Source organism: Celerinatantimonas marina (genome assembly GCF_046054165.1).
GTDB lineage: Bacteria > Pseudomonadota > Gammaproteobacteria > Enterobacterales > Celerinatantimonadaceae > Celerinatantimonas.
Map to the genome: position 1 here is coordinate 173,015 of NZ_JBFNXK010000002.1, position 57,671 is coordinate 230,685.

Annotated in this window: 52 protein-coding genes and 1 riboswitch (2 of these 53 running past the window's edge); of the genes, 19 read left to right on the forward strand and 33 right to left on the reverse strand. The window is 45.6% G+C overall.

Translation table 11 applies throughout. The features are described 5' to 3' along the window. A protein-coding gene (locus ABUE20_RS03185) for a Ca2+-dependent phosphoinositide-specific phospholipase C (protein ID WP_408618385.1) crosses the window boundary here: on the forward strand, positions 1-818 show its 3' portion. It extends 658 nt beyond the left edge of the window; only the last 818 of its 1,476 coding nucleotides appear in the window; its start codon lies off the left edge, out of view; the stop codon is at positions 816-818. Positions 819-1,025: 207 nt separating this feature from the next. Here ABUE20_RS03185 and ABUE20_RS03190 read toward each other — a convergent pair whose 3' ends face one another. Beyond that, on the reverse strand, positions 1,026-1,343 hold the full coding sequence (locus ABUE20_RS03190; RefSeq protein ID WP_408618386.1) for an antibiotic biosynthesis monooxygenase family protein: 318 nt from the start codon (positions 1,341-1,343) through the stop codon (positions 1,026-1,028). 156 nt (positions 1,344-1,499) lie between these two features. Beyond that, positions 1,500-1,721 carry a cysteine-rich CWC family protein gene (locus ABUE20_RS03195; protein ID WP_408618387.1) on the reverse strand — a complete coding sequence of 74 codons (222 nt, stop codon included), beginning with the start codon at positions 1,719-1,721 and terminating at the stop codon, positions 1,500-1,502. Between the two features lie 513 nt (positions 1,722-2,234). Here ABUE20_RS03195 and ABUE20_RS03200 point away from each other — a divergent pair. The 3 genes from ABUE20_RS03200 to ABUE20_RS03210 are packed head-to-tail and all read left to right on the forward strand — an operon-like array spanning position 2,235 to position 5,587. Continuing rightward, positions 2,235-3,761: a purine-cytosine permease family protein gene (locus tag ABUE20_RS03200; protein WP_408618388.1), complete on the forward strand. Its 1,527-nt coding sequence runs from the start codon at positions 2,235-2,237 to the stop codon at positions 3,759-3,761. Then, a complete protein-coding gene (locus ABUE20_RS03205; RefSeq protein ID WP_408618389.1) occupies positions 3,754-4,155 on the forward strand; it encodes a YybH family protein in 402 nt (133 codons plus the stop codon). Before ABUE20_RS03200 ends, ABUE20_RS03205 begins: the two co-directional genes overlap by 8 nt. A gap of 10 nt (positions 4,156-4,165) precedes the next feature. Continuing rightward, the gene (locus tag ABUE20_RS03210; RefSeq protein ID WP_408618390.1) at positions 4,166-5,587 is read left to right on the forward strand and encodes an aldehyde dehydrogenase family protein; all 1,422 of its coding nucleotides are present in this window, start codon (positions 4,166-4,168) and stop codon (positions 5,585-5,587) included. A gap of 13 nt (positions 5,588-5,600) precedes the next feature. On the opposite strand, the gene ABUE20_RS03215 is transcribed toward ABUE20_RS03210, so the two are convergent. The 3 genes from ABUE20_RS03215 to ABUE20_RS03225 all read right to left on the reverse strand — a co-directional run bounded on the left by ABUE20_RS03215 (position 5,601) and on the right by ABUE20_RS03225 (position 10,141). Continuing rightward, entirely contained in the window at positions 5,601-6,281 is a 681-nt protein-coding gene (locus ABUE20_RS03215) for a glutathione S-transferase family protein (protein WP_408618391.1), read from the reverse strand. Between the two features lie 42 nt (positions 6,282-6,323). After that, on the reverse strand, positions 6,324-7,085 hold the full coding sequence (locus ABUE20_RS03220) for a metallophosphoesterase family protein (protein WP_408618392.1): 762 nt from the start codon (positions 7,083-7,085) through the stop codon (positions 6,324-6,326). A gap of 1,016 nt (positions 7,086-8,101) precedes the next feature. Beyond that, positions 8,102-10,141: a methyl-accepting chemotaxis protein gene (locus ABUE20_RS03225; RefSeq protein WP_408618393.1), complete on the reverse strand. Its 2,040-nt coding sequence runs from the start codon at positions 10,139-10,141 to the stop codon at positions 8,102-8,104. A 260-nt stretch (positions 10,142-10,401) separates the two neighbouring features. On the opposite strand from ABUE20_RS03225, the gene acuR reads away from it, so the two are divergent. Continuing rightward, positions 10,402-11,022, forward strand: a complete 621-nt coding sequence (gene acuR, locus ABUE20_RS03230; protein WP_408618394.1) for an acrylate utilization transcriptional regulator AcuR — start codon at positions 10,402-10,404, stop codon at positions 11,020-11,022. 15 nt (positions 11,023-11,037) lie between these two features. Here acuR and acuI read toward each other — a convergent pair whose 3' ends face one another. After that, positions 11,038-12,027 (reverse strand): acrylyl-CoA reductase (NADPH), encoded by a 990-nt coding sequence (gene acuI, locus ABUE20_RS03235; protein WP_408618395.1) that lies wholly within the window; start codon positions 12,025-12,027, stop codon positions 11,038-11,040. A 451-nt stretch (positions 12,028-12,478) separates the two neighbouring features. On the opposite strand from acuI, the gene ABUE20_RS03240 reads away from it, so the two are divergent. From ABUE20_RS03240 to murQ, 5 genes are all read left to right on the forward strand, one after another. Then, entirely contained in the window at positions 12,479-13,330 is an 852-nt protein-coding gene (locus tag ABUE20_RS03240; RefSeq protein ID WP_408618396.1) for an NAD(P)-dependent oxidoreductase, read from the forward strand. Positions 13,331-13,433: 103 nt separating this feature from the next. Beyond that, positions 13,434-14,180 (forward strand): MipA/OmpV family protein, encoded by a 747-nt coding sequence (locus ABUE20_RS03245; protein WP_408618397.1) that lies wholly within the window; start codon positions 13,434-13,436, stop codon positions 14,178-14,180. 649 nt (positions 14,181-14,829) lie between these two features. Then, positions 14,830-15,972 carry a beta-galactosidase BglB gene (gene bglB, locus ABUE20_RS03250; protein ID WP_408618398.1) on the forward strand — a complete coding sequence of 381 codons (1,143 nt, stop codon included), beginning with the start codon at positions 14,830-14,832 and terminating at the stop codon, positions 15,970-15,972. Between the two features lie 92 nt (positions 15,973-16,064). Then, positions 16,065-17,180, forward strand: coding sequence for an anhydro-N-acetylmuramic acid kinase (locus ABUE20_RS03255; protein ID WP_408618399.1), 1,116 nt, complete (start codon positions 16,065-16,067; stop codon positions 17,178-17,180). A gap of 46 nt (positions 17,181-17,226) precedes the next feature. Further along, the gene (gene murQ, locus ABUE20_RS03260; RefSeq protein ID WP_408618400.1) at positions 17,227-18,159 is read left to right on the forward strand and encodes an N-acetylmuramic acid 6-phosphate etherase; all 933 of its coding nucleotides are present in this window, start codon (positions 17,227-17,229) and stop codon (positions 18,157-18,159) included. Between the two features lie 90 nt (positions 18,160-18,249). Here murQ and ABUE20_RS03265 read toward each other — a convergent pair whose 3' ends face one another. Continuing rightward, positions 18,250-19,257: an adenosine deaminase gene (locus tag ABUE20_RS03265; protein WP_408618521.1), complete on the reverse strand. Its 1,008-nt coding sequence runs from the start codon at positions 19,255-19,257 to the stop codon at positions 18,250-18,252. A 105-nt stretch (positions 19,258-19,362) separates the two neighbouring features. Continuing rightward, positions 19,363-19,462, reverse strand: a riboswitch (purine riboswitch). A gap of 395 nt (positions 19,463-19,857) precedes the next feature. Between ABUE20_RS03265 and ABUE20_RS03270 the strand changes: the two genes are divergently transcribed. Continuing rightward, positions 19,858-20,322, forward strand: coding sequence for an arsenate-mycothiol transferase ArsC (locus ABUE20_RS03270; protein ID WP_408618401.1), 465 nt, complete (start codon positions 19,858-19,860; stop codon positions 20,320-20,322). A gap of 44 nt (positions 20,323-20,366) precedes the next feature. Here the strand turns inward: ABUE20_RS03270 and rraB are convergent, their stop codons facing one another. From rraB to nudF, 8 genes are all read right to left on the reverse strand, one after another. Further along, complete coding sequence (gene rraB, locus ABUE20_RS03275; RefSeq protein ID WP_408618522.1) at positions 20,367-20,744, reverse strand: ribonuclease E inhibitor RraB; 378 nt, start codon at positions 20,742-20,744, stop codon at positions 20,367-20,369. Positions 20,745-20,973: 229 nt separating this feature from the next. Continuing rightward, entirely contained in the window at positions 20,974-23,256 is a 2,283-nt protein-coding gene (gene parC / locus ABUE20_RS03280; protein ID WP_408618402.1) for a DNA topoisomerase IV subunit A, read from the reverse strand. Between the two features lie 55 nt (positions 23,257-23,311). Further along, positions 23,312-25,693, reverse strand: a complete 2,382-nt coding sequence (locus ABUE20_RS03285) for a putative bifunctional diguanylate cyclase/phosphodiesterase (protein WP_408618403.1) — start codon at positions 25,691-25,693, stop codon at positions 23,312-23,314. A gap of 12 nt (positions 25,694-25,705) precedes the next feature. Next, positions 25,706-27,598 carry a DNA topoisomerase IV subunit B gene (parE, locus tag ABUE20_RS03290; RefSeq protein ID WP_408618404.1) on the reverse strand — a complete coding sequence of 631 codons (1,893 nt, stop codon included), beginning with the start codon at positions 27,596-27,598 and terminating at the stop codon, positions 25,706-25,708. Positions 27,599-27,605: 7 nt separating this feature from the next. Then, a complete protein-coding gene (locus ABUE20_RS03295; protein WP_408618405.1) occupies positions 27,606-28,187 on the reverse strand; it encodes a YqiA/YcfP family alpha/beta fold hydrolase in 582 nt (193 codons plus the stop codon). A gap of 12 nt (positions 28,188-28,199) precedes the next feature. Further along, complete coding sequence (cpdA, locus tag ABUE20_RS03300; RefSeq protein WP_408618406.1) at positions 28,200-29,027, reverse strand: 3',5'-cyclic-AMP phosphodiesterase; 828 nt, start codon at positions 29,025-29,027, stop codon at positions 28,200-28,202. A gap of 45 nt (positions 29,028-29,072) precedes the next feature. Continuing rightward, positions 29,073-29,534: a DUF1249 domain-containing protein gene (locus ABUE20_RS03305; protein WP_408618407.1), complete on the reverse strand. Its 462-nt coding sequence runs from the start codon at positions 29,532-29,534 to the stop codon at positions 29,073-29,075. Between the two features lie 13 nt (positions 29,535-29,547). Further along, positions 29,548-30,189 (reverse strand): ADP-ribose diphosphatase, encoded by a 642-nt coding sequence (gene nudF / locus ABUE20_RS03310; RefSeq protein WP_408618408.1) that lies wholly within the window; start codon positions 30,187-30,189, stop codon positions 29,548-29,550. A gap of 209 nt (positions 30,190-30,398) precedes the next feature. On the opposite strand from nudF, the gene tolC reads away from it, so the two are divergent. Continuing rightward, positions 30,399-31,814: an outer membrane channel protein TolC gene (tolC, locus tag ABUE20_RS03315; protein ID WP_408618409.1), complete on the forward strand. Its 1,416-nt coding sequence runs from the start codon at positions 30,399-30,401 to the stop codon at positions 31,812-31,814. Between the two features lie 89 nt (positions 31,815-31,903). Here tolC and ABUE20_RS03320 read toward each other — a convergent pair whose 3' ends face one another. The 8 genes from ABUE20_RS03320 to ung all read right to left on the reverse strand — a co-directional run bounded on the left by ABUE20_RS03320 (position 31,904) and on the right by ung (position 38,661). Next, positions 31,904-32,566, reverse strand: coding sequence for a TIGR01621 family pseudouridine synthase (locus ABUE20_RS03320; protein WP_408618410.1), 663 nt, complete (start codon positions 32,564-32,566; stop codon positions 31,904-31,906). 40 nt (positions 32,567-32,606) lie between these two features. After that, positions 32,607-33,686: a molybdenum ABC transporter ATP-binding protein gene (modC, locus tag ABUE20_RS03325; protein ID WP_408618411.1), complete on the reverse strand. Its 1,080-nt coding sequence runs from the start codon at positions 33,684-33,686 to the stop codon at positions 32,607-32,609. Beyond that, positions 33,683-34,366, reverse strand: coding sequence for a molybdate ABC transporter permease subunit (gene modB / locus ABUE20_RS03330; protein WP_408618412.1), 684 nt, complete (start codon positions 34,364-34,366; stop codon positions 33,683-33,685). Before modB ends, modC begins: the two co-directional genes overlap by 4 nt. Positions 34,367-34,405: 39 nt before the next feature. Beyond that, entirely contained in the window at positions 34,406-35,143 is a 738-nt protein-coding gene (gene modA / locus ABUE20_RS03335; RefSeq protein WP_408618413.1) for a molybdate ABC transporter substrate-binding protein, read from the reverse strand. 22 nt (positions 35,144-35,165) lie between these two features. Then, positions 35,166-35,990 carry a TOBE domain-containing protein gene (locus tag ABUE20_RS03340; protein ID WP_408618414.1) on the reverse strand — a complete coding sequence of 275 codons (825 nt, stop codon included), beginning with the start codon at positions 35,988-35,990 and terminating at the stop codon, positions 35,166-35,168. Between the two features lie 118 nt (positions 35,991-36,108). After that, positions 36,109-36,924 (reverse strand): sugar-phosphatase, encoded by an 816-nt coding sequence (yidA, locus tag ABUE20_RS03345; protein ID WP_408618415.1) that lies wholly within the window; start codon positions 36,922-36,924, stop codon positions 36,109-36,111. Between the two features lie 118 nt (positions 36,925-37,042). Further along, positions 37,043-37,588 carry a hemerythrin domain-containing protein gene (locus tag ABUE20_RS03350; protein ID WP_408618416.1) on the reverse strand — a complete coding sequence of 182 codons (546 nt, stop codon included), beginning with the start codon at positions 37,586-37,588 and terminating at the stop codon, positions 37,043-37,045. 374 nt (positions 37,589-37,962) lie between these two features. Continuing rightward, entirely contained in the window at positions 37,963-38,661 is a 699-nt protein-coding gene (ung, locus tag ABUE20_RS03355; RefSeq protein ID WP_408618417.1) for a uracil-DNA glycosylase, read from the reverse strand. Between the two features lie 117 nt (positions 38,662-38,778). Between ung and nfo the strand changes: the two genes are divergently transcribed. Beyond that, positions 38,779-39,627 (forward strand): deoxyribonuclease IV, encoded by an 849-nt coding sequence (gene nfo / locus ABUE20_RS03360; RefSeq protein WP_408618523.1) that lies wholly within the window; start codon positions 38,779-38,781, stop codon positions 39,625-39,627. Between the two features lie 292 nt (positions 39,628-39,919). After that, positions 39,920-40,300, forward strand: a complete 381-nt coding sequence (gene grcA / locus ABUE20_RS03365; RefSeq protein WP_408618418.1) for an autonomous glycyl radical cofactor GrcA — start codon at positions 39,920-39,922, stop codon at positions 40,298-40,300. Between the two features lie 138 nt (positions 40,301-40,438). On the opposite strand, the gene ABUE20_RS03370 is transcribed toward grcA, so the two are convergent. Next, positions 40,439-41,353 (reverse strand): RodZ family helix-turn-helix domain-containing protein, encoded by a 915-nt coding sequence (locus ABUE20_RS03370; RefSeq protein ID WP_408618419.1) that lies wholly within the window; start codon positions 41,351-41,353, stop codon positions 40,439-40,441. Positions 41,354-41,578: 225 nt separating this feature from the next. Here ABUE20_RS03370 and ABUE20_RS03375 point away from each other — a divergent pair, with 225 nt between their 5' ends. Next, the gene (locus tag ABUE20_RS03375; protein WP_408618420.1) at positions 41,579-42,301 is read left to right on the forward strand and encodes a lysophospholipid acyltransferase family protein; all 723 of its coding nucleotides are present in this window, start codon (positions 41,579-41,581) and stop codon (positions 42,299-42,301) included. Positions 42,302-42,370: 69 nt separating this feature from the next. After that, positions 42,371-42,745, forward strand: coding sequence for a PilZ domain-containing protein (locus ABUE20_RS03380; protein WP_408618421.1), 375 nt, complete (start codon positions 42,371-42,373; stop codon positions 42,743-42,745). A gap of 1 nt (position 42,746) precedes the next feature. Here the strand turns inward: ABUE20_RS03380 and radA are convergent, their stop codons facing one another. After that, positions 42,747-44,105 carry a DNA repair protein RadA gene (gene radA / locus ABUE20_RS03385; RefSeq protein WP_408618422.1) on the reverse strand — a complete coding sequence of 453 codons (1,359 nt, stop codon included), beginning with the start codon at positions 44,103-44,105 and terminating at the stop codon, positions 42,747-42,749. Positions 44,106-44,367: 262 nt separating this feature from the next. Here radA and ABUE20_RS03390 point away from each other — a divergent pair, with 262 nt between their 5' ends. After that, positions 44,368-46,731, forward strand: a complete 2,364-nt coding sequence (locus tag ABUE20_RS03390; protein WP_408618423.1) for a PilZ domain-containing protein — start codon at positions 44,368-44,370, stop codon at positions 46,729-46,731. On the opposite strand, the gene serB is transcribed toward ABUE20_RS03390, so the two are convergent. Continuing rightward, positions 46,715-47,704 (reverse strand): phosphoserine phosphatase SerB, encoded by a 990-nt coding sequence (gene serB, locus ABUE20_RS03395; RefSeq protein ID WP_408618424.1) that lies wholly within the window; start codon positions 47,702-47,704, stop codon positions 46,715-46,717. The two genes, ABUE20_RS03390 and serB, sit on opposite strands and share 17 nt — an antisense overlap. A gap of 108 nt (positions 47,705-47,812) precedes the next feature. Here serB and ABUE20_RS03400 point away from each other — a divergent pair, with 108 nt between their 5' ends. Next, positions 47,813-48,463, forward strand: coding sequence for an AhpA/YtjB family protein (locus ABUE20_RS03400; RefSeq protein WP_408618425.1), 651 nt, complete (start codon positions 47,813-47,815; stop codon positions 48,461-48,463). On the opposite strand, the gene deoD is transcribed toward ABUE20_RS03400, so the two are convergent. The 5 genes from deoD to tal all read right to left on the reverse strand — a co-directional run bounded on the left by deoD (position 48,441) and on the right by tal (position 53,804). Continuing rightward, positions 48,441-49,145, reverse strand: a complete 705-nt coding sequence (gene deoD, locus ABUE20_RS03405; RefSeq protein WP_408618426.1) for a purine-nucleoside phosphorylase — start codon at positions 49,143-49,145, stop codon at positions 48,441-48,443. The two genes, ABUE20_RS03400 and deoD, sit on opposite strands and share 23 nt — an antisense overlap. 36 nt (positions 49,146-49,181) lie before the next feature. Further along, positions 49,182-50,429 (reverse strand): phosphopentomutase, encoded by a 1,248-nt coding sequence (locus ABUE20_RS03410; RefSeq protein WP_408618427.1) that lies wholly within the window; start codon positions 50,427-50,429, stop codon positions 49,182-49,184. Beyond that, entirely contained in the window at positions 50,422-51,744 is a 1,323-nt protein-coding gene (gene deoA, locus ABUE20_RS03415; protein WP_408618428.1) for a thymidine phosphorylase, read from the reverse strand. Before deoA ends, ABUE20_RS03410 begins: the two co-directional genes overlap by 8 nt. A gap of 15 nt (positions 51,745-51,759) precedes the next feature. Further along, positions 51,760-52,767, reverse strand: coding sequence for an adenosine deaminase (add, locus tag ABUE20_RS03420; protein ID WP_408618430.1), 1,008 nt, complete (start codon positions 52,765-52,767; stop codon positions 51,760-51,762). A gap of 86 nt (positions 52,768-52,853) precedes the next feature. Beyond that, on the reverse strand, positions 52,854-53,804 hold the full coding sequence (gene tal, locus ABUE20_RS03425) for a transaldolase (RefSeq protein ID WP_408618432.1): 951 nt from the start codon (positions 53,802-53,804) through the stop codon (positions 52,854-52,856). 767 nt (positions 53,805-54,571) lie between these two features. Here tal and ABUE20_RS03430 point away from each other — a divergent pair. After that, a complete protein-coding gene (locus tag ABUE20_RS03430; protein WP_408618433.1) occupies positions 54,572-55,939 on the forward strand; it encodes an IS1/IS1595 family N-terminal zinc-binding domain-containing protein in 1,368 nt (455 codons plus the stop codon). 50 nt (positions 55,940-55,989) lie between these two features. Here the strand turns inward: ABUE20_RS03430 and ABUE20_RS03435 are convergent, their stop codons facing one another. Beyond that, complete coding sequence (locus ABUE20_RS03435; RefSeq protein WP_408618435.1) at positions 55,990-57,249, reverse strand: NupC/NupG family nucleoside CNT transporter; 1,260 nt, start codon at positions 57,247-57,249, stop codon at positions 55,990-55,992. Positions 57,250-57,437: 188 nt separating this feature from the next. Beyond that, positions 57,438-57,671 carry the end of a TatD family hydrolase gene (locus ABUE20_RS03440; RefSeq protein WP_408618436.1) on the reverse strand. It continues 531 nt past the right edge of the window, so 234 of the gene's 765 nt are visible here — the last part of the coding sequence; the start codon falls outside the window, past its right edge — the gene reads right to left on this strand; it ends in the stop codon at positions 57,438-57,440.

The following is a 57,671-nucleotide window of genomic DNA, read 5'->3' on the forward strand; positions in this document are numbered from 1 at the left end:
CCCAACTGGCACAATCTGTATTCGAGGCCGGATTCGTCAGCCGGGCTTACGGTCTGAATTCAAAAAGCAATTGGCAAACCGGATGGAATGCCAAAGCCAACCATCTGGGAACCAATAAAGTCAATGCCCTTGAAGATAGCTGGGCCAGAACCGACCTTACGCAAACCGGTTATCCTTTTACCGGCATTGACGTCACATTAGATCCCACACTCACAGAACCGGGAGCGCTGTATGCAATTCAAGTCAACTCCGGCGATATTTGGAGTAACCATGACAGCTTTTATTTTCGATATGATGAGGTCGATACCACCCATGATCAAACATTCAGCGCTTTTGTAGCCAACCCACAATCTCATGTTAATGGCTGGATCAAAGGTGGATTAATGGTCCGTAGCAGTCTGTCGGATACGGCGGCTTACGCGGCAGTGTTACAAACCGCATCTCATAACATCCGCTTTCAGTACCGGATCCAAGATGGACATCAAACGGACTATATCGATGCCGAGATCCCTGATGGGGTCAACGGTAAGCCAATCGTTCATAACAATACACCGATCTGGTTTCAACTCACGATTCAAAATCATGGTAAGAATGTCGGCGCATATTACTCGATCGACCATCAGGAATGGATCAAAATCGGCACAGTGAATGTCACCCAGAGCCTATCGTTGCAGGGCTGGGCGGCAGCCTCTCATGGAGATGGCGATATTAAATGGTTATTTGGATCCGATACCGTACCCACCCAAGAAAAGGCAATTGGCACTGATGCATCAGGTCATTTTATTCAAAATAGTGCTGAAGCCGCCCGAATTAATTGATATTCAAAATACATCTGATCCTCTGCGCTGCATTTTCACGCGCAGAGGATCAAAGCCGGTTTGCTCAGTTCATGAGATGTCACAGGCCACGCCGAGTTTAAAAAGGGGTTAATTTGAACAACACATTACCCCCGAAAGCTCAACAGTCCTTTGTGCTATCTATGTCATCAATATAACCATTGATGACACAGTACCTGACATGGCTCATCACATACCATAATCACGTTCAACTTTTGCAATACGGGTTTTAAATGATGAATACCACTGGCTACGCCCCTGTTTTTGGGCTTGTAGATGTTCCGCATTGGCTTTCCAATTTTTAATAGATTCCAGATCGGCCCAGTAAGACACGGTAATCCCGACGTCTTCCCGGGCCGACTCTACACCCAAAAATCCTGGTTGAGTGGCGGCTAACGCGACCATTTTCTCAGCCATCTGCTGATAACCCTGATCACCATCGGTCCGATGTGATGTAAAAATAACCGCATAATAAGGGGGCTTGGGGGTGTTAGCAATCAGTGACATACGCGCTCCGGTATCAGTCTAGTTCCGTTTAAACAGCATCCAACTTAGCCATATTTTTAGCCTATGGCAACTCACCAGCCACATCGAGCCCATAAAACTAAAAAACTGGACCGTCCAGCGCAATATGCTCATCGTTGTCCAGTTTTTAACCGTATCTTAGTCAACCTCAGCCGTTTTCTGATATTTCATAACACAGGATTTACAGATACAAGCTTTGCCCCGCAGTTCTGACGGGATCTTTGACAATAGCACTTCTGAAAAAATAATGGTCGGATCATTACACCAACATGCGCGAGTGACATCAGCCGTCGCCAAATTAATGCATTCATTCGACTCACCACATAAAGGGCAAATCAGAGGATCAGGTTTAATATTCATTTGCTTCAGGTCTCGCCCTCACTGTTTAATAATTGATCACTTTTTATCCTAAAGAAAGCATCCCTGCAACTTTCCAAATCCTATTCTGCACTCGATGAGTCCCCAAGTTAGGTCAATTTCATCGCGGCCCACAACGCACTGTTGTCTGTCGGAACGATGGATTATTTGTGAATGTGTTAGCTCAAGAGTGCATCATTAAATCATCAAACCCAACAGAGACAGCCATGTCTCCCAGTCCTCTCTTTTCAAAACAATCAGCCACGAACTTCTCATTTCAGTTACATGACCTCATTCGCTCAAGGCGTGGTTTAATCGGCCCGCATCTTTATCATTCGAGCTGTTACTCTCGACTGGGTCATCATTCACAAGACGCCACCCCATATCAATGCACACGGCACGTTGGTATGGGCCAATGTTTCAAACGCTACCCCATCTGAGGTATTTATTAAAAATAGAGCCCTTTCTATCTTATGAACAGCACTGTATCTGTCATTAACAAATTAAGGTGGGGAAATGGACGTTCAAACTCGTACAGAAAATACAGGAAAAATCATCAATATAGAAACGAATGGTATTGAACCTATCCATGAGCGTGAGCGATCAGCTTCACTGTTTGACTTCCTGCGGCTGCAATGGGGAGGCTCAAATACGCTAGCTTCAGCCATGTTGGGCTCATTTCCGATCATTTTGGGCCTATCATTTTATCAATCGCTGGCCGCCACTATTCTCGGAATATTTATCGGAGCACTGATCTTAGCCCCGATGGGAGTTTTTGGTCCTATCACCGGCACCAACAATGCCGTTTCCTCCGGCGCTCATTTTGGCGTAGTTGGCCGAATTGTCGGGTCCTTTCTAAGCCTGTTAACCGCAATCTGCTTTTTCTCTCTCAGCGTATGGTCCAGTGGCGATGCATTAATCGGTGCCATCTGCCGAATTTTCCATTGGACACAAGCACAATGGATGTTTGCCATCGCCTACGGCATATTTGCACTGTGCGTGCTCGTCATTTGTATCTATGGCTTTCAGTTCATGTTGTTGGTTAATAAAGTTGCAGTCACGCTGGCATCCGTTGTTTTTGTTGTCGGATTTGTGGCCTTTGGCGGAGAATTCCACCCAGATTTAGTCACCGGTGCGGGGATGAACTTACAGAGTCCCGGTTTTTGGGCAACCTTTATTGGAGCCACATTAATCGTGATGTCCAATCCCATCTCATTCGGTGCTTTTTTAGGGGACTGGAGCCGTTATCTGCCGGAAAAAACACCCCGGACTCGGATCATTACCGCAACCCTAATGGCTCAAAGTTGTACCCTATTACCGTTTTTGTTCGGATTAGTAACCACCGCCATTATTGCTGAACGTGCCCCGGAATTTATTACTTCAGTCAACTACACCGGCGGCCTACTCACCGTATCGCCGACCTGGTTCTTCCTTCCTTTAATCGTCCTGGCCCTCATCGGCGGTTTATCGACCGGAGCCACGTCCTTATACGGAACGGGTCTTGATTTTTCGAGTGTTTTCCCGGGATTAAGCCGAGTTCAGGCCACCCTTCTCATCGGAATTTTATCCATTATCATTATCTTTGTGGGTCGATTTGCCTTTGATTTGGTCACCTCCGTCACAACCCTCGTCACACTAATTATCGTGACCACAACACCTTGGATGGTGATCATGATGATTGGTTTTCTCTCTCGACGCGGATTTTATCTGAAAGATGACTTACAAGTTTTTAACCGGGGTCAGCGCGGAGGAGCTTACTGGTTCCATAACGGCTGGAATTTCCGAGGGATGATTGCTTGGATCCCATCTGCCATCATTGCCCTATTAACCGTCAATCTTCCCGGTCAGTTTGTCGGCCCTTTAGGCAACCTAGCCGGAGGGATCGATATTTCACTGGTGGTCGCATTGCTATTGCCAGCCATCATTTATCCCACGCTTTTAAAACTATTTCCAGAACCGGCGGCTGTCCATCCCACCACTTCCGACATCACAAATCATCATCCCGTAACGGGTCAGCAACCACAGGGAGCCTTACATGAATAACGACCACAAACAAATGGCGCAACAGGCTATTGAACAGTTAATTGAGGCCTTTGCTCATCATCAAACTGAACGCTATTTTGAGTGCTTTCACCCAGATGCGACTTTTATGTTTTACACTGTCGCCGGACGTGTTTCCTCACGGGAAGCCTACCGAAAATACTGGCATGAATGGGAACAACAATGGGGGTTTCAGGTTTTATCCTGTCAGTCGACCCACCCCCACTATCAGTATTTGGATGATATGGTCATTTTTACTCATCAGGTTCAGACTCAAATTCAAACCCACGAGGGAACGCAGTCGCTTAAAGAACAAGAAACAATCGTCATGCAATGCCAATCCGATGAACGCTGGTTATGCATTCATGAGCATCTTTCTCCGGCCGCGAGTAACTAAGGATATCGTCATGATGAATACCTCGATCCACAATCAATCGGTGTTAATCAATAACCAGTGGTTCCAAGGACAAGGTGATCTATTCGATGTCATTAATCCAATGGATCGTTCATTGATCACTCGGATGCCAATGGCTTCAATCGCTCAGGTCGATGCGGCCGTTCAGGCCGCCAAAGCAGCGTTTATTCAGTGGAAAAAGACCCCTCCAGCGACTCGTAGTGAATACTTATCCAAAATAGCGAGAGCCGTCGAAGCCCATCGGGAGCGATTAATTAAGTTGCAGCAACTTAATTCCGCCAAACCGCAGATGGAAGCGGAAATGGATGTCGATGATGTGATTGCAACCTTTGATTACTACGCAGACTACCTGACACAACAACCGCTTCAGAGTAACGTCGCTTTAAATAATGATCAGTTTTCGGCCACCCTAATCAAGGAACCCATCGGAGTCACCGCACTCATTATGCCTTGGAATTTTCCAATGGTGACGACAGCCTGGAAACTAGCTCCGGCACTGGCGGCCGGTTGTTGTGTCGTTCTCAAACCATCCGAACTAACCCCATTAGCTGAAATTGCGCTACTGCAGCTAATTGTGACGACCGGACTCCCGGCGGGCGTGGTCAATCTAGTTTGTGGACAAGGGAACTCCGTGGGCGAAGCACTGATTAATCATCCGGATATTGCCAAAATTTCTTTTACCGGAAGTAAACTCGTCGGGGAACATATCATGCAACAGGCGGCGCGGGATATTAAATCCGTCAGTTTGGAATTAGGCGGTAAATCTTCGCTCATCGTATTAGAAGATGCAGATTTGGATTTGGCGGCGACACTCGCCTGCGATGGCGCTTTTTTTAATGCGGGTCAAATGTGCTCGGCCACCTCCCGAGTTTTAGTCGCAGAGAGTCAATCTGCAGCGCTGGCTGCGAAAATTAAGCAAAAAATGCAAACTCTCGAAATCGGCCCTCTCATTAGTAAAAAACAGTGGCAAAAAGTGCAGCGCTTGGTCGAACAGGCCCAAACTCCAGCACAGGTAATCTCACTAAGCTCCCCCTCGATGGTTCGCAGCTTTCACTACCCAGCTACACTGATCACGGATATTACCTTGAGTGATCCGCTCTGGCGTGAGGAGATCTTCGGACCCGTGCTATGTCTGAAGACATTTAGCAGCGATGCCGAAGCGATCCAGCTGGCCAACGATACCGAATATGGTCTGGTGGCCACCATCGTCGGCCGTAACGCCGAGCAAACTCAGCAGATTGCGGCGGAACTCCAGAGTGGAACCGTGTGGATCAATTCGCCGCAGGTGATCTTTCCCCAAACCGGTTGGGGAGGGTATAAACAGAGTAGTCTGGGACGCGAGTTAGGTCCTTGGGGGCTCAGCGCCTTTCAAGAGATCAAACATATTGTCACGCCCCTGCTTACTCAAGCTTAGATGAAGGCTCACTTCAACGGCGATCTTCAATCAGACAACCGACCCGATTAATTTCATCTTCATGAGCAGCATCCCGATAAGGTTCATTCAGGGCCTGCTCATACCACAACTGCATTGCCGGAAACTGTAACATTCGCTGGAGGTAGGCCTCGGATTCAGCGCTTAATGAAATCCCAAAGCTCTGAAAACGGAACACCACTGGCGCATAAAAAGCATCAACAGCCGTGAAATGCTCACCGGCTAAGAATGGGCCTTTAAAGGTACTTAAACCATATTGCCAGAGCGCATCGATGCGAGAGATATCCGTGGCTAACTCTGCCAATGATGCAGCATTGAGCTTCACACTCACTCCACAGTTCATTGAACAAATCCGACGTAGATCCATGAATCCGGAATGCATCTGAGCTGATACACTCCGAGACCACGCCCGAGCCGCTTCATCTTCCGCCCAAACACCGGGATGTTTTTCAGCCAAATATTCAATAATAGCCAGCGAATCCCAAACCGTTAATTTATCCGTCACCAGACACGGGACCAGCCTGGATGGACTCACATGTTGATAATTCTCCCAATCGAGCTTATCTCCGAACGGATGAACAATTTCCAGAAATGGAATATTCAGTGCTTTTAATAAGACCCAGGGACGTAATGACCATGATGAATAATTTTTATTCGCAATATGCAGTGAATACATTGTTTCCTCTATCTGGCAATATCAATAACCATCGAAACATCATCATAGATGAGCCGATCCACAATAGCTACGCCCCGTGGCTAAAAAAGTCCCCCAGTCATCGCGACCGCGACTCCGGGCATCAGCCACAGCCGAGGTCACATCATAAGCGACTTTCAATTGCGCCACATTCCATCCATCGGCCGAAGCTTCCAGCAAGCTATAACTCGCGTGTGAACTAAAATTTTCCATCGCATGCACACAGGGAAAATCATCCTGATAGGCGGGTAAACCAACACTTCCGGGATTAACGATCAATTGCTGACGACTCGTGTATACCGTCCGTGGCAAATGCGTATGTCCACATAACACCACTGCGGAAGTCACCTCCCCCAGCAATTGCAAGATAGACGACTCAGATCGTAGCTGAGGTGTCCCAGTTACAACATCTTCCAACAGATAGACTTGATCATCTGACGGAGTTCCGTGGCATAGAAAAATATCCCCATCTAATACTAATGTTGCCGGTAATGAACGCATCCATTGCAAGGGGGCTTTTCCCAAATCCTGTAAAATAAACTGCAGGGTTGGATTGAATTCAATGGCATCCCCGCTAGCCTCATAGATCTGACGATCTTGATTGCCACGGATTGTCACTAACTCATGCTCCATTAACAACTCATAGCTGGCTTTGGGTGCAATCGGGCCATATAAAATATCCCCCAAATTCACAACCACATCCGCTCCTCGGCGCTTAATATCCTGAAGCACAGCCTTCAGGGCATACACATTACTGTGAATATCGGACAATACGGCTATTTGCATCAGTCACCTCTGTCGGTTGTTCCATGAACGATTGATCTTTCGTGATTAGTTTGGCAGCTTCATAAACCGCACCTTGTTCAAAATGCGTTGAATTTGAACAAAATTCACCTCTGAAAGATCAACAGTCCTCAAACGTCTGAATATAACTTAAGCCTGTACGAGAAAAAATTACTAAATCATAGGGTTCATCTCAGAGCCAACGCTCAGCTCCGGCATTGGAACGATCACAATTTAAAAAGGGTCAGAACAAGTCATTGCGACTTTCCCATTACTATTTAGCCCCTCTCTTTTTTAAGGAAAGACCGGTGGAGATGTACAGACTGGTGGACTTATTCAAATTTAACACCCCTCTAGCTCCCCCTTGAAAAGGAGAAGAATAGATTGGCGTGGCGCCTCCCTTGAGAGGAAGAACACGGACTGGTGAGATTTCTCCATCATAATTGAACACCTCCCCTTTTGAAGAGGAGGCCGATGGGGCGTGTACAGACTGGGGGACTGGTTCAAATTTAACACCCCTCTAGCTCCCCTTTGAAAAGGGGGAAGAATAGATTGGCGTGGAGCCTCCCTTGAGAGGGAGAACATGGACTGGTGAGATTTCTCCATCATAATTGAACACCTCCCCTTTTGAAGAGGAGGCCGGTGGGGCGTGTACAGACTGGTGGACTTATTCAAATTTAACACCCCTCTAGCTCCTCTTTGAAAAGAGGAAGAATAGATTGGTGTGGCGCCTCCCTTGAGAGGAAGAACATGGACTGGTGAGATTTCTCCATCATAGTTGAACACCTCCCCTTTTGAAGGGGAGGCCGGGTGGGGTTTTTAAGGATCTTAAGATTTGCCAAGCGGTGGACAGGGGCAAGAAAGATAGTAAACAAAAATAAACGGCTGGGGAAATTATGGGAAGATGGCGTCAAACGACAAACCATCCTCGAAGGTTACAACTGGCCCAGTCTCTTAAGCCGGAAAGGTAATCAAGAGATGGGCCAACCAGCCCCCTATTTCATCCGTGATGACTTAACTTATACTTTAAAACTCCCGACCTGCTTATCTAGCTGCTGATAGAGTTCTGTAATATGTTGTGAATGTGTTCGAATCAAACTGGAGACATCTTCCACCCCATCGGTCTGTTCCTTCAAACCCAACAAGTTTTCCATAATCGATTGTGAGACTGTCGATTGTTCTTGAGTCGCTTGTGATGTTTGCTGAGCCATCTGTTGTGCTTCTTTAAACGAAGTAGTCAGACGATTAAAGATTTCATCAACTTCTTTAAAGGTTTCAATGGTTTTATCCGCATTTCCCCGACTGGTTTGAATCGCTTGCGATGACGCCGTGACATTATTTTTCAGTTTTTCAATAATCGCTTCAATCTCATTGGTACTTTCCTGAGTTCGATTCGCCAGTGTTCTCACTTCATCAGCGACCACCGCGAATCCTCGTCCCTGTTCTCCGGCCCGAGCCGCTTCAATCGCCGCATTCAGTGCCAACAAGTTCGTTTGTTCAGCAATCTTCCGGATCACACCCAATACCGATGCAATATCCACCGAACTCTGTTCTAGTTCATTGGAACGCGTCAGTGTTTGTGCAATATCATCGGCCAGACGCATAATGGCCTTACTGGATGACTGTACGGCATCACTGCCCTGTGTGGTCAGAGCACTCGAACGATCCGCCTCATCGGCGGAGACTTTGGCCATCTCGGCCATTTGCTGATTAGACATGGTCATTTCATTCGCGGCACTGACGATCTGCTCTGATGCGCTCACCAAACCATGTGTGATATGACCGGCTTTATCAGAGACCTCCCTCAATTCATTGGTCATACTGCCCAGAGCTCTGGATTGATCACTCACGCTTTGAATAATCGTGCGAAGCCGCTCCACAAAATCATCAAACTGATTGGCCAATGCCCCCAATTCATCTTTGGCCTGGGAATTAATCCGCTGTGTTAAATCACCATCACCTTCAGCGATCTCTTTAATCCGCCGAGTAATCCCATTTACATTTTTAGTAATCCGCAAAGGTACAAAATAACCGAATCCCAGCGCGATAAGGAAGGCAACAACCATCACAACAGCTGCGGTCTGTTCCATATGCGCCATTTTCTCGATCATTTCTTTACCCGCACTTCGGGCCCGTTTCCGCACCAGTTCCCCGGCTTTATCCAATATACTTCGCAGATCAGCGAACTGTTGATCTGCGTTATCATCTTGCTCATCCTGCTGTTGCTGCTGACCCATTTTCTCTGCCAGCGATTTAACCATGGTGTCACTACGCTGGAACCACTCATTAAACAACATATCGAAATTATCATAAGGTGCAGTTAAATCCGGATAATCCACCAGCTCACTGCGATAGCGATTAAATCGCTGAATGACCTGCCGCACATTGGTATAAAACGTGTCTTTATTAGCATCAAAATTTCCGACATGTCCGACCATTTTTTGCAGAGATAATCGGGCCTGATAAATATCCCGATCTGCATTTAAAATTTCAGTAATGGCTTCGACAAAGTGATCTAAATCGGTCACGGATATTTTATTACCTTCTAGTTGTCGAGCTTTACTGCGTAACGCTTCTCCCGCTTTATCCAACATATTGCGAATAATACCGAACTGCTGATCCAGTACCATCATGGTACCGGACATCTGCTGACGATACTGATAGTTGGACTGGATCACCCGACTCGCCGTTAACCACTTCTGATATTGCTGATCAAACGCCTGAAACTGAGTCACAATATCAGGCTCATCTGCCAGATATTCTCGATATTTATGAAACCGTTCAAGCACTTGCTGAGCATTACTATCGAATTCCTTCTGATTGTCAGCTTGTTCACCCTGATTGGTAATAATCATTTCTTTCGCGAGCCGGGCCTGATATAAATCCCGATCCGCGTTCAGTACAACCGCAATAGCTTCAAAATAATGCTCAGATTGTATTTTTAATGCTTTTTGCTGTTCTGTATTCATATACAGCATCAACAGCAGCAATGCCGCCAAGATCACCGCCAAAAACAAGATCGGAAACATCATCTTAATTCGAATCGAGTGCAGATTCATATTATGTCCTAAGCAAACCCACTTTATACTGAGTCTAGAAAAGGGATATCGATCCAGCAAATCAGGAATGCATAAAAAAAGAACAAATTATGAGTTTTATATCATTAAAGAGACCTCTCCTTTAATGCTTGAATTTCGTTCAAATTAAACACTTTTTACAAACGACACGAATGATGCAGCTTTTAGAATTAGCGAACTAGGTGCAACAAGGTTCAGGATGCGTTTAAATAGACCACTAAACTTTCAGATAAGGAGCTGTAGTGCCGATAAAACGCCAACGAGGTCGACCGCCGAAATCAGAGCGGGGCTACGATGATACGCGTCAAGTTCTGATTCAAAGTGGTGTTGAATTATTGACCATCTATGGCTATTTGGGATCCGGCGTCGATGCCATTGTCAAAAAAGCAAATGTGCCCAAGGGGTCGTTTTATCATTATTTTGCCAATAAAGAAGCCTTTGGACATGCGGTGCTGGAAGCTTATGGCCATTACTTTGCCCATAAACTGGATAAACATCTGGGGATTGAAGCGCATCCTCCATTACAGCGACTCGCCAACTTTGTCGAAGATGCCAAAGCCGGAATGGCTCGTTATCAATTCTGCCGGGGCTGTTTGGTCGGCAATATGCTGCAGGAAGTTCCACAACTTTCAGAGCAGTTTGCTCAGCAATTGCAACAAATCCTGGCCGATTGGCAACAGCGAATTGCTGATTGTCTGGCCCAAGCCAAAGCCTGCCAAAACATCCGAGCCGATATCGACGAGACACAGATGGCCGAACTATTCTGGTCCGGCTGGGAAGGTGCCGTCATGCGAGCCAAACTCTTTAAATCAACCCAGCCACTGGATCAGTTCTGGAGCTATTTTATTAAAAATCTACAATAAAATTTTTAACATCAGCTAGTTAACTGAACTTAAATCCACAACTAACCGCCCCTGAACCTGCCCATCCAAGAGTGCATAGGCTTGTTCAATACACTGTTCAAAAGTAATTTGAGTGCTGATGGCATCAATCATTGCCGGATCGACCAATTGAGCGATCCGCTCCCAAGCGTCACGACGTTTTTCCAAAGGACACATCACACTATCAATACCGCATAGCGTAATCCCCCGTAAAATAAACGGTGCAACTGTCGCTGGAAAATCCATCCCTTGCGCCAACCCACAAGCCGCGACAGCCCCTCCATATTGCGTTCCTGCGCACACATTGGCCAACGTATAACTTCCCACCGAATCAATCGCCCCAGCCCAGAGCTCTTTGCCTAACGGACGTCCTTTTTCTGACAGGCTTTGACGATCGATCACCTCACTGGCCCCCAATTGTCGCAATCGATCAGCGGCTTCCAAACGCCCGGTCGAAGCGGTCACCTGAAATCCCAATTTAGCCAAAAAGGCAATGGCAAAGCTTCCGACTCCCCCATTAGCCCCGGTTACCAGTATGGGCCCCGATGCCGGTGTCACGCCCTGTTTTTCTAGCGCCATCACCGCTAACATGGCGGTATATCCAGCCGTCCCTACCGCCATCACATCATACTCAGACAAACCTTGCGGAAGCGGTAACAACCAATCACCACAAACCTTGGCCTTTTGCGCCAATCCACCCCAATGTTTTTCCCCCAAGCCCCAACCGTTGATAAAAACTTTCTGGCCAACTTGAAAATCGGGGTGCTCGCTATTTTCAACCGTTCCGGCAAAATCGATGCCTGGAACCATCGGGAAACGCCGAACGACCGGTGAACGACCACTGATCGCTAAACCATCTTTAAAATTAAGTGATGAATAAGCGACCGAAACGGTTACATCACCTTCAAAAAAGGCATCTTCATCCAACTCACGTACTGAGACCTGATACTGCTCATCAACTTTATCAACTAAAAGTGCTTTAAACATCATCGCTCCAACTTTATCGGTGAAATAATCATCATTCTATCGTGAATTTAGACCGATCGTCTATAAATACTCACACATTGACCTGTTCCCTGTTAGAGCGCGGATCTTTCGTGATTTTTTGCCCCTTTGAATCATGAATCTCCATTTGTGTAACCAATGAATGTTCACAAACCACGTTGCGCTCAAAACGCATTTTATTTAAACACAATTCAACGCTGAAGAATGAATGATCCGATGTTTCACTACCGCCTAAGGGAATACGCTTACACCCCAATTCTCTGAATAAAAAAATCCAATTCGGGCCACAAGCATTTCCAGCCCCCTATAACTTTGCTAGATTGTTCGTATACGATTTGTACAAGCTATCGATGCTCTGAAATATTTATTCTGGATATAAACGATACGGTGCCGCTAACGGCTGATTCAATAATCTTTGCACCAGGGAGAGACGATGTACAAAATAGCATTTCTGGGTTTAGGGGCGATGGGTGAACGCATGGCGTCTCACCTGTTGGCGGCAGGATACCCACTGACCGTTTATAATCGAACAGCCAGTCGAACTGATGCATTAGTCGCCCAAGGTGCTATCGCTGCGGCAACACCTAAAGCGGCAGTCAGTGATGCCGATGTGGTCATTTCAATTGTACGAGATGATGAAGCCTCCCGAGACATTTGGCTGGATCCCCAAACAGGGGCTCTAGCGGGAATGAAAGACGGTGCTCTGGCCATTGAAAGTTCAACCTTATCAGTAGATGGGATCAAATTTTTAGCGAAACAGGCCCAACTACAGCATATTGATTTTTTAGAAGCCCCGGTTTCAGGTTCTCGTCCCCAAGCCGAAAACGGCTCACTGATTTTTTTAGTCGGCGGACATCCGGATTTATTAGAACGTTGTCGTCCGGTCTTACAATGTATGGGAGCAACAATTCAACATACTGGAACGATTGGCTGTGGCGCTTTAGCCAAACTTTGTACCAATACCCTCATGGGGATCCAGGTAGCGGCCATCGCTGAACTTATCGGAATGCTACGCCAGCAACACGTCGATCCAGATAAAATAATGCAAGCCGTCGCCAATACAGCCGTTTGGAGTCCCATTGCGGATCGCAATTTATCATTAATGTTGCAACATCAAACCGCCCCTTTGTTTCCGATTGAATTAATCGAAAAAGATCTACGTTACACATTATCGGCAATGGCCCAACCATCACCCGTTATTCAAGCCTCCCAACAACTGTTCTATAAAGGGATTAAAATGAACATGGGATTACAAAATATGACAGCTATTGCGGAACTATTTTGAGTATATTATATTCAAATCTATTTATACTATAACGATTACCAATCGACTGATTATAAATAAATATTGTTCTGCTACTCGCCTATTATTATGAATAAGGAACATCATGAATATAAAAGCTGTTGGTATTATTTTATCTGTTTCATTATGCTCATCAGCCCCTATTATGGCAGCAGATCTTTCATTGGGTCTAATGGGAGGAACGAATTCTTCTCCTTATAAAGGTGTTGATTCTAAAGGTTTTGTCATGCCGCTCATCTCGGCCGACTCCCAATACTTATATCTGCATACCACGCAAGGAGGGATTCATCTTTATCGTCCCAATCAGCAATTTCAGATCAATCTCTTTGCCGAATATTCAGGAACTGAATTCAAACCTCACGATAGTGATAATCATCAGATGCGGCTACTCGATCACCGCAAACCCTCTGTTTATAGCGGGTTAGGAATCACATTCAATACTGGGGCCGGCAGGATGCAAGCCTCTGTTATGTATGATGTGTTCAGCCACAGTAACGGATGGATTAGCAAAATCGGCTATGCATACCCAATCCAGCAGGGGGCACTGACACTAATCCCAAGCCTTTCGGTACAATATAATAGTAAACATCAAAACCAATACTATTATGGTATCTCTTCCGGTGAAGCAACTCGCAGTGGATTATCCAGTTATCAAGCTGATGGGGGCTTATTCCCAACGATCGGCCTGACGGCCCGCTATCATATCACGCAAAACTGGATTGCTCAGCTCAACGGTCAATACACTTTTTATAATAATGATATTACCGACAGTCCCATGGTGGACTCAGACTATGCGCTCTCTGCCAGCGCCGGAATTATGTATCATTTTTAAATTTATTAACGGCTCACTACGCAGGTTTTGGATGTCAGACTTATCTCAGTCAATATGAGGAACCTGCGTAGGATTATATGCATCAGCTGACAGAGCTCACCATCGATTCTATCCAACCTAAACGATCCTTTATTTCTGAAAATTTCCACTGATATTTCTGATATGACCCAACAAATAAATAACTTTGTTATATTGCATCATTTAGGATCCTGAAGATTAATAATGATTATTTATAATAATTTTATTAATAGTCGTAAAAATGTCATATATAAACGATGCAGGATTGACTATATGCCTCATATAAATTTATAGGCTACAGATTCTTATCATTTACCAAATACGAACGATGTGTCCAATACCAATATCGGCATACCGCATGCTGCCCACTCTCGCAGATCCTGTTTAATACCACATTTTTCAATAGCCTATCCCCCTCGCAAGCATTTTGTAATGGGTTTTCTTTCTATCCGAAAAAATAGAGCGGATCTCAGTTATGTTTTGCTATCAGTGATATATGAATGAAAACATCAGGTCATGGCAGTGCTAACGGTCCATCAGCCCAAAGACCAATAGCCCCCTGATGCATGGCTCTACTCGAATATTTCCAAACACGACCCAAGAAATATTCACATTATCTGTTGAGGTATTTATGACAATCTATCCCGTTCAACACAGTGCTCTGCTTCGCCAGACCTCTCATCCATTTAGCCGGGAAGTTCTGGAACAAACCGTTCAACAACTCATCGAAAATCTGGTACATATTCGTGATAACGAGGGCGAATTTTTGCTACATCTCGATGATGGGCGCACAATCGATACCAAAAGCTGGTTAGGTTGGGAATGGACGCATGGCATTGGATTGTATGGCATGTATCAATATTACCGACAAACTGCGGATGAAAAAGTTTTGATGCAGATCGATCATTGGTTTGAGCATCAGTTTAGCCAAGAATCAGTCACTAAAAACGTCAATACCGTCTGCCCTTTTTTAACCCTGGCCTATCGTTATCAGGAGACTCAGAGCCCCATATACCGCAGTTATCTAGAATGTTGGGCCGATTATGTTATGCATCAGATGCCCAGAACTCAAGGCGGCGCACTGCAGCATATCACCTATACGGATGAACATGCCCAACAGCTATGGGATGATACGTTGATGATGAGTGCCCTGCCTCTGGCTAAAATGGGACAGGTTTTACAACGGCCCGATTACATCGAAGAAGCCAAATATCAATTTCTCATTCATGCCCAATATCTCATGGATGCAGAAACCGGATTATGGTTTCACGGTTGGAACTTTGAAGGGCATCATCACTTTGCCAAAGCCCGCTGGGCCAGAGGCAACAGTTGGATCACCATCGCGATCCCGGAATTACTGGAGCTGCTGGATTTATCGCATCAAGATCCCTTTTTCCGCCATCTACAGCAGTTATTACAGCAACAAGTCCGAACACTCATTCATTGTCAGGATCCAAGTGGCCTGTGGCATACCTTACTCGATGATCCAGACAGCTATCTAGAAACATCAGCCACCGCAGGCTTTGCCTATGGCATTCTAAAAGCCGTACGCAAAAATTATCTGGATCGAGAGTATGCCGGTCCGGCCCGACGCGCGGTAGAAGCGCTGGTCAGCCGTTATATCAACCCAGAAGGAGAACTGCTTAATGTTTCCTTTGGCACCGCCATGGGAAATGATCTGGATTACTACCGGAATATACCATTGACGTCCATGCCCTATGGTCAAGCCATGGCTATTTTATGCTTGAGTGAATACCGCTATACCTATCTGTAACGGCCATTCACATTCAGATCACAAACCACATAAGTTGGTAAGTTCAGCGATGAATCGTTAAGATAGTTCATCGATTATGATCGGTTCTTATTATGGATCACAGCAGCACGTCAGAGATTTATTTAGGGATGATGTCGGGGACCAGTCTGGATGGTATCGATGTCGTCGCCGTGGATTTTCGTGACCATCCACCCCGACTCCTGGGCCATTATCATGGGGAAATGCCTCCCCAGCTTCGCCACCAGCTCTATCAGATTGCACTGGATCAGCCCCTGCCGGTCAGCCAACTGGGAGCCGTCACCACCGAGCTTGCTGAGCAATATGCAAGCTGTACCAACACCCTTTGCCAAAGGCTGAAACTCCCGGTTGCACACATTCAGGCTCTGGGCTGTCACGGACAAACAGTATTTCATCAACCTTCAGGTGAGCACCCATTTAGTCTACAACTGAATAACCCCAGCCTGATTGCAGCAAAAACCGGTATCACAACCGTAGCCGACTTTCGCAGTAAAGATCTGGCGTTGCATGGTCAGGGAGCGCCACTGGTTCCAGCTTTTCATCAGGCGTTGTTTGCCGACTCACAGCAAACGACAATCGTGTTGAATATCGGAGGCATTGCTAATATTTCCGTGCTGCAACCGGGCCAGCCAACCCTCGGTTATGACACCGGCCCCGGCAATATGCTCATGGATAGTTGGATCCAACACCATCTGGCTCAGCCCTTTGATCAGGATGGCCAATGGGCAGCCAGTGGACAGACTCTACCCCATTTGCTCACGCAGCTTCTGGCAACACCTTATTTGGCTTTGCCACCGCCCAAGAGCACTGGTCGAGAACTCTTTCATCTGGACTGGTTGCGCCAATATTTAACCGGTCAGGAATCGGCTGCTGATGTGCAAGCGACCTTACTGGCCTTTACCGCCATCAGTATTACCCACGAAGTTGATCGCTACGCTTGTGGGCGTTTGCTCGTCTGCGGCGGCGGCGCGCATAATCGGGCCTTAATGGAACAGCTACAACAGCAACTTCCCAACTGGAAAGTCCAGAGCACCGATCAGGTCGGGATCAGTGCCGATATGATGGAAGCGATGGCCTTCGCCTGGCTGGCCCGGCAAACCATGCTCCACCGTCCGGGGAATCTGACCGATGTCACCGGAGCCAGTCGACCGGCTATTTTAGGTGGCATCTTTTTAGCGGATCCTTTATAGCGCTGCCACTTACTCGTATTAATCACTGACAGGAAACACTGACCTCATGGATCAATCGCAACTTATCGCCGAACTGGCCCAGCTAACCTCCGAGGCTCGCAATCCGGATTCCATGCATATCGATCAGGCTGATAGTCTATCGATTGTTACTCTGATGAATCATCAGGATCAGCTGGTGGCTCAAGCCGTCCATCAGGAACTCCCCGAGATCGCCCGAGCCGTCGATGCGATCACCGCTGCATTTCGTCAGCAGGGGCGGCTTATTTATATCGGTGCCGGAACCAGTGGTCGTCTGGGCGTGCTCGATGCCAGTGAATGTCCACCTACGTTTGGTAGCGAACCACAGCAGGTACAGGGACTCATAGCCGGTGGAAAAGACGCGATGTTTATCGCTCAGGAAGGCGCTGAAGATAATGCACAGCTGGGTGCTGATGATTTACGCAAACAGCAACTCACCTCTCATGATGTGGTCGTTGGAATTGCAGCCAGCGGCCGTACACCTTATGTCATGGGGGCACTGCACTATGCCCAGCAGATCGGCGCTACCACGGTTGCTCTGAGTTGTAATCCCAAGGCTCCGATCAATCAACAGGCAGATATCGTGATTGCGCCAAAGGTCGGCCCGGAAGTCCTAACCGGTTCAACTCGGCTAAAGTCCGGAACGGCACAAAAAATGGTCCTCAACATGCTCAGCACCGCCAGCATGATCCAAATTGGCAAAAGTTATCAGAATCTGATGGTGGATTTAAAAGCCACCAATCAGAAACTCAAAGCCCGAGCCTTACGCATCATCATGCAGGCCTGCCCATGTGAGGCTGCTCATGCCGAGAGACTACTTGAGCAAGCTCAAGGCAATGTCAAATGTGCCATTTTGATCGATAAGACTCAGCTCTCCTATCAGGAAGCCGAAGCGTTGCTCAAGCAAAACCAAGGCCATCTACAGCAGGCTATCGATCAAGCACTCCTCAGCAGACGCTAAATAATGTCTAATACTGGGGCTCTACCGCGTCATCTCTGATGCGGTGAGTCGGCTTATCACACGAATCTCTATGGCTGGGGTGAAGCACAATTAGGAACACCTATTGAGATAATCGGTCACTAACTGGCTGTATTTCTGTTTCAGTTGCTGATCGATAAAGCTGGCTTCAATCGCATTCAAGCTCAACTGTGCCGCCTGAGCTTTGCTCATTGGCAACGCTTCGGCCACCGCTAAAAAGTTATCGGTCATGTAACCCCCAAAATAGGCAGGATCATCTGCATTAATGGTCACGCATAACCCTTGGTCTAAGAGCTGCATCAAATTATGCTGATCCATCGTTTCGAACACTTTCAGTTTAATATTCGAAAGTGGACAAACCGTTAAAGGCATTCGACTCAACGAAAGCTGCTCCACCAAGGCTGGATCATCCACACAGCGAACGCCGTGATCGACCCGAGACACTCCTAGCAACTCAATCGCATTTTTGATATTTTGCGAAGGACCTTCTTCACCGGCATGTGCCACCGTTTTTAAGCCCATGGCCTGTGCCCGCGCGAATACCCGTTCAAATTTTTCAGGCGGATGTCCCAGCTCTGATGAATCGAGCCCTACGGCTACAATTTTATCCAGATGCGACTCCGCCATTTGTAAAGTGGCAAAAGCACTTTCTTCATCCAAATGCCGCAGAAAACACATGATTAATTGACTGGTGATCCCAAGTTCTTGCTCTCCCTGAGCCAGAGCCCGACAGATCCCATGAATGACCGTATCAAATGCAATTCCTCGTTCGGTATGTGTTTGCGGATCAAAAAAGATTTCCGTGTGCAACACCCGGTCCTGCTGGCAACGCAATAAATAAGCCCAGGTCAAATCATAAAAGTCCTGTTCATGGAGCAGAACACGAGCCCCCTGATAGTAAATATCCAGAAACGACTGCAGATTGCTAAACTGATAGGCTTCACGAACTTCTTCAGGACTAGAAAATGGAATGGCGACCTGATTGCGCTGAGCCAATTCAAACATCAACTCCGGCTCTAGGCTCCCTTCAATATGTAAATGCAGTTCAACTTTGGGCAAATTGTGAATAAAACGCTTCATCATTTATCCTTCTTCAGGTACGCGACCACGAATGGCTCAATTATGTTTTCAGAAAGAAGCAGGCCATGACTCAGAGAAAGTAAAACGATCCATACAAAGAGAAAAGCCCGCTGCTTTACTCCTCGTAATCAGAATTTTGCGGATCCTGGTAGAGACCCCCATACCATATTAATGGGGTTATACGAAGGCAATGAAATAACCCATACCATGAGTTATGGCTGTCATCGTTCCAGAACCATTATGAAATTGCAAGATAAAATTCCCACTCCTACACGAACTCATTCCCCTGTTATTGATAGGGTCTTTTAGGCACATAGTTTGAATGACTGTATACAGAAGCTTTTTAACCAAGGTTGTATTGCATTTTAATGATTGAATTTCAGTCACTTTTGACAAGGTGGACGATATCCACCCGACAAACAACGGAGAACCGATGTAGAGCACATCGATTCGATATGCTCATTCTTAGTGCATTTGAGGTAGCCAATCCGCGCCTTCTCCTCAAAAACAAGAACGACACCAAACACACATGCAGAAACATAAAATTCATATTCTTTTGTTATGTTCAACTATTCCGCTTTTTTCGAAGAGGCCGACGCTATGAAACAAGTCCTGTTCCTGTGTACCGGGAATTATTACCGCAGCCGCTTAGCGGAAGAATATTTTAACTATTGGGCTGCTCGGTTGAATCTCCCCTATCGAGCCAGCTCCCGAGCTTTACTGCAGGATCTGAGTCATACCGGAAACAAAGGCACCATCGCAGCTCATGTCCGCAATATTCTCGATCATCTAGCGATTACCGGACGAGCCATTGAACGCGCTCCGAAGTCGGTAACCTATGAAGAACTTGAACAAAGTGATTATATTTTTGCCATGGATCAACGTGAACATCAACCCTTGGTCGATGCGTATTATCCGGAGTTTAAAATGAAATTCCGCTATTTCTCTATTGGTGATGACGATATTGAGCCTGTTGCTATAGCAACGGAACGACTCATGAATCAGCTGGATTTATGGATTGCCCGCTTGTGCGAAGAGCATCCGGAAAGTAAACATGCCTCATAACGCCGCGACAACGGCGTTATGAGTGATACGGGAATAAAGAACGGTTAATCCGATTCGGATTCAGGTTCTTCGTCATCCCCTTCATCCCCTTCAAAATAAGTGCCCCAGCCATCATAGAACACATGATCATTCGCAGCCAACGCCACTAACTCGGCAATATCTTCTTTAATCTGCTCAGCCGATAGCTCCATTTCGACAATGACATCAAAGCTCATGACTTTAGCCCCATCATCTAACTCGATTTCTTCAGCATCAGTGACTTCATACCCTGCTTTAAAGCAATCAACAGCCGCTTTTTCCAGTGCCTTAAAATCACGACTGGCAAAGTGATGCTCGATAGTATAGATGGCATCCGGATCACTCCCATCATCGAGTAATTCCTGAATAATGGCATCGGTTTCATCCTGCCACTGTTCGGTCATCTGTTGTTGTTGATCCACGAAAGACTCCTTACACTGAAAATATAAGATATTGGATTGATACCCACCAATCCGACTCCCATCACATAAATGATGACCGACTTTGAAGCCTAAGCATCTTACGGCAAGATCAATCATCGCTTACAGCATTCCAAACAAGATCCCGATGCCCAATCTCAAAGCTGCGTGCGAGTATACGCGTAGCCAGAAAACCGAACAAGCCTGAGAATGATCACGATGCTTGCGATCCATCTAACGCGGGTAATGCTTCAACTTCCACGCCATCAACCCGTTGCAGACCCCGCGGCAATTTATTTCCACGCCGCCCACGCTCACCTCGATAATGTTCCAGATCCGAAGGTTTCAATGTCAACTTGCGTTTACCCGCCCAGAGAGTCACCGAAGCCTCTTCCGGGATCACCAGCATAACTTTGACAAACTCTTCACGATTTTTCACCCGTGTCGAGGGGATACCAATAATTTTATTCCCTTTACCTTTAGACAGCTCTGGCAAGCTGGTAATCGGAAATACCAGCATCCGACCTTCATTTGAAATGGTCAAACACAGATCTGTTTCCATATGCATGATCGGTGCAGGTTCCAACACCTTGGCACCTTCGGGAACCGTCAATAGTGCCTTCCCATTGCGCTTTTTACTGACCATGTCACTAAATTGGCAAATAAATCCGTATCCAGCATCACTGCAAAGTAAAAACCGTTCTGATTCTTCAGCCATGATCACATGGCTAAAACTTTCGCCCGCCGCTAAATCAAAACGTCCGGTCAACGGTTCCCCTTGGCTACGAGCCGAAGGCAAAGTATGAGGCTCCAGAGCAAAACTCCGGCCACTACTATCAATAAATACGGCTGGCTGATTACTTTTACCCTGAGCACAGTTCAGATACTCATCGCCCGCTTTATAGCTCAGTCCTTTGCCGTCAATTTCATGGCCTTTAGCACTGCGGGCCCAGCCCATTTTAGAAAGCACAACCGTAATGGGTTCCGTCGGAACCAGATCCTTCTCTTTCAGAGCCTTCGCTTCGCTGCGTTCGACTAAGGGAGAGCGCCGCTCATCACCATAAGTTTGTGCATCAGCTAGGATCTCTTTTTTCATTAGCGTATTCAGCCGTTTATCCGAGCCTAACAATTTTTCCAGCTTGTCTCGTTCTGCCGATAACTCATCCTGTTCAGCACGGATTTTAATCTCTTCCAGTTTAGCCAACTGCCGCAACTTAATTTCCAGAATCGCTTCAGCTTGTTTTTCTGATAACTGAAAACGACTGATCAGTGCGGCTTTGGCATCATCTTCTGTGCGGATGATTTCAATTACTTCATCGATATTTAAAAATGCAATCAGCAACCCTTCAAGGATATGCAACCGAGCCAGCACTTTATCGAGCCGGTACTGTAAACGTCGCCGGATAATATCCCGACGAAATTCCAACCATTCACTGAGAATTTGCAGAATATTTTTGACCTGAGGCCGTCGATCCAACCCCAGCATATTCATATTGACTCGATAGTTTTTTTCCAGATCCGTCGAGGCAAACAGATGATCCATCAACATCTGGGTATCTACCCGATTGGAACGAGGAACAATCACAATACGAGTTGGATTTTCATGATCCGCCTCATCCCGTAAATCCACGACCATCGGCAGCTTTTTCGCCTGCATCTGACCGGCGATTTGCTCTAAAATTTTCGAGCCAGAAGCCTGATGTGGTAATGCCGTAATCACGATTTCGCCTTCTTCATCGTGATACACGGCCCGCATTTTTATCGATCCCCGCCCATGCTTATAGATCTTGGCAATCTCTTTAGCCGGGGTAATGATCTCAGCTTCCGTTGGATAATCCGGGCCTTTGATAAAAGTGAGCAGCTCATCGATACTGGCTTTGGGATTATCCAGCAGATAAGCACAGGCCGATGCCACTTCCCGCACGTTATGCGGTGGAATATCGGTTGCCATTCCCACCGCAATCCCCGTGATCCCATTGAGTAAGATGTGGGGCAATCGAGCCGGTAACATCAGCGGCTCACGCAGTGTCCCATCGAAATTAGGCCCCCATTCGACGGTTCCCTGACCTAATTCGCTCAGCAAAACTTCAGAAAATTTTGAAAGACGCGCTTCGGTATATCGCATGGCGGCAAATGATTTAGGATCATCTGGAGCCCCCCAGTTTCCCTGGCCATCGACCAATGGATAACGGTAGGTAAATGGCTGAGCCATCAATACCATTGCTTCATAACAAGCCGAATCACCATGTGGATGATATTTACCTAAAACATCCCCGACGGTACGGGCTGATTTTTTATATTTAGTCGTCGCCGAAAGCCCCAGCTCAGACATTGCATAAATAATACGCCGCTGAACCGGTTTTAATCCGTCACTGATGTGTGGCAGGGCCCGATCCATAATGACGTACATTGAATAGTTTAGATAGGCCTGCTCGGTAAAGACCCGTAATGGCTGGCGTTCTACACCATCAAGACTGAGATCAGCCATATCACTCATGCTGAATACCTTTTGTTAAATAAATAGAATTGCGACAACCGACTTGACTGACAAGCTACTCCGAACGCAGCGACAACACCTGAGCCGTACGCTGCATACTCCAAATCTGATTCGCGGGCAGGGGTTTGCCGATATAATATCCCTGAATAAAATCAATCCCTAACTCTTTTAATGAATCGGCTAATGGTTTTGATTCAACGAACTCGGCAATGGTCTGATATCCCATATCCTGCGCAATGGATGACAACGCCCGGACAAAATACCGGTTTTTGGAATTTTCCAGAATATCTCGTACAAAGGAACCATCGATTTTAATATAATCCAATGGTAGCTCGCGCAGGGAATGAAACGAAGAATAACCCACGCCAAAATCATCTAAGGCCATCGCACATCCCAATTGTTTTAATAACTGAATGTGTTCTTTCGCCTGCTCGATATTCGGCAATGCGGCTGTTTCAGTGATTTCAAAAATCACTTTATTCCCTGGAATTTTACGCTGCTCAAATTCACTCATAATCTGATTGATCATACTTCGGCTACAAAACGAACGCGCCGACAAGTTAATCGCGATCATATCATCAATGCCATGCTGTATATTCGTCGACAATTGCTCTAAAGCCCGCTGAATCACCCACAAATCGATCTGGCTAATATAACCGTTTTTCTCCGCCGCTAAGATCAGATCATAAGGAGAAACCAACTGATCATCTTCCGTCACGATCCGTAATAGCACTTCATAATGACGAATCACACCCGTTTGATTATCTAAAATAGGCTGGTAGTACAGCCGCATCTGTTGCCGTTCAATCGCATGTTGCGCCATATCCAGCCAATAGTGATTCTGCACAATCTCATTGCTCAGTTCATTCGACTGATACACCACAATACAATGCTTACCTTCTTTTTTAGCCTGAAACATGCAAATGTCCGCACGACTCATCAGTTCAAAAAAACTGGTTCCATGCTCAGGCGAAGCAACGATACCAATACTCACCGATGTCGAATGGATGGTGTGATAGCCCGCCAGTGAAATCTCACTCACCAGTTGGGTAATTCGTTCTGCCATCGCTTCTGCCGTTGCCAGATTCAAATCCAAAACAAATGCCGCAAACTGATCCCCGGCAATCCGGGCAATCACGGCCGATTCAGGCAAATAACCAATCAATGTATTAGCCACCTGAATCAACATTTCATCGCCACAGCCATGACCACTAATATCATTCACATACTTAAAATTATCTAAATCAATATTCAGCAAACACCCGGCTTGCTTCTGATTCAGATAATGAGTCAACCGCTGTTCAAAATGGCGGCGATTTGACAATTGCGTTAAATAATCATGATCGGCAATCCATTCCAGCTGATCAGCTCGGGAATGCAGTTGGTTTTCCAAATTTTCCAACTGATGTGAGAGCTGGATAGCCACTTCTCCCAGCTGATCGGTTTCATCAACCAACAACCGATGACGATTCTGACTGATCGCTTGTCGAAATTGCCGATGGTTGGATGTGGCCAACATTGGCAGCCCATTGGTCAATCGTCGAATCCGAAATAATGGCCCTTTTAATAAAGCGATCAGTAGTAACAAGGCCAGCAATAAAGACCCCACACCGTAAAAAATATTACTGCGGTTGGCCTCTTGAAAATGATGGATCAACCCTTCAATAGGGTTAAATTGAACATAGTAAACCGGCATTTCCGAGGTAGTATTGTCGATTTTAAAACTAGAGAGTTCATAAACATGCTCATCGGTAATCAATTCCCGCAAACCGGACTTAAGCTCTTCTGGAGTAATCTGATTCAGTAATTGTCCTTGCCGATTACTGATAACCGTACTGGAATAGAGCAACGCAACCTGTTTCGGATTCGGAATACCAATTAAGAAATGTTGATGAAACTGACTCGACTGATAACCATCAAACAAGGTCACCGCATCAATGCCATAGATAAGTTGATCCGAATATTTCGGCAGTTTCAGAATGATTTTAAAATACACATTGCAACGCTCCCGGCAATCCAGTAGCCAATTCTGATCCTCATGCTGGTTAAACCAATCTAAAATGCCAGTGAGCGAACGGGCTTTACGCGTCTCTGTTAACAACTTGCCTTGTGAATTGATCAGCAACAGATCCTGCAAGGGTAATCCTAAATCATCCTGGACCCGAAGCCGCAACATTCCGGCATACTGAACCCACTGCGGTTCAGGATAATCCCGATAAATAGCCTGAGTGAGTAATTTTAGCCGGGCGTGTACATCCTGATAATACTGACCGAATAAAACCTGTTGATGTTTAATAGTCTCGGAACGTTCAATTTCAAAAAAACTGCGAATGTTCATATAATTCAGGATAATCAACCCCGAAAATATAAAAAACAATAATCCCGACAGCAGAATCCCTGTCTTATTTAAAACGCCCACATAGACATTCTTAACCACATCAGGCTCCGCTTATACGAGGTCCACCGCCATATTTCCTTTTGACTCTAACCAGTCTCGGCGATCAGAGGAACGTTTTTTAGCCAATAACAAATCCATTAAATCCAGCGTATCCTGATAATCATCAATGGTCAGTTGCACTAAGCGACGGGTATTTGGATCCATCGTGGTTTCCCGCAGTTGGGGAGGATTCATTTCACCTAATCCTTTAAAACGCTGGATATTCACTTTGCCCCGTTTCTTACCCTGCTCTATTTTCGCCTGAATACTTTCTTTTTCGGCCTCATCCAGCGCGTAAAAGACTTCTTTACCCACGTCGATACGATACAACGGAGGCATCGCCACATAGATATGTCCCTGTTCCACTAGCGCTCGGAAATGCCGCACAAACAATGCGCATAACAGTGTAGCAATATGCAGGCCATCTGAATCAGCATCTGCCAGAATACAAATTTTGCCATACCGCAGTTTATCTAACTGCTGGCTGTCCGGATCGATCCCGATTGCCACTGAAATATCATGAATTTCCTGAGATCCCAGCACATCTCCGCCATCGACTTCCCATGTATTCAGAATTTTCCCGCGAAGTGGCATCACGGCCTGATATTCACGATCCCGAGCTTGTTTGGCACTGCCCCCCGCAGAATCCCCTTCAACCAGAAACAGCTCACCTCGCAAAGGTTCCTGAGTGGAACAATCCGTTAATTTTCCCGGAAGTGCCGGTCCGTTGGTTACTTTTTTCCGAATAACCTTTTTCCCGGCCCGTAACCGTCGCTGCGCATTGTTAATAAATAATTCGGCCAACTGCTCTGCTTCAGCAGTATTGGCATTCAACCACAAACTAAAGGCATCTTTAACCACACCACTGACAAATCCGGCACAATGTCGGGACGATAATCGCTCTTTGGTTTGCCCTGAAAACTGTGGATCCTGCATTTTCACCGACAAAATATAGCTACAACGTTCCCACACATCATCCGGACTGAGTTTCACATTGCGAGGCATCAGATTCCGGAATTCACAAAATTCCCGCATGGCTTCCAACAGTCCCTGCCGCAGTCCATTAACATGGGTTCCACCTAAAGGCGTCGGGATCAAGTTGACATAACTTTCATTCAAGCTATCTCCCCCTTCAGGTAACCAACTTAGAGCCCATTCAACCTGTTCAATGCCGTCACTTAACTGGCCAGTAAACGGAATAGCGGGCAGATTTTCCCACTGTTGTAACGCCTGCGTCAGATAATCCGATAAGCCATCGTCATAACACCACTCTTGCGTTTCATTTTTAACTTCGTCGATGAATTTGATTGAGAGCCCCGGACACAATACGGCCTTGGCTTTTAACAAATGCGCCAATTTCGAGGCTAGAAATTTAGGGGAATCAAAATAACTGACCTCTGGCCAGAAACGAACCGTCGTCCCAGTATTTCGTTTGCCGACACTTCCGACAACCGTCAGTTCCTGAGTTTTATCCCCCTGCTCAAAGGCCATCTGATAACGCTGACCATCTCGTTTCACTTCAACTTCAACCCGCCGTGAAAGCGCATTGACTACTGAAATTCCGACCCCATGTAAGCCACCAGAAAATTGGTAATTTTTATTAGAAAATTTGCCCCCGGCATGTAACCGAGTAAAAATAAGCTCGACCCCACTCACTTTTTGTTCAGGGTGAATATCAACAGGCATTCCCCGACCATCATCTTCGACCGAGAGCGATTGATCGGCATATAACGTCACCACAATATTCCGAGCATAACCCGCCAGCGCTTCATCAACACTGTTGTCGATGACTTCCTGAGCCAAGTGATTCGGACGATCGGTTTCAGTGTACATGCCCGGACGGCGTTTCACCGGATCCAAACCGCTTAAAACCTCAATCGCATCTGATGTATATTGATTGGTCATGATCTCTTTATTCTTTGTTATCTAATAAAAAACGAATCATCGCAGGAACATAACGATGAAAACCGCTAAACCCATGCTCACCGCCGCACTCGATCGTTCGACGAGCCTGAGGATGGGCCTGTAAAGCCTGCCGGAAATCGAGGACTTCATCTCCGGTCTGTAACATCAGCCAATGTCGGTGACTACTCTCTTGGGGGGATATCATCAGCTCAGCCAATTGCTGCAGATGGGTCGGTTGTAACCGATACCGCTCGGCAGTAAACGGATGAACCCGTTCGCCTAGCCAACCAGATAACCCGTCTAAATCAGATAATGGATTAATTAAAACAGCTGGAAGATGACTCTCTATTGCTGTCCGCGCGGCCAGTAATCCGCCCAAGGAGGCCCCAACAATGCCGATAAGCTGTCCTGAAAAACTATTTAGAATTTCTTGGATCTGTAACCACATCGGTTGAGGATAACAGGCAAGCTGGGGTAATAACAATTGAATATCCGGATCATGCGCGGCTAAATAACGCCTGATACACTGCCCTTTATAAGACGTCGATGAGCCTTCGAATCCATGAAGGAACAACAAATAACGCGACATCACGACTCCTAACTAATAGCCCTGCGATTGATTATCCGGTAAAAATCGTTGCCCTTCGATACGTTTGACTCGGGTGCTAATAGAACCATTACGATGCAATGTAAGGCACCGATATCCTGGTTGTTGCTGATCCAGAGCAAAATCTTTGGATAATGGAAGAAATTGAATACAGGTACTCGGAGAGGCGATAAATGCAATTCCCCCCTGCTGATATTCAAAATTCTGATGGATATGACCAAATAAAATGGCTTTAACCTGTGAATGCGCTTGAATAGCCTGATAAAAATGATCGCTGTTTTTCAGATTATGCTGATCCAACCACTGACATCCAATCGGACAACATTGATGATGCATCAGAATCAGAGCGTGTTTATTCGGATATTCATGCAACGCTTGCGTCAAAAAATCCAACTGAGAAGCAGCTAAATATCCATGCGGCTTCTCCGGAACCTGAGTATCCAGCAAAATAAGCTGCCAGTGATCGCTCACCAATTGCTTGGCCGAGCTAATTCCAGACTGCTCAAGCGTTTGCCACATCACCGGATTAAAGTCATGATTACCCGGCAGCCATAAAACAGGGCGCTGTAGACAAGCAATGCCTTCAGCAAATCGCTGATAAGAACGCTCACTATGATCCTGTGATAAATCACCGGTTGCCATAATCCAGTCAAACTCAGCCTGATCTTGTTGAATTTGGTCTAATACAGCTTTGAACGAGTCCAGTGTATTGATCCCCAATAACCCGGTTCCCCGACTGGCAAACAGGTGGGTATCCGTTATCTGGAGCAAACGCAAATCTCCCTGAGGATTCGCCTGAGCAATTATTTTTTCAAATTCCACGGTCGTATTCTGAATAAAGAGGCCAATAATCGATTGATTTAATATCTATTCAGTAGAAGCATCGACCGCAACCCGATGTACTAAACAGAAATGAAGCCAATCATACAAGAACAAATTTACCTGCTGCTTCTCATTTTGCTGATACATATGATGATTTGGGTAATCATAGCGTGGTTTCAGCCGAGAGATCTGCTGACTGGAACACACTTCAGCCAGTGCGGCATCATGATATAAACGAACCTCCATATGAGGTTCACTAATCCCAGGAAGATTATGCCGAAAATGCTGACGAATTGAAAACAAAGATGTGTAACGAGTCTGCTCTTTACAGGACAACTCCAGAGCAGCCATCGCATGCGGCTCCGTATGTCGGTTAGGACGCATAGTAATGCGTTCACCAACTTCCATATCAGTGGGGAACATCCGACAAAACATCAGATAGTTAGCCGCATAAACCTGCATCAGCTTATTGAGGTCAACTCGATATTTTTTCACCGCTGAATTCAATCCAAACTCCCGTTTATTGATCACCATTAAGCCAGCGTTGACGCAGTGGCTCAATGTGTAAAGCCAACCATTGTAACGCAATCAATGCCGCAGCGTTATCAATTCGGCCGCTTTCTATAAGTGACATCGCATCACATCGATCTAATACATGCACCAAAATATCTTCATTTTCACTGGCTAAACCGTGAATTCCCCCAGCCTGACTGGCATCGACTTGTGCGATATAAAGATGAATACGCTCGGTCATGCCCCCCGCACTCGGGTAGTAACTATATAGTTTTTCAACACGACCTAATCGGATCCCGGCTTCTTCACCTGCTTCGCGGCGAGCCACCGCCTCAGGATCTTCGCCTTCTTTGTCCAGCATACCGGCGACCAACTCCAGTTGCCAGGGAGATGAGGCCGTAGGATAAGCGCCTACCCGGAATTGCTCGACCATCACCACTTGATCCAATTTAGGATCATAGAGTAGCACCGCCGCTGCATGGCCTCGTTCCAAAACTTCTCTAGAAAACCAATCACTCCATCCGCCTGCAAATAGTTTATGACGAATTTGATAACCATGTAAGGTAAAAAAACCCTGATAAAGATTATCAATTTGGCGAACTTCAACATCGTTACGATCAAACTCTGATTTTTCAGACATTTTACTCATATATAAACCTCAAATCACTCTGACTCATTGCTTCAAAAAAACGCTTTGTCACTGATAAACAAACAGAATCTGGAAATCTGTTCGTAAAGATTGCAATTGCTCAAGCCAGAAATATTGCGTAATATAACCGTCTAGAGTCACTGGATACTTTTGCAAAAATCCGCATACTTTGATGTGTAGACTCCCTAAACGGGCAAAAAGGAATCAGAATGAATTTCAAACTAAAACCTATTTTGGTAGTTGCCGGGTTAGGCACCTTTTCCCTAAATAGCTATGCTGACGATTTAATACAGATTTATCAACTCGCACAACAAAAAGATCCGGTTATTCTGCAATATAAAGCGCAACGTGATGCCGCATTTGAACATATTAATCAATCACGTGCTTCATTATTGCCCCATATCGATCTGACCGCTGGTTATAATTATGCAACCGGGAATCATAGTGCAGACAATTCAACCAATCACTACGATTCGTATCTTCGGTATAATCAGGCGAGCGCCGGAGTAAGTCTGACCCAATCTATTTTCTCAAAAGCCAACTGGGTCAATCTGACGATCACTGAAAAATCAGCCACGCAACAAGATGCGCTGTATAAATATCAACAGCAAAACCTGATGGTTCGCGTTTCAACAGCTTATTTTAATGTGTTACGAGCCATTGACGATCTGTCTTATGTCCGAGCCAACAAAGCTGCGGTTAAACGGCAGTTAGATCAGACCAAACAACGTTTTGATGTCGGTTTAACCCCAATTACTGACGTTCATGAAGCTCAGGCTGAGTATGATCGGACCATCGCTGAAGAAATCACAGCTGAAAACACGCTCGATAACAGCTATGAAGCATTACGCCAAATCATTGGGATCAGTCCTCGGGATCTCAAACTGCTCGATACAACCCGCTTTGATCCAACCCCAGTAAAACAAGGCACTAAATTCTGGATGGACACAGCAACCGATAAAAACTTGCAATTAAATGCACAACGGATTGCTAAAGAAGTGGCTAACGAAGAGATTGGTTTAGCTAAAAGTGGCCATTTACCAACGCTTTCACTCTCAGCTGGCCTCCAGACCCAAGATACACATTTCCGGGATTATACGCCACCCAGCTATCAACAGGGGCATTACGATACCGGAAGTATTGGTTTGAATTTCGCATTACCTCTGTATCAGGGGGGAGAAACCGTTTCTCAGGTTAGAGAAGCTCGTTTTAATTATGTTCAAGCCAGTCAATCTCTGGAAGAAACCTATCGGACCGTGCAAACAAATCTGAACAGTTCTTATAACAACGTTCATTCGAATATCAGTTCGATTAAAGCGTATGAACAAGCGGTCGTTTCTTCACAAAGTGCTTTGGAAGCAACCGAAGCTGGCTTTACCGTGGGAACTCGTACCATTGTAGATGTTCAGGATGCGACCCGAAATCTGTATCAGGCCAAAGAACAACTGGCCGGCGCTCGTTATGACTACATCATTAACATGCTGACGTTGAAACAGTTGGCCGGGACACTGACAATGGCCGACTTAAATGGCATCAATGATGTTCTTTATCAACCTAAAGAACAGGTTCCAACCCAACCAGCGGCTCCATCCATCAATGATGCAGCCAAAGCACCTAAAAAATAATCATCATTGATTCATTATTGTTCACCCATAAAAAACCATCCGGAAGGATGGTTTTTTATGCGCTGTATTACAAATTGCTCACTTAACATCTAATCTGGAAATCCGGCCTGCCAAGGAAGTTCCCAGGGTTCGAGGATCGAACAACAGCTTTGAAACAACGTGCCCTGATGTGGCAATCGAGTGAACTGAACATGTTCCCCCTGCCAATTAAAATCCAAAGCACAAGCATCCAGATAACCGCGATCCGCTTTTTCTCCACCATAACGCGAATCTCCCAAAATCGGGACACCTAAGCTTTTCATTGCCACTCGCAGCTGATGGGTTTTTCCACTATAGGGACGCAATAAATAAGCCCGCAACCCAATGTCTACCGACAAGCTCAAAAATCGCGTTTTGGCCGGGTTATTCCGGGTTCGCTTTAAGATCCAGTTTCCCCCTCGGGATTTTTCCATATCGCCCAACACCAACCCTTGCTTCTTCTTGGGTTTTCCCTGAGCTAATGCCAAATAATATTTATTAATTTGATGAGACTGAAAAAGCGTTAAAAAGTGGGCCGCACTAGATTTATTGAGGGCAAAAATAACCAATCCTGATGTCATTTTATCCAACCGATGAACCGGCCAGACTGGACCGGTCTGCTCTTTAAGCAATTGAGCTAATCCCGGTAAATCATCCTGACGATGAAAACTCAGCCCAGCCGGCTTATCGACAATTAGAAAATCAGGATGCTCAAAAACGATAGGAAGTTGCATGCCCCGCGGCTCCACGCAAAACTGCTATTGTAAACAACCCTTATAAAATTGCGACTGACTTCAGTTGGGCCCAGACAGACATGCCTAATTTAAGACGAAGTCGCTGCGCAGAATAACGGGAAATTTGAGCCAAAATGGCTGGCCCCTGCGTCAGTTGCAGCCGAACCAGACATTCTCCCGGATGAGCCAGATTATCGATGGACTGAATTGTCGCCGGTAACCGATTCAAAATAGAGCTATCACACTGCTCTGTCAGTGCAATGCTGACATCACTGGCAAATACCCGACACCGGATCATAGAACCGAGCGTCAATTCCCGCTGTGATAACCACAGCTTCAATGATCCCATATGCAATTCGGTTAACCCATCCACATGCCGAAACACCTGAGCCTCAACCACCGAACTTGCACCATCGGCAAATAACCGGGCACTTATAGGATTCAGTAAAACCTCCTGAATCGCGCCGGATAAAACGACAGAACCTTGTTCGAGCAGTAGCAGATGATCAGCCAGACGCACCACTTCTGCCGGGGAATGGCTCACATAAACGATAGGGATCGCCAGTTCCTGATGTAATCGCTCCAAATAAGGAAGAAATTCCTGTTTACGAGCTAAATCAAGCGCCGATAACGGCTCATCCATCAGTAACAAACGTGGAGAAGTGAGCAATGCTCGAGCAATTGCAACCCGCTGCCGTTCACCACCGGATAGCGATCCAGGTTGGCGATTAAGCTTATCGCCAATCCCTAACAGTTCACAGATTTCGTGTAATTCAACCCGGCGTTCTGATTCAGGGATCCGTCGCCAACCAAATTCCAAATTTTGCCGCACATTCAAGTGCTCAAACAAACTTGCTTCCTGAAACACATAGCCAATCGCTCGTTTATGTGTCGGCACAAACCGATTGGTGGATTCGTCCTGCCACAATAAATCGCCGAGCTGGCAATAGCTTTCGGGAAGCCTTTCCAACCCTGCCAACGCCCGCAAAACGGTAGTTTTTCCTGAGCCTGAGACTCCAAATAAAGCCGTAATACCACGGCCCGGGAGCTGTTCATCCACCTTTAGCTGAAAATGCCCGACCTGGCGCTGAAAATGAATCGAAAGTAATTGTTCATTCATAACCGGGCGAACCTTTTAGACAATCGCCCATTGGCAATATAAATGATCAACAACGCGATAAATGAAAAAACCACTAATGTTGCCGCCAGTTCGTGAGCCTGAGTGTATTCAAGTGATTCCACATGGTTGTAAATTTCAACGGACATCACTCGAGTTTCGCCGGGAATATTTCCCCCGATCATCAGGACTACGCCAAATTCGCCAATACTATGGCAAAAGCCAAGAATTCCCGCACATAAAAAACCAGGCCGGGCTAAAGGCAATGCAACTTTCCAGAATGCGCCTAACGGCGGCATTCTCAGAGTCGCGGCGACTTCAAGAGGACGACGCCCCATCGCTTCAAAAGCATTCTGGAGCGGTTGAACCACAAAAGGTAGCGTATGAACCACACACCCCACGACCACACCGGCAAAAGTAAAAGGCAATTGGGATACACCCAATGTTTTCGTAAGCCACCCTACCGGTCCATGAGGCCCCATTAATAACAATAGATAAAAACCCATGACGGTTGGAGGAAGCACCAAAGGTAATGCGACAATCGCACTCAGAGGTGATTTCCATCGACTCTGAGTTTGGGACAACCACCAAGCTAACGGTGTTGCAATAACAAGTAAGATAGCGGTTACAATAACTGCCAGCTTTAATGTCAGCCACATGACGGCAATATCCGTTGCTATCATGAGTACCTCTCTTTATTGACCGTTAAAACTATATTCTAATTAAATATCATACCCATATGAACGAATAATCGCCTGAGCTTCAGGAGTTTGCAGGTAGTTTAAAAAGGCTTTAGCAGGCGCATTATCTTTCAAAAGCACCGCATCCTGACGAATCGAATGATACAGATTTCCTGGGACAATCCATCCGGAACCCGAAGTTAATTTGCCATCACGATACACCTGAGACAACGCCACAAATCCTTGTTTCACATTGCCATAACTCACATAGGAATAGGTTTGTCCAATATTCTGACCAAATACGATCTTATCTTTAAGTGATGCATACACTTTCAGATTTTTCATTGTTTCGATCGAAGCTGCGCCATAAGGAGCCGCTTTAGGATTTGCAATCGCCAGTTTATCAAATGCCCCTTTTTTCAGATAAGCATCACCTTGGATCAAATTGGCTTCTTTTGACCAGAAAATAAGCCGACCTTTCGCATAGGTGAACTCACTTCCGGCAACAGCCTGTTTATCCTTCATTAATTTCTGAGGGCGACGCTGATCAGCCGCTAAGAAGATATCGAATGGCGCACCGTTGACAATCTGCGCATACAATTTACCGGTGGAACCAACACTTAGCTTAACCGTATCACTATGGGTCTTTTCATAAGCACTGGCTAAACTTTGCAGTGGTTTATAAAAATTAGCTGCCACAGCGACAGTGACTTCGGCAGCATTAGCCCCAGTTGCGACAAAGGCCCCCAATATAGCGGCCACCAGCACTAACTTTTTCATAATAGAATTCTCCCTAGATAATTTAATCGTAACGACAAAGAACAACCGATGACGGAGCAAAACTCACCCAGACCGACTGCCCTTCAGTCAGGGCTAATCGCTCCGTATTCGCCCGACTGAGTAACACAGCTAAATGCTTATGAGAAGCTAATGCGACGTTGACCTGACTCCCTCGTTCATCTTGAGAAATCCGATCAATCACGCCCTGATAACTGTTAACACGCTGACGAGGAGTATCATCAATGCGTGCAATTTTAAGCTGAGGCGCTTTAATCAGAGCCAGCACTTCGACTCCCTCTTCCAACCCCAGTTCATCGACAGATTCCGCCGTAATTGCCGCTTGAATTTTAAAATTATCGGAACCGCTGACCGCCAATGAAACCCGGGCATGAACCCCTTGCCGTTTCACTTCACATACCTGTCCACTGAACTGATTACGAGCACTACTTCTAAAATGAATACGCCGGAGCAAACGCCGAAGTTGCTCCAGTTCAATCGCAGGCTGCTGTTCTAATAATGAATGGATCTGCTGTAAGGCCTGCTGATATTCCGCTTGTAAGGCTCGATAAACATGAATCAAACGGACACCAGCTTCTGTTAATTGTGTGCCCCCACCATGCTTTCCCCCACTCTGACGGATCACCAAGGGTTTTTCAGCAAGGTTATTCATCGTATCCAGCGCATCCCATGCGGCTTTATACGACATGGGCAAAGCTTTGGCGGCCGCACTCAACGAGCCGTGCTGATGAATGGCTTCAAGGAGACGGATCCGCTGTTCAGACATCAGCGTTTGACCACTCACTTGAAACTGCAACGATGTAAATGTATCCCGGTTAGATAATTCCATTATATATTTTTTTATACAACGACAGATTGACTAAAGGATTAATTAGCGCCAGCAATGAAATTCAGTCTATCGAAAAAAATAACAACTGGCGAACACTATTTTAATTTTGATGAACTATTCAGTCGGTTCCATTCAGCACAAATTTCTCGATGACATGTGCCACACCATCTTGATCATTACTGAGAGTCACATAATCGGCCAAAGCTTGGGTCTGCGGATCGGCATTTCCCATCGCCACACCAAGGCCAGCCCAACGGATCATATGATGATCGTTTCCCGCATCACCGATGCAAATGACTTGCTGTGAAGGGATCGATAAATAATCGGCCAATGCGGCAACTCCAGCCCCTTTATTGGTATGAATGTTCATGAATTCCAAAAAGAAAGGAGAACTGCGCAGTATCGTATAATCCTGATAATACCTTTCGGGGATTTTAGAAATAGCGTCTTCTAAAATATCAGGCTCATCAATCAACATCACCTTCATTATAGGTTCATCATCATCCAAAGACTCATAATCAAACGTTGTCCACGGAATATCGTTCATGAACGCTTCATGTTCGGTATAACGACTCACCTGGGGTGTAATAAGCCCTTTGGATAAACTGAAAGCATGCGTATGTACACCGAGTTGTTGTGCTAACCGCCCCAATTTTTTAGTATCTGAACCATGTAATAATTGGCTACAGAGCACTTTACCATCACTAATCCGTTGCACTAATCCCCCGTTGTAACTCACAACATACTGATCTTCCGAAGTCAGACCCAGGGTTTCCAAATGCATTAAAATACCATCCAACGGCCGGCCCGACGCGAGCACGACATGGACGCCCGCTTGACTCGCAGCCTGGATCGCTGCAATCGTTCGGGGAGATATTTGTTTATCAGAATTTAAGATGGTGCCATCGATATCAAGTGCAATGAGTCGGTACATACAAACATTCAGTGATTTTATTGAAAGATGGCTATAGTTTATGGGAAACCTCTATGATGTAAAGTGCTATCCGGCTTCTGTTGCAACCGGATTCACTCTTTTCAAGAGATATCAGCGATCAACTTTCTGAAATTTTAATCCGTTCAGCTAATGCCTGATATTGTTTGTCGGTATGGCTACCAAACAGTGGATCATCAACATGATTATGTTGCCAATCTTGTTCAATACTTCGCCAATCATCCTCAGTCAGAGAAGCTTTCAGCAAGGGAATGATTTCATCTTCTTCATAATTAAGATGATCCCACTGTGCACTAATAAAACGTTCCAGTTTCTGACTAAACTGATCCAATGGAATAACCGCGTCTAATAAAATCAGTTCAACCACTTCACCTAATTCCAGCGTCAGCTCACGCAACTTGATATGTTCATCTTTCAAACGCTCAGAAATCTGCGAATCAGTGGCCCGATATTTACAAAAATAATCATAAATCACATCTTCTTTGGGATGATGATACTGATCAGAATAGTCACGTAAATAACTAATAATATCCGCGATCAATTTATATTTAACGGCTTGTTCACCTCGAATCAAGTCGAGTTTATGCTCCAGTACTTTAAGCAACATGGCTATATTCGTATGGTCATTTTGTATACTGTCCAACATTTCAGCTTCCTCACTCGAAATGTAATTATCGGATACGATTGTGACTACCAGAACAGGTGAATCTCTGATGGTTACCGTTTATGCAAACCCGCCGCATATTGAGTGCTGCGTACGAATACGCATCTTAAGATATCACTTATTTACTATGCAACAATATCCATCTGAATATATACGGCACTCATCATTGATTAAATATCGATACGCTAATCAATCCGGCCATAGCTTCTAGAGGCTATCAATCCATCCCGAACGGTGTTGCCCCCTATTCGCTTAACTCATTAAACGTCACAGACACACCTTGTTTAAAATGCGTCTAATTGGGACGAAATTTAAACATGACCGATCAACAGCCCCTCATCATTAGTTTATCTTTATTATACGAAAGATCCACGTTCTGCAATCTCCAATGGAAGCTGCCAATCAATAGGTTGTTTCCCAACCTGTTGCAAATACTGATTAGCCTTAGAAAAATGATGACACCCTAAAAATCCCCGATGTGCCGATAATGGCGATGGATGCGGTGCTTTTAAAACACAATGCCGCGACGAATCAATCACCAATCCTTTCTTCTGAGCATGTGATCCCCACAGCATAAATACCAAATGCTCACAGTGATCATTTATTTTCTTAATCACCGAATCGGTAAATGTTTCCCAACCACACTGGGCATGCGAATGTGCTTTACCATGCTCCACGGTCAAGACCGTATTCAGCAACAAAATACCCTGCCGAGCCCAGGATTCTAAATAACCATGTGCCGGGATCTGAAACCCAGGAATATCCGTCGCCAATTCTTTATAGATGTTCACCAATGAAGGTGGCACCCGAACCCCAGGCTGAACAGAAAAACAAAGCCCATGCGCCTGACCAGGCTGATGGTATGGATCCTGCCCCAGAATCACCACCTTCAGTTGTTCCAAAGGGGTAAAACGAAATGCATTAAAAACATCTTCCGCTTTAGGATAAATAGCTTTTCCAGAGGCGCGTTCATGAGCCACAAACGCTAAAGCTTGTTGAAAATAAGGCTGCTGCTTCTCTTCACCTAAAATAGGTGTCCATGATGTTTCTGTCATCTTGCTTTATCTCTTTTACTACTCAGTCAGCCCAACAGCATACGAATCCACTTTCTGAAGGACAAGACTCTCGATTACAATTATTCGAATAAATAAACGATGAACTGATATTACATGATGAAATATATAGGCGCACACGTCAGTGCTTCAGGGGGTGTTTTTAACGCGCCCATCCATGCCCATAACATCGGTGCCACCGCATTTGCACTATTCACCAAGAATCAGCGCCGCTGGCAAGCTCCGCCACTGACCCAATCAGCCATCACGGAGTTTAAACAAAATTGCCAAACTTATAGCTATCAACCCCATCAAATTTTACCACATGACTCATATCTGATTAATTTAGGCCACCCAGAACGCTCGGCACTGGAACAATCCAGAGCGGCATTTATTGATGAAATGCAACGCTGCGAACAACTCGGTCTATCCTTACTAAATTTTCATCCGGGTTCTCATCTTCGCCAACAAGATGAAGATTTAACACTCGCTAAAATTAGTGAATCGATTAACCTGGCCCACCACCATATCCCAAACATCATTACCGTCATTGAAAATACCGCCGGACAAGGCAGTAATTTAGGGTATCGGTTTGAACAAATAGCCCAGATCATCGAACAAGTGGAAGATAAAAGTCGGGTCGGCGTATGCCTTGACACCTGCCATGCATTTGCAGCGGGCTATCCTTTACATACCGATGAAGGGTGGCAACAAAGCTTTGATGATTTTGCACGAATCATCGGTTTTAAATATTTACGAGCAATGCATCTCAACGACAGTAAGGGAGCATTGAATTCTCATTTGGACCGCCATCATAGCTTGGGCATGGGACAAATAGGCACGGATTGTTTCCGAAAAATTATGCAAGATCCCCGCTTTGATAACATTCCACTGATTTTAGAAACGATCAATAGCCAACTATGGCCTGAAGAAATTCAATGGCTTAAACAGCAGATCTCAATCTTCTAGCCTAAAGTTAACAAAAGTTTTATCCAGATCAAAATTCGAACATAAAGATGTATTTAAAGTACATATATCCTTATAATTTAAAAGGTCTATCAATCGTGTTAGGATAACAAACATTGATTGAGGTCAATAAAATGGTTTTCAACAAAAACCCAATTAACCACTTTTTGATTAAGGTCATTTGTGATAAAGTAGATTTCAAAGAGTGGTTTAACGCGAGAGAGCAAATGCTTGCTCGCATTTAGCTGAAATTATGACGTCTTTACTTAGGCAGATTGCAAATTAGGAGCATATCATGACCAAAGGTATTCAAATCACTAAAGCTAGTAACGATGCACTGATCAACTCTTTCTGGTTACTAGATGAAACAAAAGAAGAAGCACGTTGCCTGTGCGTAAAAGAAGACCTGTATCAGCAGGATCAGATCGTACCACTGGCAGAACTGGGTTCTATCGAATATCGTGAAGTTCCAGTTCAAGCCGCACCACGAGTTGAAGGTGGACAGCATTTGAATGTGAATGTGATGCGCCGTGAAACTTTGGAAGATGCCGTGAACCATCCGGAAAAATATCCACAATTGACAATTCGTGTTTCTGGATATGCGGTTCGTTTCAACTCTCTGACTCCAGAACAGCAACGTGACGTGATTACCCGTACTTTCACTGAAAGTATGTAATCTAGAAGCATCACATTTTCCGGTTCTTAGATAATTCCTTCAGTGCCGGAAATAAGATCCTGCAGCGATAAACGGTCCGTCAAGGGCCGTTTTTATAACTCCCCAACTTGCTCGAATATTCTCTTATTGGTTTACCTATTAAGCTCCAGCCTGATTGGTCGCGTTACCATCATTTGCAGTCGTCGCATTATTCGGATTTGCCGCATTTGGATTAGGATTATTCCCGGTATTAGCTTGCTGATTATTCTGGTTATTTGTAGTGGGAGCATTGGCCGTACTAGATTGACGATTGCCAAATAGGTTCTCAAAGAAATTGCTAAAACCATTGCTGGTACTGGCTGTATTCGCATTAGCTCCCTGTGCCGGAGCACTACTCCCTTGAGCCTGCGCCGAAGTAGCATTAGCACCCTGCGCGGGTGCACTGCTTCCCTGTGCCTGCGCCGTATTTGTATTCGCCCCTCGCGCTGGAACGCTACTGCCCTGAGGCTGAGGATTAGTCACATTTGCGCCTTGAGCCGGAGTAGCACTCTGAGCTGTGGCATTCGGGGTATTTGTCGTTGCCTTGCCGTTTGCAGACTGAGCCGGCGCCACCCCGAAGCTCATATTGCCCGACAATAAACTGCTCAGCTCAACGCCTTTGGTATTCTGATTAGAACGATTGCTGTTATTCCCTTGCGTCGTACCAAATTGGAGACCATTTCCATTTCCACTCGTATTGGCAAATGCCGATAGCAAACCCAATCCAATTCCAGCACCGATGGCCGTAAAATTAGAGCGCATCAGCGATTGATTCTGACTTCCCAGAACAGCACTGCTACTTCCTGGTAAATTAATCGAATTCAACATAGCCGAAGCGCTTTGATTAATATTTTGTAAACTTGAATCACTTCGCTGAGCCGCTAACCCGTTTAACAAACTTCCCCGAGTTCCATTTTGAGCCTCTGCCAACCGATTCGCAAAGTTGGTATTCGTTTGCGATGGTGAAAGTCGATTAGAAAACCAATTCGAAATACTAGACATCGTGGATGAACTGGTGTTGTTTACTGTCGGCATAATCGCTCCTCTGAATCATCTTCTGCAATCAAACTATCGAACAGATATCGCCACAAAGCGGCAATAATTTGCCTGTCTTTGCCATCTTTCATCACTGACAAACTAGCTTAAAGCGACTAAGCCGTGATAGCATCTAGCGATTTATTAGGATTGGTGAGTATTTAACCCACTCCGTTGCAGTGATTAATGCAAATATCAAACCATAATTACGAGAGTGAACGACCAGTGTTACAACGTTTTTATTCGATCTACCTGATTTGCTTGACGGCCATTACCGCACCTTTCTTTTTTTTGGTGTCTTGCCTGATTTGGTTGCTCACCGTCAGTTGGGATAAGCAATTAAAATACGTCCATTATTTAACTTCGTTCTGGGCCAAATTGATTATGACCCTCTCACCTTGTTGGCACTATAAAGTTTTCCACCGAGAACGATTCAAAACAGACCAACCTTATATCATCGTTTCCAACCATCAATCGGGAATTGATATCCTCTTAGCCTATGCATTAAATGCCCCATTCAAGTGGCTATCCAAAATCGAAGTTTTTAAAATTCCGTTTATCGGCTGGAATATGTATCTGAACCGTTATATAGGTCTCAAACGAGGCGATCGCCGTAGTGTGGCCGAAATGTCAGCAGCTGTCTCATGGCACCTCAAAAACGGCAGCTCTGTCTATATGTTTCCAGAAGGGAGTCGTTCTCAAACGGGTGAACTGCACGCCTTCAAAAACGGGGCCTTTGCGATGGCCAAACATAATCATGTCGGCATTATTCCCGTAGTGATCCGCGGAACCTCTCAGGCATTGCCCAAGAACTCCTTAAAACTGGGCCGAGCCGATATGTCACTGGAAGTCTTACCGGTTATCGATGCTCAAACGGTTGATGAGCAAACCACAACCGAGTTATGTAAATATGTGGAACAATTATTCAAAGAAGCGTTAAACAATTAGATAGATTGCCTTCAGGCCTGTTAAACTGTATTTATAGTCGTCTATCAATAAAAATAACGGACTGAAATTATGTCTGAAGAGAAGCGTCATTTTACCCGGATCCAGTTTAGCTATCAGGTCGAATTGGCCGTCAATGATCTTTGTGTTACCACGCAGCTCATCGACCTGTCACTACATGGGGCTTTAGTCGCCAAACCCCTGAATTGGCCTGATCAAATTACCGCGATCCAACTCAGGATCCCACTGGATGATAAAAATCCAGATGATGTCATTCGAATTGAAACTCAAAGACGTCACTATAATGACGACTCATTAGGATTGGAATTTATTCGAATGGATCTCGACAGTGCTACATTTCTACGTCGGTTACTGGAATTAAATCTAGGTGATGAGCAGTTGCTTCAGCGCCAGTTTAAAGAATTAATTCAATACAATGCACAGTAATCTAAAGCGCTTCCAGCGCATCCGCCAGTTTTCGCACTGCAATCACTTCCATTCCGGCTAACGGTTCTTTTGGAGCATTGCCCGCCGGAATAATCGCCCGTTTAAAGCCATGTTTTTGTGCTTCGTGCAACCGTTCCTGTCCGTTCACGACCGGCCGGATCTCACCAGATAGCCCCACTTCGCCAAAGACCACTAAATCCTGAGGCAATGTTTGATCTCGAAAACTAGCAATCATGGCAACCAGTAAAGCCAGATCAGCAGCCGTTTCGGAGATTCGCACACCCCCCACCACATTCGCAAAGACATCCTGATCAGACATCTGTACACCTGCATGGCGGTGGAGAACCGCCAGTAACATCGACAATCGATTTTGTTCTAACCCAACGGCCACCCGCCGTGGATTCGCTAACTGGCTGTAATCAACCAAAGCTTGGATCTCAACCAATAATGGCCGGGTTCCCTCCCACAGCACCATGACGACAGAGCCTGGACTAGGATCCTGAGCCAAAGACAGAAAAATCGCCGATGGATTGCTGACTTCACGCATTCCCTGATCCGTCATTGCAAAAACCCCCAGTTCATTCACAGCACCAAACCGGTTTTTTTGTCCACGCAGCGTCCGAAAGCGACTATCAGCTCCGCCTTCAAGCAACAAAGAACTATCGATACAGTGTTCAAGTACTTTAGGCCCGGCCAATGTCCCATCTTTCGTCACATGACCCACCATAAAAATAGCGATATGATTTTGCTTGGCGAACCGAGTCAACCAAGCTGCACTTTCTCGAACCTGAGAGACTCCCCCTGGAGCCGACTGAATATCCGCCATATGCATCACCTGAATCGAGTCAATCACCATAATTCGAGGCTTTTCGGCAAGAGCAATCTGCCCGATCGTTTCGACACTGGTCTCCGCCAGCATTTTCAGATTTTCGCGGGGCAAACCTAACCTTTTGGCACGCAAAGCAACCTGCTGCAAAGATTCTTCACCCGTCACATAGAGTGCACTCATCTGCTGAGCTAATCGGCACATCACCTGTAATAATAAAGTACTTTTTCCGGCTCCCGGATGCCCCCCGATAAGAATGGCACTTCCCGGGACAATCCCCCCCCCCAAGACCCGGTCCAATTCAGAAAATGTTGAACTAAACCGCGGCAGTTCATCCAAATCAATGGCATCAAGCGTCTGAACCTGTGCCTGAGTGGCACCAGCAAAGCCACTGTAGCGATCGTTACGCACAACGCTTGGCATCCGCATCTCGGTGATCGTGTTCCAGGCCTTACATTCACTGCACTGTCCTTGCCAGCGAGGATAATCGGCACCACATTCACTACATACATAAGCCGTTTTTGATTTCGCCATCGTGAAGCTCTTTTATTACAAAGGGAGGTTTCATTCAAAAATATGAAATAATCAGCGATTAATCCACTTTAATAATCAGCACGACTACTCATGGTTGATGAGTTGAGTCACATTCAAAACACCTTTAATTTGAATAAAATACAACAATTAAAGATCAAAAGACTCTAAAAACGTAGTTTACCACAAGGCTATTGTCGCTATGATATGCTTTAATAAGTTAAATCGCTATTCTGATTAAAATCACAAGCAAGATTAGGTGGTTATGGACAAAGCTCTTCAGCAGCAAGCATTAGATTGCCTAATTCCCTTACACCGGGAACCCGATTTCACACAGATATTCGATCGAATGCTGCAAAATGAAAGTAAAAACGACAAGTTCCTGATCAAAATGGAACTGAACCGGCTTATCGCCCCCACTCAGCGCCTCATCGATCTGAGAGGAAAGGTTGATGGTGAATGTCGGCAATATCAATACGACGGGCAAACCCATTACTTAGATGATGTCGGTATCCGTACTTTTGAAAACCTCATCAGTCAATACGGCCATTATTGCACCGGCGTTTACGAAGCCATGCAGCAAACCGAAAATAATTTTCGAGTGATGAATGAATCCGAAAAGCCAGTTCCTCGAATCAAGCCATTAACGACTGCGATTCCGGCATTTCAATTTCATTATCATGGCCGGGTTGAAGAGCGAATGTATCTGAGTGTACCGATTGAACTCAAAGATAGCACCGGAGAAATCTATTCCGGGATGTCTTCCAATATGTCCGTATCTGGAATGCGAATTAAACTTCCAGAAGACTGCCCCTTCATGTTTGCTCTAGGTGATAAAGCGACTTTGTATTTCACCGGGCTTGAAAAAGAATTCGCTAATCCGGTTCTAGGTCGGGGCACTGATTATTATATATTAGATAGTGAACGTAATGATAAAGGCCTCTGGCTACGGCTAAAAATTGTAGAAAAGGATGATGCTTTTAATCTCTTTTTTAATCAATTTCTGAACGCCTATAAAGGACGTTATCGCGTCGATGTCGTCAATCTGGCTGAAGCCATCTTAGTCAAAAGCTACCAACAATTTTTTCTCCCCCGGAATAATTCACTTCCCTTGTATTTTGTCGGCGAGGATATTCCTCAACTGCGTTTTGTCCTGAGCAACGACAGCACTCAGCCGATTCAAGCCTATTGGCGTAACGAATTTCATCAAAACTTACTGGGGCAACTATTTCATTCAACCCGGATGGCTCAGCTCACGGAAAAAGAATCTGGACAAACTTTGATCTACAGTTTTGTTCACAGTTATGACCGCAAACTCTTTTTTCATTCAGCCACCCATGAAGAACTGATCGAGTTTCCTAAATTAAGGCAACTTTTTTTCCACTTCGGTTCCAGCAAGACTAGCTGGCGGGTCTTCCTTTTCCAATGGAAAAAAGCCGATCCCAGCGACGGTTTTCTGCCACCGATTATTCCTCATCAGGCTCCCGGTACCGACGAAAGACACGTCAAAAAATTGCTCGAATCGTTAACCTGGCTAGGTTCGTTAACCGATATCACCGTAGAACAACATGCCCAGTTTTATCATCAACGATTCGCATCTGACTTGGATCCTAATGATTTAGCGCGTTTTGGCCAATACCGGTATCCATTACCTGCGATTCGGGTCATCACCCATAAATACTTACAGCTTCGAAAAGAAGATCGATATCAATATCGTTCTCTAGCGGAAATACAATGCTCTCAGGGTGAGGAAGTTGGCTGGGTGAGCGATTTTTCACCCGGTGGAATGCGAATTGAACTGGATAATCCGCTACCGCTTAAAATTGGGGAAATTATCCATGTATCATTACCACAGTTCCAATTACTCGTAACGCGCTATACGCTGAGTCAACTCCCTTATAAAGTGGTTAATGTGCAGCATAATCAACGTGCGATTCACTTACAGGTCGAAGGGAAAAACCATCATGGTCGACTGTTTTTTACCAAACTGATTGCAAATAACCTCGATAAATTAAATAAAGCCCCGGAACTCAAAACGATGGCCGGACTTTCAGAAGCACTACGACACATCTACTGCCGTGCTCTTTTCAAGCATGTATTGTTTATTGAGAAAGCAGGTGCCCAGTTACGCCTTCGAACATTGGCTTTTGGCGATGCCCCCAATTCCCTCAATGAATTACTCAAACTTTCGCCTTCTGAGCTGACTGCGGATCTGGAACAACTCATGCGTCCGGAGCAATGGCAAGAATGGTTTATCACGCCCTTGAAACAACTGGAACCCCAACAAGGATCGATCCAAATCCGCCTGATGCTGGCGATTCATCGCACCAACCATAGTGTGATTGCCATTCGGCGAGAGAGCGACTTTAAATCTCGATACCAAGCCGTTGAATTCGTCTCTCAAGCAATGAACAACGGCATCTTCCGTTATATCGAATTGAAACTTTCCCGAGCCGTTCGTCCGGATATGGATTATATCCATGATGAAATGGAATATATGAAACGCTATGCCACTCACCGAGTAAAAGAACTCGAAGAACAACTCTGGAATATTTATGCCATTGCTGAAATTCAAGATCTCACGGCTGAGTGGCAGGCTATTGCATTACCTTTTAATGAGAGCGAATAGCCAATGCTGCGGCCAAAATAAAAAAGATACCTTCTAAATGACTATGTGAAATCGCTATTTTAGCGCGCTCGCGTACAATAGGCTTAGCATGCAATGCAATGCCTAGACTCGATTCGGCTAACATGGCCAGATCATTGGCCCCATCACCAACGGCCATCGTCTGCATTGGATCAATCTGCCACTGCTCTCGTAGCATTTTCAGCACATTCACTTTATAACTGGAATCAACAATATCCCCAATGACCTCTCCGGTCAGGATACCCTCTTTAATCCCCATCTGATTGGCATACACGGCATCGAAACCCAGTTGTCGCTGCAATGCATTGGCAAAATAGGTGAAACCTCCGGATGCTAAAACTACCTTCCAGCCATTCAACTGCAAATGACTTAATAATACTTTTAATCCAGGCATCAGTGGCAGTGACTCAACCACGGTTTGTAAAATACGCTCCGGAGCCCCTTTTAATAAACCAACCCGGGCGCGCAGACTCTGGCTAAAATCCAACTCACCCCGCATCGCCCGAGCCGTCACATCGCTCACCTGTTCACCGACACCGGCCAGTTTAGCGATCTCGTCGATACATTCCACCTGAATCGTGGTGGAATCCATATCCATCACTAGCATTCCTGGGCGTCTAAGATCAGGAATATGATCGGTAACAATCACATCAAATTGTTGATTCACCGATTGGAGTCGAGTGACTAATTCATCATGAGCTAAAGGAGAACCCAAAGCCCAAAGGGTTATCCCCATCAAACGCTGTGTAGGATAAATATAGAGCGTCTCACCCGTACGATACAAAGCATTCCATAACAACTCGGCATCATCGCTACGACGGGACCAACCAATAATATAGTGAGCAGGTGAAAAATTATCGGCATGTCGAAGCTGATTAAGGGAGTTCATCATAATCGCTTGCTCTGGCCACACAGGGCCTACAGAAGCGAGCTGTTGTGCAATCTGGATCGTCACCGGCAGTTCCTTGGCAAAGTACTTTAATTAGGCGCAACACCATAGCGTATTGCAATTTGATTTGGCAAGTCTACAATGAAAAATTGACCATTTATCGTAAGGACCGCTGTGGCCAGAAAACCGCTTAAACGTTTCCGATGGCTTGCCCGAATCGAACTGATGAGTGTTGTTGTTGCCATTCTGGTGGCAACCAGCTTTTATTGGAATCTAGCCCAGAAGGGAGAGACGTTGCTAGGCAATCAAACGGAAAAACTAGCCCGATCCTTAACGACACTGGCCGCATTTAATGCAGCACAATACATTCAAGCCAATCAACTCAACGAATTGCATAAGTTAGTCAATGCACTCGTTAAAGAAAATTTTATATTTGATGCCACGATTTATGATCATCAAGGCATAACCCTTGCCCAAAGTGATCACGCACTGCCCATCCGCCAACTTCTACCGATGTCAGGAGCCCCCGCCATTCCCGCCCAGGGCATTGGCCGTAAACCTTATATTGCCACCATTTATAACGCTAGTGGAGAAGCAACTGGCTATTTGAGGATCACGTTGGAAGAAAGCTCCATGCTCAGCAGTGCCAATCGCTACATTCATTCGGCTCAGTTTGCACTACAAGTCATGTTAGTGATGGCACTTTGGGTCGGATTTGTCATCGCCCGGCTGATTTCGAAACAGCATCGGCGGCTCATGAAAATAGCCCACCGTCGGCGAGCTATCCGATTCAAACATCGCCTTAAACTAAGGATGTTAAAGTAAGTTCGATCATATCATTGAAAGTGGTTTGACGATCCGCGGCTGAAAGTGCCTCACCCCGACGAATATGATCCGAAATGGTGACGAGACACAACGCCGCTTTACCACATTCGGCAGCAACACCATACAGACCGGCCGCTTCCATCTCAACGGCTAACACACCATGTTTTTCCATCACATCAAACATCTCCGGCTCTGGGGTATAAAAAAGATCAGATGAAAAAACATTCCCCACCCGAACCGAAATCTGTCGTTGTTTAGCCGCCTCAACGGCTTTATATAACAGCTCATAATCAGCAATTGCAGCGAAATCATGGCCTTTAAAGCGCGTCCGGTTCACCTTGGAATCCGTACAAGCTCCCATGGCGACCACAATATCTCGGACATTCACCGATTCACTAATCGCCCCGGCACTTCCAACTCGGATAATTTTCTCAACCCCATATTCGGTAAATAGTTCACGAGAATAGATCGAGCAACTCGGGATCCCCATGCCCGATCCCATCACTGAAACCGATTTACCCTGATAACTCCCCGTAAACCCAAACATATTGCGAACATCCGTCACTTGCCGGGCATTTTCCAGAAAATGTTCGGCGATAAATTTCGCACGGAGCGGATCACCGGGGAAAAGGACCGTCGATGCGAAATCGCCCGGCTGAGCGCTAATATGAGGTGTTGGCATAAATTCTTCCTTTCATTTCAATAAAAACAGATCGAACTATGAACGTAATGCGGATAAAAAGCTGGTTCCATAAGCCATTGAGGGCAGATCAAAATAATCCGCCACCGTCTGGCCGATATCGGCAAACGTACTTCGCTTACCCAGATCAACGGCCTTCAACGATGGCCCATACACCAGCACCGGGATATGTTCCCGCGTATGCTCAGTTCCAGGCCAAGTTGGATCACAACCGTGATCCGCCATAATAGCCAGTAAATCGCCCTCTTGAAGCTGTGCTAATAATTCGGGTAACCGCTGATCAAAATATTCCAGCGCCCGAGCATAACCACTGACATCCCGGCGATGGCCATATTCCGAGTCGAAATCAACAAAATTCGTAAAGACAATGCTATGATCCCCAGCCGTTTTGAGTTCAGTGAGTGTCGCATCAAATAATGCTTCTAGACCGGTGGCTTTGACTTTTCGAGTAATGCCCTGATGAGCATAAATATCTGCAATTTTACCAATGCTGGTGACGCTGCCTCCGGCATCGACTAATTTTTCCAACACAGTCGGCTGTGGCGGCTTCACGGCATAATCATGACGGTTCCCGGTACGTTTAAAATTACCGGAATGTTCACCGATAAAAGGACGAGCAATCACTCTCCCAATATTATAGTCATTCACTAATGTCCGGGCGAGTTCACATAACTGGTAAAGGCGTTCGACGCCAAACGTCTGTTCATGACAAGCAATCTGAAATACGCTATCGGCTGAAGTATAAAAGATTGGTTTTCCGGTCCGCATATGTTCCTCACCCAGCGATTCAAGAATCGCCGTTCCTGAGGCATGGCAGTTCCCAAGATAGCCCGGTAAATTAGCCTTCTCGACTAATTCATCTAATAGCGATTGCGGAAAACTATTCGTTTTTTCAGGGAAATATCCCCAATCAAATAAAACCGGAACCCCGGCGATTTCCCAATGACCACTCGGGGTATCTTTACCACTTGATAATTCTTGAGCATAACCATAAGCGCCGATAGGGGAAACTTCAGCTAATCCTGGCACGGGTTTTCCGCGGCTCGCCTGAGCTAACCGGCCGAGCCCCAGCTGAGTCAAGCAGGGCAAATGAAGAGGTCCCGTACGCTGTTCATTGGCCTGATTGGCCTGACAACGCTCGGCGATATGCCCCAAAGTATCGGCACCTTCATCACCAAATTTATCGGCATCCAAAGCACTACCGACTCCAAATGAATCTAATACAAGCAATACAACCCTTTTCACAACAATTCCTTGGTCATTCATTTATTTGTTGATAAATCACATCGGGAACCGATGATTTTTCATCCGTAATCAGAATCGCTTCTCGCAGCCGTTGGGCCGCTTTTTGCCAGCTCGTCTGATCAGCCGCATGAATCATCACCAATGGGTCTCCCTTGCAAATTTTTTCACCGAGCGGCCACCATCGATTAAGTCCGACCCGATAGTCGATATTCTGTGAAGGCCGACTGCGACCGCCCCCTAATGCCACAACTGATAATCCGATTTCGCGGCAGTCCATCTGGCTAAGATAGCCATCTTGCGGAGCGAGTAACGGTGCAATCACCGGAGCCTGATTAAAATGACTTTTGCCCTGGGCTAATAAATCTTGAGGCCCACCCAACATCCGGACCATTTTATTAAAACGCTCGGCCGCTTCTCCACTACTCAAAGCCTTAGCGATTTTCAGTTGCGCCTGTTCAGCATGCTCGGCAATCCCTGAATCAATCAGCATCATCTGCGCCAATGTTGTAGTCACTTCATGTAACCGGGAATTACGACATTCCCCTGTCAGATAATCCATGACTTCCATCACTTCCAATGCATTGCCACAGCTGGATGCCAATGGCTGATTCATATCGGTTAATAGAGCACTGGTCTTACATCCAGCCTGACGAGCCACGGCAACCATCCGATGCGCCAAATCCCGAGATTGATCCAAATTCGCCATCAAAGAACCGCTGCCGACTTTAATATCAATTACCAGAGAATCTAACCCCTCCGCTAATTTCTTACTTAAGATCGAGGCACAAATCAGAGGTAAAGAATCAACGGTTGCCGTAACATCCCGAATACTATAAAGACGCTTATCCGCCGGAGCCAATTCTCGACTGGCACCAATAATCGCCACCCCAGCTTCTCGAACAGTTCGCTCAAACACTTGGCTACTGGGATCTACCGTATATCCGGCAATGGATTCCAATTTATCCAATGTGCCACCGGTATGCCCTAATCCCCGTCCAGAAATCATAGGAACATAACCGCCGCAGGCTGCAATAATCGGCCCTAAGATCAGTGAAACGACGTCGCCGAGCCCTCCGGTAGAATGTTTATCAAGCACCGGACCATCCAGAGCCAACGACTGCCAATTCAAAACCGATCCCGAATCACGCATCGCACACGTTAATGCGGTGCTCTCTTCAATATTCATATCTCGAAAATAAATGGCCATGGCCAGTGCGGCAACCTGACTGTCCACCAACCGTCCATTCGTCATTCCATCCACTAAAAATTGAATAGCTGCAGGGGTTAATGGTTCACCATCTCTTTTTTTTCGAATCAACTCCTGTGGAAGAAACATACACGCTCCTTAGTTTTAGCGGCTCCGATCTTCGGCTGCTTTCACAAGTTGCCGTTTTTGCTGAGGATCCAGAAAGGCCATTGCTAAACCGTTTTGCTGCAATTGCTTCAATTGTGATGGCGATAACCCTATCCGTTGCTGAGCGATCTGATATTCATGGGCTATATCAATGGCGCTCACACCTGGATCATCCGTATTTAAACTCACTAAAATGCCAGCATCCAGAAAATGGGGTAAGGGATGTTTGGCATAACTCGCAACCGTCGACGTATGTAGATTACTGGTTGGACAAGATTCAATGCCTATCTGATATTTTTGAAGATAATCCATTAATGCAGGATCTTCAATCGCTCTGACGCCATGTCCTATTCGGGTAGCCCCTAATTCTCGAATAGCCTGCCAAATACTTTCAGGACCAGCCGCCTCACCTGCATGGATAGTGATGGCTAAACCCGCTTCTCGCACCTGACGGAAATGTTCAGTAAACAGTTCTCCCGGATAACCCTGTTCATCGCCCGCCAAATCCACTGCAACAAAAGACTTCGCACGACTCAAAATGGCCTGGAGTTCATCAAAACAAGCACTTATACCAAATGTACGAGAAAGGATACCAATCAGATTGATCTGAATCAAATAATCACGACAACCCGCCTGGATCCCATCGACCACGGCATCTATCACGCCTTCCAACGGCAACTGATGATTCATCGCCATATAATAAGGACTAAATCGCAGTTCACAGTAATCTAAACCGGATTCAGCCGCATCCTGAACATTTTCATAGGCCACCCGACGCACAGCGTCCAGATTAGCCAATACCTTCACCATCCAATCCAGCTTTTTCAAAAAACCGAGCAGATCATTTTCTTTGCCTTGGACTTGCACATATCGGACAAATTCAGACGACTCTTGAACTGGCAACGCAATCCCAAACTGGTGTGCCAATTCCCAGATAGTCTCAACCCAGACATTACCATCCAGATGACGGTGAAGATCGACCACCGGTAAAGTTCGATCAAGCATACAAACTCCTTGATTCCATGATTTGAGACCATAAAAAAACGGCCCTTAAAGACCGTTTTTTAACCTAGAAAGGCTCAGAGCGCACCTTACAATTTAGCACGGATCATTTCTTCCATACGCAACTGATCAGCCGCGAAATTCCGAATACCTTCAGCCAGTTTATCAACGGCCATTGGATCCTGATTATGATCCCAGAAAAACTCTGCTTCACCCATTTTACTCGGCGTTGGTTCAATCTTAAAGTCATCAACCAAATGCCGTTCCAGAGTATCTTCAGTATTATTCAGCTCTTCCAGCAATGCCGGGCTAATGGTTAAACGGTCACAACCAGAAAGCGCCAGAATTTCACCAACGTTGCGGAAGCTAGCCCCCATCACCACAGTTTTATAACCATGATTTTTGTAATAATTATAAATCTGCGTTACTGATTTCACACCCGGATCATTCTGAGCTGTATATTCTTCGCCGGTATTTTTTTTGTGCCAATCAAGAATTCGACCAACAAAAGGCGAAATAAGATACGCGCCCGCTTCAGCACAAGCCCGAGCCTGAGCGAAGGAGAACAATAGTGTCAGGTTACAGTTGATACCTTCTTTTTCAAGGATTTCAGCTGCTTTGATCCCCTGCCAAGTCGATGCGATTTTAATCAGAACCCGATCCTTCGAGACACCGTTATCAGCATACATTTGGATCAATTTGCGAGCTTTTTCAACAGTAGCTTCTGTATTGTAAGACATCCGAGCATCAACCTCTGTTGAAACCCGCCCCGGTACCAATTTTAAAATACTGGTGCCAATATGTACGGCTAACCAATCACCCGCTTCAATCACTTGTTCTTCTGGATTAGGGGTACGTTTAGAAGCCCATTCAGCAGCCTGACTAATCAGCGCATCGCTGCCTGGTTTTTGTAATGCTTTTAAAACCAATGAAGGGTTAGTTGTTGCATCCTGAGGCTGATATTGCTCGATGGCATCAATATCCCCAGTATCAGCAACAACCGTTGTGTATTGTTTTAGTTGACTTAATAAAGTCGCCATGAATGATAACCTCTTGCTTTATCTCAAATAGTGAATATGTAGTCAGGGTATTCAGACCTTTACAGGTTATTCAGTGTAGATGATTCATTGATAAATATAGATAACTATAGCAGTCATACTAATGAACAATGCCGCTACTTTTTCAAAATCCAATCTACAATCCTGCTCTGCAAGAAATTTATAACCTCAACCCGGATACACGTTAGGATTACTCTCCCCATTAGATAAAATCCTGTTCAAATGATCAACCATGTAACAGTGATAAAAAGACGATTTTTTAATAAAAATATAACAATATCGCCAATTACCTATGGAACTATTCGCTAAAACCAATGAGTTAGATAAATAGAAGCCATAAACAGATACACAAACGCAGTTTGCATTTGCTTAAAATTCGTTTAACAAGATGAAAATAAAATGAAAAATAGTGTAAAAGGAAGGATGAGCCACATTCAGTTCAGTCACTAACCCGCTCCGTATAGGAACAGTGTCCCCCCCATTGGTCCACGCATACACCAAGTGGTTAGTAACCAAAGTCGATCATACAAGCAGCAAGGAAATCGTATCATCGATTGAACTGAATGTGGAAAGGTCTTTCGACCTTGCGACTGGCATCGCCAGCAACACACGCATGCAGTCTATCGAAACTCCAACTAAAAAATAGCCACAAAATAACTTTTCCCCGTGCTTTTTTTAGTCAATTTATTTTTATTTACCATATCTGTTGATAAGCTATCCCACATGACGACGACTCCTTCCGGATAAAGATGAAACTCATGCAAAATCTGAACTGTTGCAAAAGCTGGGGGTGCGATAATTTTGGTCGACCCGATCAAGCTGATTATGATCAGCTCAGCCATCACCTTGGCTATCCAGCGCTACATTGCCAAAAATGTGGTAGTTATCCTCCCCTGATCAATAATGAAGCTGTTCATCAATTGTATCTTGAGAAGCATCCAACCCATTATCTGCATCCCCGACTCCATTGTCCCCGCTGTTTTCAGGCCCATGCTCAAAATATTCAACGCTATGGGGTAACCTCCAGTGGTCGTCAGCGGTTTCGCTGTCGAACCTGCCAAAAAGTCTTCACCCCGCCTCGAATGCCGGAACTCACAAAACTACAAGCCATACTGCAAGGTATTGAACAGCAACAATCACCGACGAGACAAATGCAACGGCTCGGGTTAAATGCCAAAAGCTATTATCAGCAGCTGCAGTGGCTGGCCATATTGTTAAGCTATTTTAGTCGCCATTTGGAGCATCACCACCTTCCCCGGACCCTACTAGCGATGCAAAGTGAAACAGGGATCCTTTCGCTCGCCGGAAACATTCGGCTATGGTGTATAACCACAGCCGAAGCGAAAAGCGGTTACCAACTCCTGTTAAACCACAATGCTTCCACATTATCTCTGGAGGATGGCGAATATCAGGGAAAAGAAGATAACCGACTTTCAGCATTTACGGATCAATCACTGACCGAGGCCATCAAAAAACGCTATCAACAGATCATGAACCGCTACCATTTTGAAGATATTCAGTATGGTCCATCCGCCTGCTGGAAACAGGCTCATCTCATCCAACCCTGGCTAATCAGTTATGCTCATTTTCAAATATTACGGGATGTCAGTAAGCTCGCTCAGCACCAACATCATTATTTAGAACAGGAAAGTTGCATCCGGGGAGCGGCGATTATGGGCGCCATTGAAGCCATTCAAGAACGGCACGCTGAGGTTTTTTATCTATTTTCCCACCCCGATCAACAAACCGCTTTTTGGGCTGATGGCCGTCCTCTGGGATGGTGGAAAGATCGCTGGTTCAGCACTCCGTTTGGCGGATACTGTCCCATTACTGAACGCCGGCACTACCGCCATCCTTTCCAAATGCGCGATATCGCCACCAATCAGCATTATTTCCAATATCTGAGTCAACATATCCCGAAAATGATAAAAGGTCTGGCACCACTGAACGCACACCTACTGATCCAGCGCTGTTGTTACAATTTTACCGTTGATGGCGAACAGAGCCCAGCCGAACGACTCGGGCTCCCCCATTATGACCACAGCATACAAGCGCTGCTCAATGCGGCCTACCAGACTGATGAGAGGCACTATGCAAACGACTTCGAAACCCTATAAACAACAAAAGGAGCTTAAAGCTCCTTTTGTTGAAACTGGGGAAACCTTGATTAACCGATAAACAAACCGGCAATCGTCGCACTCATCAAATTAGATAAGGTCCCCGCGATCACCGCTTTAACCCCAAGTTCAGCCATCTCGTGGCGACGACTAGGAGCCATTCCTCCTAATCCCCCCAGCAAAATGGCAATCGAACTGATGTTAGCAAAACCACAAAGAGCAAAGGTCACTATCGCCTGAGTATGCGTACTCATCACAGCTTGAGTCGCCCCAATCAAAGTTTTACCATCCAGATAAGGAACTAAATTCACATAAGCCACAAACTCATTCAAAACTAGTTTCTGACCAATGAATGAACCCGCAACAACGGCTTCATGCCAAGGCACACCAATCAGGTAAGCAACTGGCGCGAAGATCCAGCCCAAAATCGTCTGGATGGTCAGGCCACTGATATCAAACCAACCCCCGATACCCCCGACGATCATATTCAGCAAAGCAATGATACCGATAAAAGCCAACAGCATAGCGCCTACGTTCAACGCCAGTGATAAACCAGATGAAGCCCCGGATGCAGCGGCATCAATCACATTAACACTGCGTTCCTCTTCGGCCAAGATCCCCTGAATATCATCATTGGGTTTTTGGGTTTCCGGCACAATCATTTTAGCCATCAACAAACCACCGGGAGCCGCCATAAATGAGGCTGCAATCAAATATTCCAGCTTAATCCCTAACCCGGCATATCCAGCTAATGTCGAACCAGCCACAGAAGCCAACCCTCCGACCATCACCGCAAATAACTCAGAACGCGTCATCTTGGCAATAAATGGCCGAACCACCAGCGGTGCTTCCGTTTGTCCCATAAAAATATTGGCGGTAGCAGACAGCGATTCAGTACGGCTCGTTTTAAGACATAACCGCAAGAACCCACCAATAATGCGAATCACCCATTGCATCACCCCTAAGTGGTAAAGAACGGTAATCACCGATGAGAAGAAAATAATCAACGGCAATACACGAACCGCAAAAATAAACCCGATCCCGCTGCTAAACGCAGCCGGGCCAGCCAACCCACCAAAGAGGAATGTAATCCCCTGTTGGGCTGCATCAATTACAACTTGGACCCCCATAGCCATCTCGCCCAGTACCGACTTACCGGTGTCACTGAACAAAACCAGGACCCCGATGCCGAACTGAATGACAAAAGCTAAGCCTACCGTCCGTAGCCGGATAGCCTTTCGGTTTTCAGAAAGTAGATATGCTATTGCTAAAAGAAATACCATACCTACCAGACTCATCAATATATTCATCTTGAAGTTCCGATAATCAAAAAATTAAATATGAGAAGAGATTAACATGGCGAGATATTCTAACGACAAGAAACACTCGTTATGATCATATTCTGCCTGATTCGGAAACTATTGAAAATAGGCCAAATCAAAGCAAGTTGCGTAAACACTAATATTTGCACAGATAAACTGGATCTGAGTACTTGAAATTATAAGGAAAGAACCTTTTCACTATTTGATTGAAATATTTCGGATAAATATTCTTCATCTAAGGCAATTTCTCGCTGAACAATCTGAAAAATTGAAAAAATAGAGTCAGGCGTATTCTCTCCCTTCAGCCCATGATATAACGGCATATCTGGAGCATCCGTTTCAAGCACAAAGCTATCCAATGGCAATTGCGTTAACAGTGCTCTTAATTTATGCGCACTCGGCCAACTCAC

What these genes read in the sequence shown, in the direction of transcription:
- ABUE20_RS03190 (WP_408618386.1), bottom strand. Translation starts at nt 1,343, where the DNA reads ATGTCACTGATTGCTAACACCCCCAAGCCCCCTTATTATGCGGTTATT.
- ABUE20_RS03195 (WP_408618387.1), bottom strand. Translation starts at nt 1,721, where the DNA reads ATGAATATTAAACCTGATCCTCTGATTTGCCCTTTATGTGGTGAGTCG.
- ABUE20_RS03200 (WP_408618388.1), top strand. Translation starts at nt 2,235, where the DNA reads ATGGACGTTCAAACTCGTACAGAAAATACAGGAAAAATCATCAATATA.
- ABUE20_RS03205 (WP_408618389.1), top strand. Translation starts at nt 3,754, where the DNA reads ATGAATAACGACCACAAACAAATGGCGCAACAGGCTATTGAACAGTTA.
- ABUE20_RS03210 (WP_408618390.1), top strand. Translation starts at nt 4,166, where the DNA reads ATGATGAATACCTCGATCCACAATCAATCGGTGTTAATCAATAACCAG.
- ABUE20_RS03215 (WP_408618391.1), bottom strand. Translation starts at nt 6,281, where the DNA reads ATGTATTCACTGCATATTGCGAATAAAAATTATTCATCATGGTCATTA.
- ABUE20_RS03220 (WP_408618392.1), bottom strand. Translation starts at nt 7,085, where the DNA reads ATGCAAATAGCCGTATTGTCCGATATTCACAGTAATGTGTATGCCCTG.
- ABUE20_RS03225 (WP_408618393.1), bottom strand. Translation starts at nt 10,141, where the DNA reads ATGAATCTGCACTCGATTCGAATTAAGATGATGTTTCCGATCTTGTTT.
- acuI (WP_408618395.1), bottom strand. Translation starts at nt 12,027, where the DNA reads ATGTTTAAAGCACTTTTAGTTGATAAAGTTGATGAGCAGTATCAGGTC.
- ABUE20_RS03240 (WP_408618396.1), top strand. Translation starts at nt 12,479, where the DNA reads ATGTACAAAATAGCATTTCTGGGTTTAGGGGCGATGGGTGAACGCATG.
- ABUE20_RS03245 (WP_408618397.1), top strand. Translation starts at nt 13,434, where the DNA reads ATGAATATAAAAGCTGTTGGTATTATTTTATCTGTTTCATTATGCTCA.
- bglB (WP_408618398.1), top strand. Translation starts at nt 14,830, where the DNA reads ATGACAATCTATCCCGTTCAACACAGTGCTCTGCTTCGCCAGACCTCT.
- ABUE20_RS03255 (WP_408618399.1), top strand. Translation starts at nt 16,065, where the DNA reads ATGGATCACAGCAGCACGTCAGAGATTTATTTAGGGATGATGTCGGGG.
- murQ (WP_408618400.1), top strand. Translation starts at nt 17,227, where the DNA reads ATGGATCAATCGCAACTTATCGCCGAACTGGCCCAGCTAACCTCCGAG.
- ABUE20_RS03265 (WP_408618521.1), bottom strand. Translation starts at nt 19,257, where the DNA reads ATGAAGCGTTTTATTCACAATTTGCCCAAAGTTGAACTGCATTTACAT.
- ABUE20_RS03270 (WP_408618401.1), top strand. Translation starts at nt 19,858, where the DNA reads ATGAAACAAGTCCTGTTCCTGTGTACCGGGAATTATTACCGCAGCCGC.
- rraB (WP_408618522.1), bottom strand. Translation starts at nt 20,744, where the DNA reads ATGACCGAACAGTGGCAGGATGAAACCGATGCCATTATTCAGGAATTA.
- parC (WP_408618402.1), bottom strand. Translation starts at nt 23,256, where the DNA reads ATGAGTGATATGGCTGATCTCAGTCTTGATGGTGTAGAACGCCAGCCA.
- parE (WP_408618404.1), bottom strand. Translation starts at nt 27,598, where the DNA reads ATGACCAATCAATATACATCAGATGCGATTGAGGTTTTAAGCGGTTTG.
- ABUE20_RS03295 (WP_408618405.1), bottom strand. Translation starts at nt 28,187, where the DNA reads ATGTCGCGTTATTTGTTGTTCCTTCATGGATTCGAAGGCTCATCGACG.
- nudF (WP_408618408.1), bottom strand. Translation starts at nt 30,189, where the DNA reads ATGAGTAAAATGTCTGAAAAATCAGAGTTTGATCGTAACGATGTTGAA.
- tolC (WP_408618409.1), top strand. Translation starts at nt 30,399, where the DNA reads ATGAATTTCAAACTAAAACCTATTTTGGTAGTTGCCGGGTTAGGCACC.
- ABUE20_RS03320 (WP_408618410.1), bottom strand. Translation starts at nt 32,566, where the DNA reads ATGCAACTTCCTATCGTTTTTGAGCATCCTGATTTTCTAATTGTCGAT.
- modC (WP_408618411.1), bottom strand. Translation starts at nt 33,686, where the DNA reads ATGAATGAACAATTACTTTCGATTCATTTTCAGCGCCAGGTCGGGCAT.
- modB (WP_408618412.1), bottom strand. Translation starts at nt 34,366, where the DNA reads ATGATAGCAACGGATATTGCCGTCATGTGGCTGACATTAAAGCTGGCA.
- modA (WP_408618413.1), bottom strand. Translation starts at nt 35,143, where the DNA reads ATGAAAAAGTTAGTGCTGGTGGCCGCTATATTGGGGGCCTTTGTCGCA.
- ABUE20_RS03340 (WP_408618414.1), bottom strand. Translation starts at nt 35,990, where the DNA reads ATGGAATTATCTAACCGGGATACATTTACATCGTTGCAGTTTCAAGTG.
- yidA (WP_408618415.1), bottom strand. Translation starts at nt 36,924, where the DNA reads ATGTACCGACTCATTGCACTTGATATCGATGGCACCATCTTAAATTCT.
- ABUE20_RS03350 (WP_408618416.1), bottom strand. Translation starts at nt 37,588, where the DNA reads ATGTTGGACAGTATACAAAATGACCATACGAATATAGCCATGTTGCTT.
- ung (WP_408618417.1), bottom strand. Translation starts at nt 38,661, where the DNA reads ATGACAGAAACATCATGGACACCTATTTTAGGTGAAGAGAAGCAGCAG.
- nfo (WP_408618523.1), top strand. Translation starts at nt 38,779, where the DNA reads ATGAAATATATAGGCGCACACGTCAGTGCTTCAGGGGGTGTTTTTAAC.
- grcA (WP_408618418.1), top strand. Translation starts at nt 39,920, where the DNA reads ATGACCAAAGGTATTCAAATCACTAAAGCTAGTAACGATGCACTGATC.
- ABUE20_RS03370 (WP_408618419.1), bottom strand. Translation starts at nt 41,353, where the DNA reads ATGCCGACAGTAAACAACACCAGTTCATCCACGATGTCTAGTATTTCG.
- ABUE20_RS03380 (WP_408618421.1), top strand. Translation starts at nt 42,371, where the DNA reads ATGTCTGAAGAGAAGCGTCATTTTACCCGGATCCAGTTTAGCTATCAG.
- radA (WP_408618422.1), bottom strand. Translation starts at nt 44,105, where the DNA reads ATGGCGAAATCAAAAACGGCTTATGTATGTAGTGAATGTGGTGCCGAT.
- ABUE20_RS03390 (WP_408618423.1), top strand. Translation starts at nt 44,368, where the DNA reads ATGGACAAAGCTCTTCAGCAGCAAGCATTAGATTGCCTAATTCCCTTA.
- deoD (WP_408618426.1), bottom strand. Translation starts at nt 49,145, where the DNA reads ATGCCAACACCTCATATTAGCGCTCAGCCGGGCGATTTCGCATCGACG.
- ABUE20_RS03410 (WP_408618427.1), bottom strand. Translation starts at nt 50,429, where the DNA reads ATGAATGACCAAGGAATTGTTGTGAAAAGGGTTGTATTGCTTGTATTA.
- deoA (WP_408618428.1), bottom strand. Translation starts at nt 51,744, where the DNA reads ATGTTTCTTCCACAGGAGTTGATTCGAAAAAAAAGAGATGGTGAACCA.
- add (WP_408618430.1), bottom strand. Translation starts at nt 52,767, where the DNA reads ATGCTTGATCGAACTTTACCGGTGGTCGATCTTCACCGTCATCTGGAT.
- tal (WP_408618432.1), bottom strand. Translation starts at nt 53,804, where the DNA reads ATGGCGACTTTATTAAGTCAACTAAAACAATACACAACGGTTGTTGCT.
- ABUE20_RS03430 (WP_408618433.1), top strand. Translation starts at nt 54,572, where the DNA reads ATGAAACTCATGCAAAATCTGAACTGTTGCAAAAGCTGGGGGTGCGAT.
- ABUE20_RS03435 (WP_408618435.1), bottom strand. Translation starts at nt 57,249, where the DNA reads ATGAATATATTGATGAGTCTGGTAGGTATGGTATTTCTTTTAGCAATA.